The organism is Micromonospora sp. NPDC005291, from assembly GCF_040607415.1.
Lineage (GTDB): Bacteria > Actinomycetota > Actinomycetes > Mycobacteriales > Micromonosporaceae > Micromonospora.
The window spans coordinates 140465-194016 of record NZ_JBEXGR010000010.1 but is presented as its reverse complement, the minus strand read 5'-3'; the positions used below and the strand labels follow the sequence as shown (position 1 = coordinate 194016).

The window sequence follows — 53552 nt, the reverse complement described above, 5'->3', positions numbered from 1 at the left end:
GGACGTCGGTGGGCGCGTCAGCGAGGTGACCGACACCCGCACGACCGTCACCGGGCTGGGCAACGGCCAGAACGTCACGGCCCCCCGCGCAACGGGGGGCGGGACGGCCGGGCCATGACGGTCGGAAGGGGGTGGACCGGTGAGTTCGAAGGACTGGATCGAGAAGGACTTCTACGCCGTGCTCGGCGTGGACAAGGCCGCCTCCGCGGATGACATCAAGAAGGCATACCGCAAGGTGGCCCGGGAGTCGCACCCGGACCACAACCCGGGCGACCCGAAGGCCGAGGAGCGGTTCAAGGCCGCGTCCGAGGCATACAACGTGCTGTCGGACACCGGCCGCCGCCGCGAGTACGACGAGCTGCGCTCACTGTTCGGCTCGGGCGCGTTCCGGCGTAACGCCCGGGGTGGGGGCCAGGCGGGTGGCGCGCCGTTCGACGTCTCCGACATGTTCGGTGGCGGGGGCGGCGACCGTCGCTTCGGCGGCACCGGCTTCCAGGACCTGTTCAGCTCCATCTTCACCGGTGGTCAGGGTGGTGGGCAGGCCGCGCAGCGCGGTCCGGCCCGTGGTCGGGACGTGGAGACCGAAGTGGCGCTGGACTTCGGTGACGCGGTGCGCGGGGTGACGCTGCCCCTGACGCTGCGCGCGCCGGGAGTCTGCGAGACCTGCCACGGCAACGGGGCCAAGCCCGGCACCCAGCCGCAAACCTGCCCGGTCTGCCACGGTGCTGGCGTGACCACCCGCAACCAGGGTTCGTTCAGCTTCTCCGAGCCGTGCCGCAACTGCCAGGGCGTCGGCACGGTGGTCGAGGAGAAGTGCCCGGAGTGCCACGGCAGCGGCGGTGTCACCAAGACCCGCACCATGAACGTGCGCTTCCCGGCCGGGGTGGCCGACGGCCAGCGCATCCGGCTGGCCGGGCGCGGTGAGCCGGGTGAGCGCGGCGGCCCGGCTGGTGACCTGTTCGTGCACGTCAAGGTTCGGCCGGACGAGCTGTTTGGGCGTACCGGTGACGACCTGACGCTGACCGTGCCGGTCACCTTCGCGGAGGCCGTGCTCGGCACGGACCTGCGGGTGCCCACGCTCGACGGCGCGGTGACCCTGCGGGTTCCGCCGGGCACGCCGAGCGGTCGGGTGCTGCGGGCCCGAGGCAAGGGTGTGGTCCGCCGTGACGGGCAGGCCGGTGACCTGCTGGTCACGTTGGACGTGGTGGTGCCGGCCCGGTTGTCGGACGAGGCGCGCACGGCGCTGGAGGCGTTCGCCGAGCAGAGTCCGCCGGCGGCCCGGGAACATCTCGATGCGCGGGTGCGTCGGGTCGGTTAGTCCGGTGGAATGGACGCGGAGGTGAGCGGGATGTCGGGCGACTTCTTCGGTTCAGGCGACCCTGCCTACGAGGCCAAGGTGCTGATGATCTCGGTTGCGGCCCGGATGGCGGGGATGCACCCACAGACCCTGCGCCAGTACGACCGACTGGGGCTGGTGCAGCCCGGCCGGGCCGCTGGAGGCGGGCGTCGGTACAGCGTCCGCGACGTGGTGTTGCTGCGCGAGGTGCAGCGGCTCAGCCAGGATGACGGGATCAACCTGGCCGGCGTCAAGCGGATCATCGGGCTGGAGCGGCTGCTGGAGCAGGCGCAGCAGCGGGTGGCCCGGCTGGAGGCGGAGCTGGATGCCGCGTACCACCGGGTTGCCGAGCTGGAGTCGCTGGCCCGCTTCCCGGGTCGGGATCTGGTGCCGACCAACCGCACCTCCACCGCGCTGGTGGTCTGGCGGCCTCGCCGTACACCCGATCGCTGACCTGCCGCTCGCCCGGTTCCGTTCCCTCGGCCCGGACCGCACCGGAATCCCGGCGCGGTCCGGGCCGGTTCGGTTAGCCTGTCAATACGGGTCCAATTAGCTCAATCCGGACTACCGGCATGGCGAGGGGGAGCGATGACGGAGCCGGCAAAGACGGTGGCCCAGCAGACGGAGGACCGGTTGGAAGACCTGGCCGAAACCGTCCGCGAGAAGTTCGAGAAGGTGACCGAGGGAACCTTCCGGGACCAGATCATCGCGGGCCGGTTCGCCGAACACGGCGACCACAAGGACCGGGCCGAGACGGAACGAAAGCAGGACTGACCGGTAGCCGACGTGCGGGCCGGGACCCACGGGGGGTCCCGGCCCGTTCGCCATCATGAGTGCGGGCCGGGACGCAGTGATCGCCAGGGCGGGGGTCCCGGCCCGTTCGCCATTCGTGAGTGCTGGCCGGGACGCGGTGATCGCCAGGGCCGGGACGCCTCAGCCGAGGCGGCGGTTCTCGCGGACCAGCCCGCCCTCGCACCAGTCCCGGTAGACGAAGAGGTCCGGTCGGGCCAGCAGCACCCGGCCGTTGTGCGCCCAGATCTTCATCAGCTCGTCGCCGTCACGCTCGGCCTGCTCGACGATCTTCCGGAAGCGGCGCTTGGGGTGGGCGCGGAAGTTCGTCCGGATGCCGTCGGCCGCGTAGATGTAGAGGCAGTGCAGCGCGAAACGCCGGGCCGGGCAGGTCGGATCCATCGCCAACTCAAAGAGTGTCAGCACCAGCCGGTCGCCGGAGACCAGCAGGTCCCAGTCGGGTGGCATCGAAGCCAACGGCACCGAATCGGGCTGGTATGCCCAAGCTCGCAACTCCGCCGGAGTTGGATCGACGGGGTTGGCGAAGCCGTGGAACGTCGACTCCTGCACGCTCACCGGCCAACCTTCCGCTCTCGCCCGCGTTGGCACTGGCTGCCTGCGGACCCTGGCTGCTGGGGCGAAACGGTAACCCGCCGTGGGGTGCTGCGGTAGTCCCTGTGGGGAGCAATTCAGCAACCGTTGGTCGGGGTTGGCAAAAAGAATGGTGGGACAGTTCTGCCCGCCGCCGCTGCCGTGCTGATGTGAGCCGCGGCAGCGGCGGCGACGCTTTAGTCCTGGATCGGAACCGGCACCGGCCGCTGGGCCGCCGCGCGGTTGCGCAGCCACCGCTTGAACCACGGGAAGTCGGGCAGCCGGGCCAGCATCGGCCCGGTCACCACGGTGATCAGGACGTACGCCGTGGCCAGCGCTGCCAACCGAGGCTCGACGCTCCCGGCGGCCACCGCGAGCCCCGCGATGACGATGGAGAACTCACCTCGGGGTACGAGTGCCAGGCCGGCCCGCCATCGACCGGGTTCCGCGATGCCGACCCGGCGGGCCGCGAGGTAACCGGTGAGCGTCTTCGTCGCCATGGTGACCACGGCCAACGCGAGCGCCGGCAGCAGCACCGGCGGGATGTCCCGTGGGTCGGTGACCAGGCCGAAGAAGACGAAGAACACCGCCGCGAACAGGTCCCGAAGCGGGGACAGCAACTCGGTCGCGTGGTGCGCCACCGGACCGGAGAGCGCTATGCCGACCAGGAACGCGCCGACCGCCGCCGACACCTGCAGCTTCGCCGCGAGGCCGGCGATCAGCAAAGTCAGACCGAGTACGCCGAGCAGCAGCGCCTCCGGATCCTTCGCCGACAGTGCGGACGAGATCAGGTGGCCGTACCGGATGGCGAGCACCAGCACGAGCAGCACCGTACCCACGGCGATGGCGAGTGCGATGCCGCCACCCAGGAGACCGGTGCCGGCCAGCACGGCGGTGACCAGCGGGAGGTAGAGCGCCATCGCCAGGTCCTCGATCACCAGGACCGAGAGGATCACCGGGGTTTCCCGGTTACCGAGTCGTCCCAGGTCGGCGAGGACCTTGGCGATCACCCCGGAGGAGGAGACCCAGGTGATGCCGCCGAGCACCAGGGCGGCCACCCAGTCCCAGCCGAGCAGCAGGGCGAACCCGGCGCCGGGCAGCGCGTTGAGCACGCCGTCGATCAGCCCTGCCGGGGCCGCCGAGCGCAGGTTGCCGACCAACTCGTTGGCCGAGTATTCCAGGCCGAGCATGACCAGCAGCAGGATGACGCCGATCTCGGCGCCGACCGCGAAGAACTCCTCGCTGGCGGCGAGCGGAAGCAACCCGCCGTGGCCGAACGCCAGCCCGGCGAACAGGTAGAGAGGGATCGGTGAGAGGCCTACCCGACGGCTGAGCCGGCCGAGGACGCCAAGCAGCAGCAGCAGCGCGCCGACTTCGACGAGCAGAGTGGTGGAATCGTGCATCCGCCTCAGCCGTCCGGGTCACTGTCGGCGAGGATGGCGGACACGCCGTCGAGACCCCTGCGGGTCCCGACGACGACCACCACATCGCCGGCCGCGAAGCGGAAGGAGGGGAGTGGCGAGACGATCACTTCGCCTTCGCGCAGCACCGCCACGATGGAGGCGCTGGTTCGAGTACGCGCCTTCGTGTCGCCAAGTTTGCGGTTGACGTACGGCGATCCCGCCGTGATGGCGATCTGTTCGGTGAGCAGACCGGCGGCCTGTTCGCGGAGCCCGGAGAGCTGACCGAGCATCAGCGACGCGCCGAGGATGTCGGCGAGAGCCTCCGCCTCGTCGTCGGTCAGCGGGATGTCCGCCTGGCAGGCGTCGGGATCGTCGGGGTCGTAGAGGACAAGATCACGGCGGCCATTGCGGTGGGAGACCACGCCCAGGCGGCGTCCGGACTCCGTCACCAGATCGTGGCGTACCCCGATCCCGGGTAAGGCGGTCTGCTCGACACGTACTCGCACCCGCTAAGGCTACCGCTTCGTGAATGAAAGCTGGATCTTGGCTGAACCGGGCCCCTTCGGGGCTGGTCAGGCCGGGTCCCGAGGCGTGATCCACTCCATATCGCCGATGTGGGGGTATCCGAGCCGGCGGATACCCCCACATCGGCGATGTCGTGTCCATCAGCGAAGACTGGCGAAGAACTCGCGGATGTCGTTAGCCAGGACGTCGGTGGCCTGGTGGGCGGCGTAGTGACCGCCGACGTCACCGCGGCCCTCGACGTCCGTCTCGTACGCCGTCCACCGGACGATGTTCGCGTGGTCCCGGTCGGCGAAGCGGCGGATGGACTGGAAGTCGCCGGGGAACATGGCCAGCGCGGTCGGCGCGTTGGTCGGCTCGCTCGGCGCCTGGCCGGCGTGCGCGTCCTCCCAGTAGAACCGGATCGCCGAGGCTGCCGTGCCGGTGAACCAGTAGAGCGCCACATTGGCCAGGACGAACTCGACGTCCAGGCTCTCGTCGAAGAGTTGGGCGTTCCAGGCGAGCAGCCCGACCGGGGAGTCGGCCAGCGCGAACGCCAGGGTCTGCGGCTGCTGGCTGTGCACCTGGTTGAAGGAGAACTTGTTCTCGTAGAACCACTGGAGGTGCTCGAGCGCCGCCTGATCCGCCTCGGAGAGCTCCGCGAACTCGGCCGGGTCGCCCGAGGGGAACGAGAAGAGCTGGGTGACGTGTACGCCGAGCACGTGCTCCGGATCGACCCGGCCCAACTCCGGCGCGATCATCGAGCCGGCGTCGTTGCCGATCGCGCCGTAGCTGTCGTACCCCAGTCGGTTCATCAGCTCGGCCCAGGCGCGGGCGGTGCGGTGCCGGTTCCAGCCGGCGCTGCGGGTCGGGCCGGAGAACCCGAAGCCGGGCAGCGAGGGGATGACCACGTGGAAGGCCGGCGCGTCCGGGTCGGTCGGCTCGGTGAGCGGGGCGATCACGGCCAGGTATTCCAGCACCGAGCCCGGCCAGCCGTGGGTGAGCACCAGCGCGGTGGCGTCCGGGCGGGACGACCGGACGTGCAGGAAGTGGATCTGCTCGCCGTCGATCTCGGTGACGAACTGCGGGTGGGCGTTCAGTCGGGCCTCGACGGCCCGCCAGTCGAACCCGTCCCGCCACCGGTCGGCGAGGGCGCGCACCCGGTCGTTGCTCATTCCGTACGTGTCGCCCGCGCCGGGCAGGTCGGCGGGCCAGATCGTCCGGTCCAGTCGGTCGGCCAGGTCGTCGAGGGCGGTCTGGGGGATCTCGACGCGGAACGGGCGGATCGGGGTGCCGGTCATCTCGGAGCTCCTTCGGAACGGAATGTTTCGTTCTGCAATCAAGATAGCAGACCGGAACGATCCGTTCCACTGCTAATCTGGAGTCATGCCGACTCCCCCCGGAAAGACCGACGCTCCGCTGACCGGTCGCCGCGCCCAGGCCGCCCGCAACAACGAGGTCATCCTCGAAGCCGCCCGCGCGGTCTTCCTGGACGACCCGAAGGCGCCCATCGCCGCCGTCGCCGAACGCGCGGGCGTCGGCATCAGTGCCCTCTACCGGAGGTACGCGGGCAAGGAGGACCTGCTGCGCCAGCTCTGCCACGACGGGCTGCGCCGCTACATCGAGGAGGCCGAACTGGCCCTCGCCGAGCCGGACGACTGGACCGCGTTCGCCGGCTTCCTGGCCCGGGTGGTCGACGCCGACGTGCACTCGCTCACCGTCCATTTGGCCGGCACCTTCACCCCGACCGAGGAGATGGGCCAGGCCGCGATGCGCTCCAACGAGCTGGCCACGGTGCTGTTCGAGCGTGCGCACGCCAGCGGACGCCTGCGCCCGGACGTGGTCCTGCAGGACCTGGGGCTGGTGCTGGAGGCGTGCGCCGCGGTGCGCGTACCCGATCCGGAGCGGACCGGGCAGTTGCGGAGCCGTCAGCTCGCGGTGTTGCTGGCGGGCCTGTCGACGGCGCCGGCTGCGGACCCGCTGCCCGGCCCGCCCCCGGCGGCGGGGGAGTTCGACTGGCGGTGGCGCCGCCGAGAGTGATGGGCGTCACAGCGTTAAGGTTGAGCGGAATACGCTCAACTCTGGTTGTGTCCAACCCAATGGACAACGCCGATCCGGGGGAGCCCATGAACACCGAAAGACTCACCACCAAGAGCCGTGAAACCATCACCGGCGCCGTCGCGCTGGCCAACCAGCGTGGTCACGCCACCGTCGAGCCCTGGCACCTGCTGCTGGCACTGCTGGACACCGACGGCTCGACTGCCACCGGTCTGCTGCGCGCCGTCGGGGCCGACCCGGCCGAGCTGCGCGGGGCCGCCCAGCGCGCGGTCGACGCCCTCCCGGCCGCCCGCGGCTCCAGCATCGGCGAGCCGACGTTGGCCCGCGAGTTCGTCAACGCCATCGGTGCCGCCGAGCAGATCGCCCGGCCGTTGGGCGACGAGTACACGTCCACCGAGCACCTGCTCGCCGGCCTGGCCCGGGTGGGCGGCGCGGTGTCCGGTGCGCTGAAGGCCGCCGGTGCCACCGAGGAGGCCCTGGTCGCGGCCTTCCCAACCGTCCGGGGCGGTGACCGCCGCGTCACCACCGCCGACCCGGAGCAGACCTACCAGGCCCTGACCAAGTACGGCGTCGACCTCACGGCCAGCGCCCGGGACGGCAAGATCGACCCGGTCATCGGCCGCGACTCGGAGATCCGCCGCGTCATCCAGGTGCTGTCCCGGCGTACCAAGAACAACCCGGTGCTGATCGGCGAGCCCGGCGTCGGCAAGACCGCGATCGTCGAGGGCCTGGCCCAGCGGATCGTCACCGGCGACGTGCCCGAGTCGCTGCGCGACAAGAAGTTGATCTCACTGGATCTCGGCGCGATGGTCGCCGGCGCGCAGTACCGCGGGCAGTTCGAGGAGCGGCTGAAGTCCGTACTGGAAGAGATCAAGAACTCCAACGGGCAGGTCATCACGTTCCTCGACGAGCTGCACACCGTCGTCGGCGCCGGTAAGGGCGAAGGCTCGATGGACGCCGGCAACATGCTCAAGCCGATGCTGGCCCGCGGTGAGCTGCGGATGGTCGGTGCCACCACGCTGGACGAGTACCGCGAGCACATCGAGAAGGACCCGGCGCTGGAGCGTCGCTTCCAACCGGTGCTGGTCGGCGAGCCGACGATCGAGGACACCATCGGCATCCTGCGGGGGCTCAAGGAGCGCTACGAGGTGCACCACGGCGTACGGATCACCGACGCCGCGCTGGTCGCCGCCGCGACACTGTCGGACCGCTACATCACCGAGCGGTTCCTCCCGGACAAGGCGATCGACCTGGTCGACGAGTCCGCGTCCCGGCTCCGGATGGAGATCGACTCCCGTCCGGTCGAGGTGGACGAGATCGAGCGCGCGGTCCGCCGGCTGGAGATCGAGGAGATGGCACTGGCCAAGGAGCCGGACGCGGCCTCCGCCGAGCGGCTGGAGCGGCTGCGTAAGGAGCTGGCCGACAAGCGCGAGCAGCTCACCGTGCTCTCCGAGCGCTGGCAGACCGAGAAGAGCCACATCACCAAGCTCTCCACGGCCAAGGAGGAGCTGGAGCGCCTCGGCGGCGAGGCGGAGCGTGCCGAGCGCGACGGTGAGCTGGAGCGCGCAGCCGAGCTGCGCTACGGCCGGATCCCCGCGCTCAAGGTGGAGCTGACGCGGGCCGCGGAGGAGCTGGCCCAGCTCCAGGCCGATGGCGCGATGCTCAAGGAGGAGGTCGGCGCCGACGACATCGCCGCCGTGGTCGCCTCCTGGACCGGCATCCCCGCCGGTCGCCTCCTCGAGGGCGAAACGGTCAAGCTGCTGCGGATGGAGGAGTCGCTGGGCGGCCGGGTGGTCGGCCAGGCCGAGGCGGTCGGCGCGGTCTCCGACGCGGTACGCCGTGCCCGAGCCGGCATCGCCGATCCGGACCGCCCGACCGGCAGCTTCCTCTTCCTCGGCCCCACGGGCGTCGGCAAGACGGAGCTGGCCAAGGCCCTCGCCGAGTTCCTCTTCGACGACGAGCGGGCGATGGTCCGCATCGACATGAGCGAGTACGGCGAGAAGCACTCGGTCGCTCGCCTGTTGGGTGCCCCGCCCGGCTACGTCGGCTACACCGAGGGTGGGCAGCTCACCGAGGCGGTGCGCCGTCGGCCGTACTCGGTGGTTCTGCTGGACGAGGTGGAGAAGGCCCACCCAGACGTCTTCGACGTGCTGCTCCAGGTGCTCGACGACGGCCGGCTCACCGACGGCCAGGGCCGCACGGTGGACTTCCGGAACGCGATCCTGATCCTCACGTCCAACCTCGGTTCGTCGGTCATCAGTGACCTGACGCTGGCCGATGAGCAGCGCCGGGAGGGTGTCCTCGCAGTGGTCCGGTCGCACTTCAAGCCGGAGTTCCTCAACCGGCTGGACGACATCGTGGTCTTCGCCTCGCTGCACGGAGACGATCTGCGCTCGATCGTCGACCTCCAGCTGGAGCGGATGCGGCGACGGCTGGCCGACCGCAGGCTCGGCCTGGAGATCACCGATGCCGCTCGGGGTTGGCTGGCCGAGCACGGCTACGATCCGATCTACGGCGCCCGCCCGCTACGCCGCCTGGTTCAGACCGCCATCGGCGACCAGCTCGCGAAGGCCCTCCTCTCCGGCCAGATCAGAGACGGCGAAACGGTGAAGGTAGATCTGGCCCCCGAAACCAACACCCTGGCGGTAACCCCCGCCTGAACGCGGTGACCCCCGGTCCCTCACCCCACACCCGCAAAGTTGATCATGAAGTTATTGTTCGGCCGCCCGGCGTGTCGGGACAATAACTTCATGATCAACGGGGTCGAAGTGGCGTCGGCGGGGAAATGGTGGGGGCATGTTTGGTATCGGGAAGAAATGGGAGCGGGAACTGGGCGCTGCCGTCGACGAGTTGGTGGCCGCTGACACGCTTGCCTTTGGTGGGGTGGGGATCGCTGGCGCGACCCTGCCGGTGACCGAGGCGTACCACCGGGTCGAGGCCGCACTCGACGACCACCCTGAGGAAGTACGCCGGCAGCTCGAACGGGTGCTGGCCGACGGCACACCCGCTGGTCGGGCGTACGCGGCCACGCTGCTGGAGCGGATCGACCCGGCGGCGGCCCGAGCGGCCTGGACATCACTGCGGGACGACCCGAGCGAATTCACCACATTCGTCGGCTGCGTGATGGACCGCGAAACTCTCGGGCACTACGCCAGCCAGCGGCTCGCCGCGGCGTGATCAATGTCCTGGCACCGGGCGAACCAACGCACACCGGGCCGTCCACAGTGCAGCCGTGCACGCCGGGCGACGCCACCGGTGCCGTCGGTAGCTGAGCTGTCGGTCACGGTACGGGTCCCGCAGGTGCCGAAGGTTGTTACCGTCTGCGCCGACGTACCTGGGGGGATGGTCGGGTGGGCGGGTCAGTGACGTACCTGGTGGCGGCGATTGCCGTACTCGCGGTGGTCGTGGTCGTGATCGTCGTGCGGGCCCGGCGGCGGGCGGCGGCACGGCCCGACGGCACGCTGCCAACCGCACTGCCGGCGCGCGACGACCCGCTCCGCCTGGCCCCGGGCGACCGCGTGCGGATCCGCGAGCGGGAGTACGCGGTGAGCGGCACGATCCGCCTCGTCGAGGGCGACTGGAGTTGGGTGCAGCACCTGCTCGACGACGAGTCCGGCACCCGCCACCGGCTCTCCGTCGAGGACGGCCCCGAAACGGAGCTGGTGTTCTGGACAGCCGAGCCCGGCGCGACCGTCACCCCGGGCGCCCCGACCATCGACCTCGGCGGGCGGCGCTACACCTGGGCCGAGACCGGGCAGGCGCGCTACACCGCCACCGGGGAGACCGGGCTTCCGTCGGCCGGGACCATGCGCTACCACGACTACCAGTCCGGTGGCGCCGCGCGGCTCTCCTTCGAGGCGTACGGCGAAGAGGGCTGGAGAGTCGCCCGCGGCAACCGGCTCGACCCCGTTGACCTGACGATCCGTCCCACGTCCCAGGGCCGCTGAGCCGGACCGGGTGGGCGCGCCGGACTCACCACGGCATGCCGAACTGGCAGGTTGTCGATACGGTGTGGGCGCGATCTTAGGGAAGGAGAATCGTGGTCGATTCCCAGAGCACGCCGGCCCGTCAGCGGCCATCCATTGTGTCGATTTCCAGCTATCTGCTCTTCCTGTTCCTGGCGTGCCAGGTGATCAGTCTGATCATCACGCTCAGCACCATCGGCAAGACGCGTGAGGCGCTCCGCGACGCGTACGCGGACAGCACCGTTGAGGGTGCAGACCAGGTGGCGGACGTCTTCTTCGCGGTCGGCCTCGGCAGCAGCGTCCTGCTGCTGCTGCTCGCGATCGTGCTGGGCGTCCTGGCCCTGTTCAACAACCAGGGCCGCAACGGTGCCCGGATCACCACCTGGATCGTCGGCGGCATCATGGTCTGCTGCACGGGTGGTGGCCTGCTCAGCGGCGCGGCCGGCAGCCTCACCACCGGTGGGGAGACGGGTAGCAATGGGCCGAGCAGCGAAGAGGTCCAGCGCCGGCTGGAGGAGGCTCTGCCCTCCTGGGTCACCCCGGTCAGCCTCCTGCTCGGTGTGATCAGCCTGATCGCGTTGCTCGCGGCGCTGATCCTGCTGGCGCTGCCGAAGGCCAACGCGTTCTTCCGCAAGCCCACCGCGGCCTGGGAGCCGCCGACCCCGGGCGCCAGCTACCCGGGGTACCCGCAGGCTCCGGGTCAGCCTGGCTACCCGCAGTCGGCCGGTGAGCCGGGCTATCCGTCGAGTGGGGAGCCGAGCTACCCGCCGCCACCGGCCGCGAACAGGCCGGACGACACGCCGCCGGCGGACCGGCCCGGGTCAACCCCGCCGTCGACGAGTTGACCGCTCGATAACCACGACGCCGACGATCCCTCCGAGTAGGTTGCAACCCGACGCCTACCGGAGGGATTCGTCGTGTCGTACCCGGAATCGGCACCGGCCCGCCGGCCCGCCGTCGTCCTGTTCGCCGTAACCGTGCTGGTGGTGATGGCGGTCGCCGCGCTCGCGTACACCGTGGTCGACCTGGTGGTGCTGGGCGGAACGGTCGACGCCTTCCGCGCCGCCGCTCGCGATACCTCAGCGAGCTCCCAGGAGATCGACGAGGTGGTCACCCTGCTCCGCGCGTCCGCGGTGCTGTCGGCGGTGGTGGCTGCGCTCTCCGCGCCGGTGCTCGCCGGCCTGGCCATCGGGCTGCTGGCCGGTCGCAACGGCGCCCGGGTGGCCACCTGGGTGGTCAGCGGGCTCGGCCTGCTCGCTGGCTGTTGCAGCGTGGCAGTGCTCGTCGGCGAACGGGCCGCGCCACTGCAACTGGGCGCCGGCGAGCAGGCTCTCGCCGAGCTGCTGGGCCTGATCGGCGACGCGTACCCATCGTGGTGGATTCCCCTCAACGCAGGGCTTTCCGTCGGGCAGGGGCTCGGTTACCTTGTAGTAGCTTTGCTGCTGGCCCTGCCGGCGGCAAACGCCTGGTTCAGTCGCCACCGCTCGACCGCGCCGACCATGCCATCCGCACCGCCCGCGTTCACGCCTGCTCCGCACCAGCCGTCGTCGGCACCGCCCGCGCCCCCGTACCCGCCCAGGTGAGGACCGCCCCGTGACGCTCGACCCCTCGGCTGCCGAGCGCCGAGCCCTGATCACCGGGGCCACGGCCGGCATCGGCGCGGCGTTCACCCGGCGGCTGGCCGCCGACGGCTGGAGTCTGGTGCTGGTCGCCCGCGACGCGGCCCGGCTGACCGAGATGGCCACCGAGTTGGGTTCCACGTACGGCCGCGAGGTGGAGACGATCCCGGCGGATCTGTCCACCGACGACGGCTGCGCGATCGTGGAGAAGCGGCTCGCCGACGGCAGCCCCGTGCACCTGCTGGTCAACAACGCCGGGATCAGCCTGAACAAGCCGTTCCTGCGCTCCACGGCAGAGGACGAGGCGCGCCTGTTGCGGCTCAACGTGCACGCGGTCATGCGGCTGACCCTGGCGGCGCTGCGACCGATGACCGAACGCCGAAATGGGGCAGTGATAAATGTCTCTTCGGTCGCCGGATTCGGCACGGCGATGCCCGGGTCGACCTACTCAGCCAGCAAGGCGTGGGTCACCAACTTCAGCGAGTCCGTCGGCCAGTCGGCGCGGCCGTTCGGCGTCCGGGTGATGGCCCTCTGCCCCGGCTACACCCGCACGGAGTTTCACCAGCGGGCCGGCATCAACATGTCCAAGATGCCAGAGTGGCTGTGGCTGCGGGCCGAGGATGTGGTCGACGAGGCCCTGCGTGACCTGCGAAAAGGCAAGATGGTCAGCGTCCCGGCGTGGAAGTACAAGGTGGTCGTTGCCGGCATGCGGCACGCCCCGCGCCGGCTGCTCCAGGCGGTCGCGCGGGACACCCGCGGTCGCGTCGGTCGCGACGAGCGCTGAGCCTCGACCGGCACACCGGTCCCGGGGGATCGCTGGCGCGCCATTGGCGCCCCGCTACCAAGCCAGTCGCTGAGCGTAGTCGAACATCGCCAACCATCGGTCCCCCGCGGGGCTGATCAGGGTGGACCCCACACGCGGCGTTCAGACTTGCGCAGTAACCTCTATCGCCATGGGGGACCACGACGACCTGCGTAAATTCATTACCGACCTGGCTGTAGTCCACGGACGGGTCGTGCTCTCCTCGGGGCGTGAGGCAGACTGGTACGTGGATCTGCGGCGCGTCACGCTCCATCACCGGGCCGCTCCTCTGGTCGGCCGGGTGTTGCTCGACCTCACCGCCGACATGGAGTACGACGCTGTCGGCGGCCTCACCCTGGGCGCGGATCCTGTCGCGCTCTCGATGCTGCATGCCGCCGCTCCGACCGGCCGGGCCCTGGACGCCTTTGTGGTGCGCAAGGCGGGCAAGGCGCACGGTTTGCAGCGGCGAATCGAGGGACCGGAGGTGGCCGGCCGTCGGGTGTTGGCGGTGGAGGATACGTCCACGACGGGCGGAAGTGTTTTGACCGCTGTCGAGGCGCTTCGTGAGGCCGGGGCGGAAGTCGTGGGCGTGGCGGTTATTGTTGATCGAGGCGCCGGCGACGCGGTGCGAGCCGCCGGATTGCCGTACCGGGCGGCCTATACGTTGGCTGACCTCGGCCTTGTGGCGTAAAAGTTTGCCGATTCGGATCTGCTGATATGCAGGCGGATCGATGCTGCTGGTGGAAGGATGGAATACGTGGGAACTGCGTTGGCCGAAATGACTATGCCTCAGATCTCGCCGCTAAACGGCGAGCCGATCGAACGTGCCGATGCCGAGCGTCTCGCGGGGGTCCTCAAGGCCCTTGCTGATCCTGCTCGGTTGCGGCTGCTCAGCCTGATCCAGTCGGCCCCCGAGGGCGAGGCGTGCGTCTGTGACCTGACGGCGCCGCTCGGCCTCTCTCAGCCGACGGTCAGTCATCACCTGCGTATCCTCACCGAGGCTGGCTTGCTGCAGCGGGAGAAGCGCGGTGTCTGGGCGTACTACAGCCTGGTCCCGAGTGCGATCGCGACGATCGCCGACCTGCTGACCCCGCCGCGTAAGCGGGCCACCAAGAAGGCCCGCTGAAGTAGCACTACACGCCGTCCCGAGCCGGGGCGGCGTCCGGTGGCGAGCCAGGGGTGGCGCCACCGGTGGGTTACACCTGCTCGTCCCCGGCCGCACCGCCGGAGGCCGGGTCCGACATGCCGATGGCCGACCCCCACACGAGGGGGCCGGCCATCGTCGTACCCGGCGTTCAGCGGTCCTGGCCGTGCTCCGGGTGCTGGCGGCCGTGCTGGTGTCCGTCGTGGTCGAACGCCTCGCGGGCCGCGTCCACCGCACCAGCGGCGCTGGCCGCCGCGACCACCGCGACCGCCTCGCCGCGCTTACGAGCCCGCCGGTCGCGGAGGAACTCGAAGAAGATCGGCAGCACCGAGATCACGATGATCAGGGCCACCACCGGCAGGATGTAGTGGTCGATCTTGTCGCCGATGGCCTGGTAGATCTGCTCGGCCAGCAGGTAGCCGATCAGCAGGATGCCGTCCACCCAGAGCACCGCACCGACGATGTTCCAGAGCAGGAACTTCCGGGCCGGCATGCCGAGCGCGCCCGCGACCGGGTTGAGGAACGTCCGGACGATCGGGATGAAGCGCGCCAGCACCACGGCCTTCGCCGGCCCGAACTTCTGGAAGTAGTACTCGGCCTTCTCCACGTACTCCTTCTTGAAGAGCCGGGAGTTCGGCCGCTCGAACATCGGCCGGCCATACCGCGCGCCGAGCCAGTGCCCCAGCTGGGCGCCGACAACCGCGCAGATCGGCCCGCCGATCAGGAGGCCGGCCAGGGAGAGCCGGGTACCGTCGCCGAAGATCGCGTCCGCCACCGGCGACGAGGCCACCCCGGCGAGGAACAGCAGCGAGTCGCCAGGGAAGAAGAAGCCCACCAGCAGGCCGGTCTCGGCGAAGAGGATTACCCACACACCGATCAGCCCGAAGGTCTGCAACAGATCCTTGGGATCGAGCGGGTTCAGGGCGACGCTCTCCACGAGAGCGCGGGTCTTCTCAGCTGTGTCCACGGCCACAAAGGGTACCGAAGCTCAGGTCCCGTGCCGCGCCGGACTGGCCCCTCACCACCCGCAGGCGTATTGCCACCCGTGGTGGGTCCCAACGACGGTGCCCCGCCGACCAGGATGGTCGGCGGGGCACCGGTGGTGCGGGGTGGATCAGGCGACGAAGCGGGTCCGGCGGCGCTTGGTTACCAGGTAGCCGCCGACGCCTGCGGCGAGCAGCAGCGCGCCGAGGCCGGCGATCAGGCCGGTGGACTGGCCGGTGACCGGCAGACCGCCGCCGTCACCGCCGCCCTCACCGCCGCCGTCCTGGCCGCCGCCCTGGCCCGTGGCCGCGTTCACCAGGATCTTGGCGATGTCGTTGGCCGGCTTCAGGTCGGCGTAGAAGCCGCCCTCGCACTCGCACGGCACGTTGACCTTTACCGCGCCGCTCGCGTTGGCGATGACCTTGTCGATCCGGAGCTTGAACTCGCCGGTCAGCTCCTCGCCGGCTGGCGCGAACGGACCCGGGTAGCAGCGGTACTCGGCGGCACCGGGGGTGCCCGCCTCCTGCCACTCGGCGTCGTTGCCGGTACGCGGAGCGCACTCCAGCGGCACTTCAACGGCGGTGGTACCGGTCGGCACCGTCACGTCGACGAACGTCACGTCGGAGTCGGTACGGAGATGGTCCAGGGTTGCCGGGCCGTTGTTGCGGAAGCCGAGCGCGGCGGTCAGCACCGCACCCTTCTTACCGGTGAGCGTGGCACCGACGGCCTCCAGGTCGGCCCCGTTCTTGCCGGTGACGTCGACATGCAGCTCGCCGAAGTTGTTGTTGGGGTCGGTGTCGGTCTGAACGGAACGGGCCTTCCGGGCGGCGGAGACCGCGTCCAACGACAGCGTCTTACCGGTGCCGCGGCGGGCCTTCTCAGCACCGGCCTCCTCGCGGATGCCCAGGAGGTCCTCGAAGTCAGCCGGGGTCATGAACCAGGCGGAGCTGTACTCGCTGCCCGGCGCGTAGGTGTCGGTGGCCAGTTCGTAGTTGAGGGTCGCCGTCGCACCCCCGGAGACGGGGATCTTCTCGTCGAACTCGCAAGCGAACAGGAAGTCATCGGCGTAGAGGCAGTTGTCGAACCGCTCCTTGGTCCGGATGCCGTAGTCGGTGTCGAACAGTGCCACGACACCATCGACCTCGGTCGTGCCGGCGTTGAACACCGTCAGAGGGGCCTGGAACTTGCCGCCTGGTGCTGCGGTCACCGTGGTCGCCGGCCCGGCCTGCAGGTCGACGCCCTCGCCGACCCGGAGCCGGGAGGCGTAGCTGGCGATCTCCTTGTCGGCGGTCTTGAGGCTGATCTTCAGCTCGCCGGCGTCACCGGTGGCCGCCTTGTCGGTCGGCGCGATGACGACCTCGCCGAAGAAACCGCCGTACAGCTCGTCGACGGTGACCGGGAAGTTCTCGCGGCAGAGCAGAACGCCCTCGCCGTCTGCGGTGCAGTCGTTGCCGTTCTGGCCGGCCAGCGTGATCTTGCCAGTCATGCTGCGGTAGTCGTAGCGAACCGAGACCTCGTTGAGCACCGTGGACTCGTTGCTGTACAGGGACGGGGAACGCACCACGCCAGGCGAATCGGCGGCGACGGTGACGTCCTGGAAGTACAGGTCGAACTCGGCCGCAGGGGCGGCGACGGCGGGACTGGCGGAGGCGGCGACGAACGCGCCTGCTACGCCCAGTCCGGCGAGCCACCGCCGGGTGGAGTGGGTGAGCATGGGGGAATTCCTCCAAGTGGGAGATCAGGTGCAGCTTGCGGATCCTAAGGAATTACTAAGGCTGCCGTCGACCTGAAAGCTGCTCATCTATGAAGACGACCTGAAAGGTTGATCGCCGTCACCGCCAACGTTCGGTCTGGCTGCATCCCTGATGCCTGCCCGCCCGCTGGCGCATTGCCCGCGTCGTGGGGTTCCAATGACGGTGCCCCGCCGACCAGGATGGTCGGCGGGGCACCGGTGGTGCGGGGTGGATCAGGCGACGAAGCGGGTCCGGCGGCGCTTGGCCACCAGGTAGCCGCCGACGCCTGCGGCGAGCAGCAGCGCGCCGAGGCCGGCGATCAGGCCGGTGGACTGGCCGGTGACCGGCAGACCGCCGCCGTCACCGCCGCCCTCACCGCCGCCGTCCTGGCCGCCGTCCTGGCCGCCGCCCTGGCCGGTGGCCGCGTTCACCAGGATCTTGGCGGTGTCGTTGGCTGGCTTCAGGTCGGCGTAGAAGCCGCCGTCGCATTGGCAGGGCACGTTGATTTTGACGGTGCCGGTGTCGTTGAGGACGACCTTGTCGATCCGAAGCGTGAAGTCGGCGGCTTCCTGGTCGCCGGCCTTGATGAACGGCGTCGGGTAGCAGCCGTAGACCCGGCCACCCGGCTCGCCCCACTCGCCCCATTCCTCACCGTTGACCGGGGCGCAGAAATCCGGAGCCGCCACGACGGTGGTGTTCGTCGGGATCTCCACGCTCATGTGGGTGACCGCAGAGCCGCCGCGGCTGTAGTCCAGCGTTGCCGGGCCGTTGTTGCGGAAGCCGATGGTGACATCGACCCTATCGCCCTTCTTGCCTGAGGCGCTGTCGCCGATCGCCTCGAGGTCGGTGCCGTTCTTACCGGTCACGGTGACTTCGAGGGAGGACCAGTTGTTCTCCGGCTCCGTGTCAGCTTGATAACCGCGGGCTCCGGCCTTCGTGCCGAGCTCGGCGAGGGTCAGTTTCCCGTCGGTCCCCGGCTTACCTGCCGAGACACCCTCGCTGTCCAGGTACGCGTCGAAGTCCTCGAACTCCGCGGGCGTCATCCAGACGATCTCGCCGTACTGGGAGCCCGGAGCGTACGTGTCCTTTCCGAGCTGGTAGCTGAGGTCGACGCCGTAGGTGGCACCCGGCGCGAGGTTCTCGCCGAAGTGGCAGCTGCGTAGTTGGTCGTCCACATAGGTGCAGTTGTTGTAGTGCTTCTCGGCACGGATGCCGTGGTCGTTGTAGAAGAAGACGCTCGCGCCCGTGGCGACCGTCTCACCGGCGTTGCTGATCGTGAGGGCGGAGGTGAACTTCTCGCCGGGTGCCGCTGACACTTCCGCAGCGGGTCCGGCAGCGAGGTCGACACCCTCGCCGACACGGATCGTGGCATCGTGGCTGACGGCTTCGAGACCTGCGGCGCTGAGCGTCGCTTTGACGGTGCCCGTATCCCCGTCCTTCGCGCTGTCGGTGGGCGCGATGACGACGGGGAAGATGCCGGCAAGGCCCCACTCATCCAGACCGACCTCCCACGGCGCGGTGCAGAGCAGGACGCCCTTTTCCGGTGTGGTGCATTCGGTCGACGTCTCTGCGTCCTCCGCGAGGGTGACCTTGTCGGCCAGGCTGCGGTAGTCGTAGCGCACGGTGAGATCGCGGAGCACCACCGGGGCGCTGCTGTAGATGGTCGCGGACTCGACCTTGCCGGCCGAGTCGGCGGCGATGGTCGTGTTGCCGAAGTAGACGCCCAACTCGAGGGGCGCTTCCTCGGTGGCGGCGATGGCCGGACTGGCGGAGGCGGCGACAAACGCGCCTGCTACGCCCAGTCCTGCGAGCCAACGCCGGGTGGAGTAAGTGAGCATAAGGGGGTTCCTCCAGTGAGGGATCCAGGTGGAGCCTGCGGATCCTAAGGAACCACCAAGGTTGATCACCGCCCCGAAGTGCCGCCCATCAATGAAGACGAACCGAAAGGTTGATAAGCGTCACCGCAACGTTCGGTGCATCCGCACGAGTTGGCGGCGCGGCTCCTGGATGCGCCGGGTGCTGCTGAGCGGGGAGCCCGCCGAGACGGTGCCGTTGCCCACCGATCACGCCCAGTCCCCCGTGGACCATGACGGCGCCCCGCTGGCCAGGTACGGGAGGGGCGCCGTCAGGCGGGTGGGTCAGGCGACGAAGCGGGTGGTGCGACGTCGGGCGAGCAGGTAGCCGCCCGCGCCGGCCGCCGCCCGCCTGGAAGCTGACCACGACGTCGCCCGAGTCGCCGAGCTGCGCATCTTCGGTGGCGGCGATGTCCACCCGCTTGGTGGCATTGCGGTAGACCCCGCTGGCAGGCGGCGCCATCTCGTAAAGGACGACCTCGTAGGGCTCCTCACAGACGAGAACGCCCGGCTCCGGGGCGGCGCACTCCTGGTTATCCGCGTGGGCAATGCTGATCTTGCCGGCAAGCGTGCGGTAGTCATACCGCACGGAGACGTCGGTGAGCACCGCCGGCTCGTCGGCGTACAGGAACAGGGCGCGGGTTGTTGGTGCCGCGCCGACGGCCAGGGTGCTGTCCTGGAAGTAGGGCTCGATCTCGATCTCGACTGCGGCCGCCGCGACGGCGGGGGTGACGGAGCCGACGACCAACGCGCCTGCGGCGCCGAGCCCGGCCATCCAACGGGTCGAATGCTTGAACATGGGGGATACAGGTGGCGCTCGTCCAACCTAGGGAGACCACCGGCTTCTTTGGTGGTCCTTTTTGATCGTTCCCCGTCTATCGATCCGAACGGCTCAGCACCTCTGCCGCAACGGGCAGCCGGCCCGTGGCGGGGTCAGCGGTAGTCGTCCTCGTCTCCGGTGACCACCCGGGCCTGCTCCATCGCGTCCCAGTCGTCGACCTCCAGGCCGCGGTGCGGCTCGGAGTCGACGTCGAGGGGGCCGACCACTGCGGCCTGCTCGACCGCGTCGGCCGTCTCGGCCTCGGGGTCGCGTTCGTCCGGGGCAAGGTGGTCGCCGGGGGTGAAGTCCTCGTCGGGCTGACCCATCGTCCCTCCCGGGGGTCTCGGGGCACGGCTCCCACCCACCGTACGGGCTGTGCCGGCACCGCGCCCGGAAGCGGAGTAGGCGGAATCAGCCCTCGGTGACGCGACCCGATGCCAGGATGGTGTCGTGGGCTTCCTCATTCGACTGGTGATCACCGCGGTCGCGTTGTGGATAACCACGCTCATCGTGCCCGGTGTCGATGTGCACGGGCGCTCGGGTAGCAACACCGTCCTTACCCTGATCGTGGTGGCGCTGATCTTCGGCGTGATCAACGCGGTGCTCAAGCCGGTGATCAGGGTGGTCGGCTGTGTGTTCTACCTGCTGACCCTTGGCCTGTTCGCGCTGGTGGTCAACGCATTGCTGTTCCTGCTCACCGACCGGATCGCCAGCGGGCTCGACCTGCCGTTCCAGGTGGACGGGTTCTGGCCGGCGTTCTGGGGAGCCATCGTGATGACCGTGGTCACCTGGCTGATCAGCGTCATCGTGCCGGACAGTCTGGGTGAGCGGTGAACGGCTGGCACCGGGTCGGTTGTTCCGGCGCACCTCACCTACGGGATACTTCGGGTGGAGGACAGCGCGGTCCGGCGCACGTATGAACAACAGCGGCCAGCACGGCCGAGAGTGGTAAGTAAGGAGCGCATCACATGCCCATCGCTTCCCCCGAGGCCTACGCGGAGATGCTGGACCGGGCCAAGGCTGGCCGGTACGCGTACCCCGCGATCAACGTGACCTCTTCCCAGACGCTGAACGCGGCGCTCAAGGGCTTCGCCGACGCGGAGAGCGACGGCATCGTCCAGGTCTCCACCGGTGGCGCCGAGTACCTCTCCGGCCCCTCGATCAAGGACATGGTCACCGGCGCGGTGGCGTTCGCCGCGTACGCGCACGAGGTGGCCAAGAAGTACTCGGTCAACATCGCGCTGCACACCGACCACTGCCCGAAGGACAAGCTGGACGGGTTCGTCCGTCCGCTGATGGCCATCTCGCAGGAGCGGGTGAAGCGCGGCGAGGCGCCGCTGTACCAGTCGCACATGTGGGACGGCTCGGCCGTGCCGGTGGCGGAGAACCTGCAGATCGCCTCCCAGCTCCTCGACGAGGCCGCCAAGGGCAAGATCGTCCTTGAGATCGAGGTCGGCGTCGTCGGTGGCGAGGAGGATGGCGTCGAGAACGCCATCAACGACAAGCTCTACACCACCACCGAGGACGGCCTGGCCATGGTCGAGGCCCTCGGTCTCGGCGAGAAGGGCCGCTACATGGCGGCGCTGACCTTCGGCAACGTGCACGGCGTCTACAAGCCGGGCAACGTCAAGCTGCGTCCGGAGATCCTCAAGCAGATCCAGGACGCGGTCGGCGCCAAGTACGGCAAGGACAAGCCGCTCAGCCTGGTCTTCCACGGCGGTTCGGGCTCCCTGCTGAGCGAGATCCGCGAGGCGCTGGACTACGGCGTGGTGAAGATGAACATCGACACCGACACGCAGTACGCCTTCACCCGGCCCGTCGCGGACCACATGCTCCGCAACTACGACGGCGTGCTGAAGATCGACGGCGAGGTCGGCAACAAGAAGCAGTACGACCCGCGTGCCTGGGGCAAGGCCGCCGAGGCCGGCCTGGCCGCCCGGGTCGTCGAGGCGTGCGAGCACCTGCGCTCGACCGGCACCACGATGTCCAAGTAACGACGTCCCACCGACGGCCGGCTCTCCCTCGGGAGGCCGGCCGTCGTCGTTTCGTCAGGCCGGCGCGGTGAGCAGGCGGACGGCCTCGTGGACGTCGTCGGTGAGGTGGATCGTCGACGACAGGTCACCGAACGGGGACGCGGCCAGCAGCGGACGCAACAACGCCTCCACCGGCAGCTCCCGGGTCCAGTAGCCGCGGTCCAGGAAGATGTACGCGCCGCTGGCGCCGTCGGTGCCGTAGTAGGTCTTGGTGGCCGCCTGGAACACCTCCTGCACCGTGCCGGCCCGTCCCGGTGCGAAGACGATGCCGCCCCGGGCAAGTCGCAGGATGGTGTCCTCCCGGATCGCGTTGGAGAAGTACTTGGCGATCCGCCCGGCGAACAGGTTCGCCGGTTCGTGCCCGTACAGCCAGGTCGGAATGGCCAGGCCGCCGGCACGCGCCCACGCCAGGTCGGCGCCGCGCTGCCGGGGCACACTTGCGTACCGCTGCCGGACCGTCAACGCCGTGGCCGTGTACCGCTGGTGGTCGGCGAAGTCGGGCGCGGAGGCCAGCAGGTCGATCGCCGCGGTCAGGTCGGACGCTGGCCGGTCCGCCAGGTAGGCGCCCAGGTTCGCCGCCTCCATCACCCCGGGACCGCCGCCGGTCACCACCAGCCGGTCGGCCCGCGCCAGCTCCCAACCCAGCACGGCCGCCATCCGGTACGCCGGGCTGCCGCGCAGCACCGCGTGCCCGCCCATGATGCCCACCACCGACTGCGGCCCGTGCCCGGCCAGCCAGACCCGGGTGGCGTCGGCCAACGCGTTGTCCACGCCGTGGTCGTGCAGCCGCTGACCCAGCGCCTCCTTGACGTCCGGCAGCGCGCCGCCGTGCGCCCGGTAGTGCTCGTACACCCGGGTGTCGTACATCCCGGTGAACCCGCCCTCGGCGAACCCGGCGGCCAGTTCCTCCGGGGTGTAGAGGTGCGTCGGCTGGGTCGGATACGGCAGCCCGGAGAATGGCGGCACCACGTTCGCGCCACGCCGGACCAGGTCCGCGCCGACGTCCCGGGAGGCGAACCGGCAGCCCACGAAGAGGGTGCCGGTGACCTCGATGTCGGTCAGGTCGGGCATCGGCGCGAGGTCGAGGCGCAGGCCCTGCACGGTCAGCCCGGTCAGTCGGCCGGTGGCCAACTGTCGGTCGAACTCGTCCCGGGTCTGGATCTCGCCGGTGTGCAGGTGCGGCTCGATGACGTCCGCGGGAGGTGGGGTCGGCACCCGGCCATCCTGCCCGTCCGGCGGCACCGGCCAAACCTCGGGCCCGGGGTGGAACCGACAGGAGCCCGGTGGTCGTGGCCACCGGGCTCCTGCGTTACCGGTTCCTGGGGAGGCTCCGGACCATTAGTTGTAGTGGAAAACACCTGGCAGCGGCATAGGCCGCAGGCGTGACCAACTCCTCAGCCGTTCAGCGGAACAGGTCGGCCGACCCGCTCGCGTGTCGCCCTGTCCAGCGGGTTGAATGGGGCGATGCAGAACCTTTTGCCAGAGCCACCGGCCACCCGCCTGCCCGTGAACGACGAGGCCGACGCCGCCCTGGCTGCCGCCGAGGAGGCCGGCACCGATGAGGCGTTCGCCAACGTGGCGGCCCGCTTCCCGACCAACAGTGCGGCCTGGGCGGCGCTCGCAGCCCGGGCGTTCGCCCAGGAACAGGTGGTGACGGCGTACGCCTACGCACGCACCGGCTACCACCGGGGCCTCGACCAGCTGCGCCGCAGCGGATGGAAGGGGCACGGCCCGGTGCCGTGGTCCCACGAGCCCAACCAGGGCTTCCTCCGCTGCCTGTACGTGCTCTCCCGCGCCGCCGACGAGATCGGCGAGGCCGACGAGGCGGCCCGCTGCGCCCAGTTCCTCCGCGACTGCGACCCCGAGGCGGCGGACGCCCTGGCCAGCAACTGACCCCGCTCCGACGGCCGGCCCGGCACCGGGCCAGCCGTCGGCGGGTTACAGCCCCTCGGCGACCGCGGCGGCGATCTTCAGCCAGGCGTCCCGGGTGGCCGCGGAGAGCCCGCCGTACCGGATCGGCTCGCCAGTGTCGATGAGCCGCTCGTACGGGGCCAGCAGCACCGCCCGGGTGCGGGCCGCGAAGTGCTCCTGGATGGCCGGCAGGTCGATCTCCTTGCGGGACGGCGGCATCGACACCACCGTCACGGCCTGGCGGACCAGCCGTTGCCGGCCACTCTGCTCCAGGTGGTCGAGCATTCGGGCGGCGGTCTCCGCTGAGTCGTTACGGGCCGACATGGTGACCACCAACTGGTCGGTGGCGTCCATCGAGGCCTGCCAGTTCTGCGCCCGGACGTTGTTCCCGGTGTCCACGAAGATCAACTTGTAGAACCGGCTGACCACCTCACGGATCTCGGCGAACGCGGCCGCGGTCAGCATCTCGCCACCGGTGGCCGACTCGTCCGAGGCGAGTACGTCGAACATCCCCTCGCCCTGCGAGCGGACGTACTGCGACAGGTCGCCGACCCGCCCGTGTGAACCCTGGAACTGCCCGAGGTCACGCAGCATGTCCCGCACAGTGCGGGAGTGGAAATCCTGTTGGGCGCGCATCCCAAGGGTGCCCTGGGTCTCGTTGTTGTCCCAGGCCAGCACGTAGCCACCGCGCTTCTGACCGAACGTCATCGCGAGCAGCAGGATGGCCACCGTCTTGCCGGCGCCGCCCTTCGGGTTGACCACGGTCACCTGCCGCAGCCCGCCGAAGTTGCGGCGCACCATCTCGATGTCCCGCTTGAGCTCCTGCTCCTGCCGCCCGGGAGCGAGCCGAAGCAGCCCCATCTTGTTGACGACCGCGCGTACACCCATGGTCGCCACCGGGTCGGCGGGCCGGACCTGCCGGCGCCGGGCGAAGTCCTCGGCGGTCGGTGCCGCTGCGGCCTCCGGCGTCCAGCTCGCGTCCGGATATCCGGGGGTGTCCGGGTATCCGGTGGTGGGCACCCGGGTCACCCCGTCGGCCTCCTGGTACGGCTGCCCAGGCTGGACACCGGTCGTGCCCTGCTGCCATGGCGGCGGGTACCAACCCGGGGACGGCGGGAACGGGCCGGGCGGTGGGGTCGTCGGCCCGGCCTGCTGCGGCGCTGGGCCGCCGTGCGGCGAGTTGCTGAACTGCGTCAGGTCGGGCGGGGGTGGGATCTGCGGCGGGCCGGTCTGGCCAGGGATCGCCGGGGTGAACGATTGAGCGGAGTACGTCTGACCGGGGCGGGCCTGTGGCTGACCGGGGCCGGTCTGCGGGACGCTGGAGTGTGGCGGCTGCGGCCCGGGCGGGGCGGGGATCGGGGGCGTTGCCGGGGCGGCCTCGTCGCGGGCCGGTGCGGGCGCTCCAGCCGGGCGCTGCGGCGGATACGCCCACGGCGACTCCGTGGCCGGCCGCGTCGCTCCGCCGGCGGATCCCGCCTCCCCGGTTCCGCCACCCTGACCCGCCGGTCCGGTCGCTGCGGGACCAGCCGTCGCAGAGTCTGCCGGCGTGGCGGCTGTGGCCGGGCGCTCGGTGGGCGAGGTGGCCGCAGTGGGGCGCTCGGTGGGGACGGCGGCTGCGGTGGGGCGGTCCAGCGTGAACGGCAGGTCCAGGTCGACACCGCCCGGCGCGATCGGCGAGGCGGGGACGGCGGTCGGACCCCGGTCACGGGCCTGTGCCGCCGTGACTGCGGTGTTCGCCGCCTCGGGTGGGCCGTCTGTCGGCGCAGCGCTGGCAGGGGTGCCAGTGCCAGCGCTCGCAGCGATGGCGGGGATCCCGGTGCCGCCCGGGACGCCGCTGCTCGCGGGAGTGCCGACTGCCGGCGGTGCCGGCGGAGTGCCGGTTGCCGGCGGTGCCGGCGGAGTGCCCGTCGCCGGGGGAGTGCCGGTTGTCGGCGGTGTCGGCGCAGCGGCAGGGTTGGCCGGCGGCCAGCTCGGCTGCGGCGGCGCCCAACCCGTCCCGGCGCCAGACGGGCCGCTCACCCCCCAGCCCCCGGGCGCCGGAACGGCACCGGTGAGCGACGGGTAGTCGGACGGTGAGGGCGGCGGCAGGGCCGCAGCCCCGGGTTGCCCGGGAACCGGCGGTCGGCCGACCGGCGGCGCGGCCACCGGCGGTGTCACCGGCGGAGGCGCGACCGACGACGGCGCACCCCGCTGCTCGGCGACCGCCGCCCAGGGCGGTACCGCGCCACCGGCGCCCCGGTCGGCGGGATCCGGTGGCCAGAGTGGTTCGATGTCCCGCTCCGGCACCGGCTGCTGGCCGGGCACCTGCGCCCGGTCGGCGTTCTCGTCCATTACGGCCCTCCCCAGTCCTCCTGCGAGGATAGGCCCATCCGCCCACGGGGGCCGCTCGGCGCAGCTGAGGTCAGATCGACCAGACCGCCCAGGCGCCCGGCTCGATCCACCACGAACGCTTCCGGGTCAGCTCGCCCTCGACACCATCGTCGAGGTACGGCACCTTCCCCTCCCTGGGCACCACCGACACGGCCCGCCCGCGGGCCCGCCGAACTTCCAGGCGTACCCGCTTGCGCCCCAACGCCGAGCGGACGACCACCGGCACGGCCACCGCGACCTCGACCTGGCCGTCGGCCGGGTCCGGTTCGGTCAGCAGCGTCACGTCGCCGAGCGTCGCGTAGCCGCCGGCGTTGCCGACCGCGCAGGCCAGCAGCGGTTCGTCACCGTTGGAGAGGATGGTGTCGTCCACCTCGACCCGGGCCCGCCAGTGCAGCGGCCGGCCGGCGTCGTCGGCGGCGCCGAGCAGCGCGCCGTCCAGGGTCACCGAGCCGCCGTCGTTGCGGAGCAGGTCCAACCGGCGCGGCGTGCCGTCCAGCACCGCGGCAGCCACCGTCGCCGGGTCACGGGGCAGCCCGAGCTGCGCGGCCAGGTCCCGGTGGGTGCCGCCACGGGCCGGATCGAGCGGGAGTACGGCCACCGGCGGCAGGTCGGGCAGGGTCCGGTTGCCGGGCAGGTCCGCCGGGCGGCGGCTCGGCGGTGGCGCGTACCGCCGGACCAGCCGGCGCAGCACGGCGCGCAACTGCGCGTCGCTGGCCGTTGCGACGACCAGCCGGGTCTTGCCGTCCTGGTCCGGCCAGGTGAGGCCGTCCGGGCGGGCCGGGCCGTCGAGCCGGGCCAGGACCTCGTCGATCTCCGCGTCGGAGCGGGCGGTGACCGTCTCGACCCGGGCGCCCCGGGCGGTCAGCGCATCGGCGCAGGCCAGCACCGGCACCCGTGGCCGTTCGGTGGCGCACCGCTCGGTGTCACCGCCGGCCTGGGTCGTCTGGCCGGTGTCGGTCTGGCGGGTGTCGGTCACGCTTGTCGGGTCGGTGTCGCTGGTCGGGTCGGTCACGCCGGTGTCGGTGTCGCTGGTCGGGTCGGTGTCGACCTCGGTCGCACCGCCGCAGCAGGCCCCGCCGCTGCCACAGCCCCCGGGAGCGTCCCGCTCCGATGAGAGGGTGAGCAGCACCACGTCGTACACGGAAGGAGCCTCCTGCCTCTCGACGCGACCCCTGCCGGCCGCGCCGTCACTACTTGTTAACCTGACACCCCGGGCTCGCCAACCGGTCGCCACCTGGCACCCGAGCCTTCTGGAGGCGGAAAAGATGCCAGCGATCGTGCTCCTCGGTGCCCAGTGGGGCGACGAGGGCAAGGGCAAGGTTACCGACCTGCTGGGTGAGCGGGTCGACTACGTCGTGCGCTACTCCGGTGGCAACAACGCCGGCCACACGGTGATCACCCCGGACGGCCAGAAGTACGCGCTGCACCTGATGCCGTCCGGCGCGCTCTCGCCGAACGCGATGATCGTCATCGGCAACGGTGTGGTGGTCGACCCGAAGGTGCTGCTCGCCGAGATCGACGGCCTGGCCGAGCGTGGCGTCGACGTGTCCCGGCTGCGGATCTCCGGTGACGCGCACCTGATCATGCCGCACCACCGGGCGCTGGACCGGGTGATCGAGCGGTACCTCGGCTCGTCCCGGATCGGCACCACCGGCCGGGGAATCGGCCCGGCGTACGGCGACAAGGTCGCCCGGATCGGCATCCGGCTCCAGGACCTGCTCGACCCGGGCATCCTGCGCAAGAAGCTGGAACTCGCACTGCGCGAGAAGAACCAGATCCTGTTCAAGGTCTACAACCGCAAGGCGATCGACCTTGAGGCGACCGTCGAGGAGTACCTGGAGTACGCGGAGCGGCTCAAGCCGTACATCGCGGAGACCCGGGCGATGCTCTGGGACGCCCTGGACCGGGGCGAGACGGTGCTGCTGGAGGGCGCCCAGGCCACCATGCTCGACATGGACCACGGCACGTATCCCTTCGTGACCTCGTCGAACCCGACCGCCGGTGGCGCCTGCGTGGGCGCTGGCATCCCGCCGACCGCGATCAACAAGGTGATCGCGGTGAGCAAGGCGTACACCACCCGGGTCGGTGCGGGACCGTTCCCGACCGAGCTGTTCGACGCCAACGGCGCACACCTGCGCAAGATCGGCGCGGAGTACGGCACCACCACCGGGCGCGAGCGCCGGTGCGGGTGGTTCGACGCGGTCGTCGCCCGGTACGCCTGCCGCCTGAACGGCGTCACCGACCTGGTCATCACGAAGCTGGACGTGCTCACCGGCCTGCCCAAGGTGCCGATCTGCGTCGGTTACGAGATCAACGGCGTCCGGGTCGACGACATGCCGATGAGCCAGACGGACTTCCACCACGCCAAGCCCGTCTACGAGGAGCTCGACGGCTGGTGGGAGGACATCACCAAGGCCCGCACCGCCGATGACCTGCCGGAGAATGCCCGCCGCTACATAGCCCGGGTAGAAGAACTCTGCAACACCCGAGTGAGCGTCGTAGGCGTAGGCCCAGGCCGAGACGAAAACGTCCTCCTCCACCCCCTCCTCCCCTAACCCCACCCCACCCCCAACCCCGGCCCCCGGCCCCCGGGTCGCCCTCCTGGTTGATCATGAAGTTATTGCCCTGCCGCCCGGCGTGTTGTGGCAATAACTTCATGATCAACGCGCGCTAGCTGCTGGTTATCCACAGGGGGCGGCGCGGTTGTCCACAGGGGGGTGCCCCGGGCTCGTTGGTCGGTCAGGGTGGCTGGGTGGACGCCTTGGACGTTGTGCGGCGGGTTGCGGCCGAGCAGAACGGCATCGTGACGCTTGAGCAGGCGCGAGCCGTCGGCTTGAGCACACATGAGGTGCAGCGGTTCTGCCGGGCCGGGCGTTGGCGCGTCGTGGCGCGGGGAAGCTACCTCGTGGACGCCGACCTGTACGACGGCGTGCCCCGGCGGGCACGGATCAGGGCTGCGGTGGCCTCCTATGGCCCGGCGGCCGCCGCGGTGCTCTCAACGGCCGCCGAGCTGCACGGGCTGGCCGGGATGCGGGTCACCGAGTTGATTCATCTGTCGGTGCCGGGTCCTGTCGCCAGGCCGGCTCGACTCGCCCATCCGCAGGTGGTGGCCCATCAGTTGGTCATTCCGCCTGAGCATCTCGTCCGGGTGGACGGGATCACCGCTACCGGGTCGCTGCGGACCCTTGCCGACCTCTGTCTGCGGGCTGATCGATTCTCGGCGGTGAGCGTGTTGGATTCGGCGGTGAATCGCCGCCTCGTGACCGCCGATGACCTGCTTTCCATCCCGCGTCTCATTCGCGGGCGGCGCGGTGCGATCGCCGCTCGTGGCTACTTCGGCGAGGTGGACGGGCGGTCGCAGTCGCCGCTTGAGACGCGCGCGCGGCTCCGCTGCGTCGACGGCAGGGTTGGGCCCGACGCACTGCAGCTCGAAGTCCGCGACGGAGACGGCTATCTGCTCGGCATCGGCGATCTTGGCTGGCGTGGTCCCCGGATTATCGCCGAGGCCGACGGCCGCGGCCCGCATGGCGTCCCCGAGGCCGTCTTCGCTGACCGCCGCCGGCAGAACCGTCTGGTCAATGCCGGCTGGCCGTGCTCCGCTTCACCTGGTCGGACACCCTGAACCCCGACTACATCCCGTGGACCGTCCGCCAAGCAATCGCCGCCGCCCGGCAGCGTTGACCATGAAGCTGTTGCCATGACACGCCGAGACGGTGGGCAACAACTTCATGATCAACGGGGGTGGGGGTGGGGACAGTAGGATCTGGCGTTGTGCGGGTTCTTTTGGTGGGTGGTGGGGGGCGCGAGCATGCGCTTGCTCTTGGGTTGGCTGCCGATCCGGCTGTTACCGCGCTGATTGCAGCGCCTGGTAATCCGGGGATCGCGGGGGTGGCCGAATTGCGGGCCGTCAACGCGACCGATCCGGCCGCGGTCGCGGCGCTGGCCGTGGAGACTGCCGCTGACCTGGTGGTGATCGGGCCAGAGGCGCCGCTGGTCGCCGGGGTCGCCGACGCGGTACGCGCCAAGGGCATCGCCGTGTTCGGTCCCTCGGGTGAGGCCGCCCGGTTGGAGGGTTCCAAGGCGTTCGCCAAGGACGTGATGACCGCCGCCGGCGTGCCGACCGCCCGGGCGTACGTCTGCACGGACGACGAGAGCACCGCGCGGGCGCTCGACGAGTTCGGCGCCCCGTACGTGGTGAAGGACGACGGGCTCGCCGCCGGCAAGGGCGTGGTGGTGACCGACGACCGGTCCGCCGCGTTGGCGCACGCGCGGGAGTGTGGCCGCGTCGTGGTCGAGGAGTTCCTCGACGGCCCGGAGGTCAGCCTCTTCGTGGTCACCGACGGCGAGGCGGCGGTGCCACTGCTGCCGGCCCAGGACTTCAAGCGGATCGGCGATGGCGACACCGGCCCGAACACTGGCGGCATGGGAGCGTACGCACCGCTGCCCTGGGCCCCGCCCGGCCTGGTCGATGACGTCATGCGCGACGTGGTCCACCCGACCCTCGCCGAGATGCGCCGACGGGCTACCCCGTTCTCCGGTCTGCTCTACGTCGGGCTCGCGATGACCCTCGTCGGCCCCCGCGTGATCGAGTTCAACGCCCGCTTCGGTGACCCGGAGACTCAGGTGGTGCTCGCACTGCTGGAGACCCCGCTGGGCGGGCTGCTGCACGCGGCGGCCACCGGCACGTTGGCCGGGCATCCGCCGCTGCGTTGGCAGCCCGGCGCCGCGGTCGCAGTGGTGCTCGCCGCCCAGGGCTATCCGGCCGCGCCGCGTACCGGCGACGTGATCACCGGTGGGGACCGGCCGGGCATCATCCACGCGGGCACCGCCCGCCGGGCCAGCGACGGCGCGTTGCTCTCCGCTGGCGGCCGGGTGCTCTGCGGTACGGCCACCGGCGCCGACCTGGCAGCCGCCCGGGAGGCCGCGTACGCGCTGGTGAACGGGGTGGAGTTGGCCGGCTCGCAGCACCGCACCGACATCGCCGCCGCCGCCATCGACGGCCGGATCACAATTCCCAGCTGACCGGTAACCCCCGTCGCAGCTGCCACGGCCACGTCGGATGATCGTGGCATCGAGTGGCGGAGGTCGCGCCGACCCGACCCCCGCGTACGACCGGACCATCGAGGTGGGCCGCCCAGGTCCTAGGCGCGTACCCCCACCGGCGGCTGCCCCGAGGGGGCCTTCCGGAGCAGCCAGCCGACCGGCGGGCTGACCAGCGGACGCAGCGCCCACACCACCGGCCGGCTGGCGGTGATCCAGACCACCGCCACCACCACGGCGAGAAGTGCCAGCAGGGCGGGGATGCTGTCGACTCGGCTGTCGAGTGTGGACCAGGCGAAGGCCAGCACGGCGAACCCGTGCAGCAGGTACGGGTACATGGAGTTGGCACCCCAGCCCGTGAGAAACATCTGGCGGCGCGGTGCCAGCATCATGATCGCCCAGGTCATCGCCGACGCGACGGCCATCAGTCCGAGCCGGATCAGGACGCCGTCGGTCAGGTCCACCCCGATGCGCTGGTAGGTGCTGTTCCAGTACAGCCAGAGGTTTGGCAGGCGCGAACCGACCAGGTAGGCGATCGGCACGGCAGCGATGAGCACGGTGACCGCGGCGAGCCGCACCCGAGCAGACGGGCGGTACGCCAGCCTGCCGCGTCCGAGCCGGACGCCGAGGACGAAGAAGGGCAGCATGCCGGCCACCCGGTTCAATGACAGGGCGTGGCTGAGGACTGTGGATGTTCCGGCGAGAAGAGAGACCCCGATCGCGATCACGACCGCTCCGCGAAGTTGAGCGAACAGCGGCGTGAGCATCCGCCAGATCAGCAGGGCGGGCAGGAACCACAGGTGGTAGACCGGGGTCAGGAACTGGTTGATCGTCCAGTTCATGGGCTGGTCCATAGCCGTGTAGAAGCCCATGTAGAGCAGTTGGAACACCACGTACGGAGCGAGCAGGTCACGCACCAGCGACGCCGCCCGGCGCCCGGTGAGCTCGGTTGCCGAGAGCATCCCGGACAACATGGCGAAGGCCGGCATGTGGCACAGGTAGACCAACGTGTATATCGTTCTGCCACCCGGCGAGGAGCCGACCGTCTGACCCACAGTGTGGCCGAGCACGACCAGGAGAATCAGCAGCCCTTTGACGTTGTCGATGTACGGGTCACGGGTGGCCGGCGCGACTGCGACGTCGCTGCTCTCGGGCCGTACCAGGGTTGTCACTCGGCAAGGCTGCCGGGCCGCCGATAATCGATCTAGTCGAAGTGACCAGGATCACAAATACCTGGGATTGACGGCGCTACCACCGGCCGAACCGCAGTCCCACCAGGATCGGCGATCGCTCCCGGGCAGGCGGGCTGCCGGCACATCCCGGCGGTTGGGTCAGCCGAAGTAGCGGCGCAGCTCCCGGGTGAGCACCTTGCCGGTGGCGTTGCGAGGCAGGTACTTCACGAAGATCACGTCCCGGGGGACGGAGAAGCGGGCCAGGTAGTGCCGGACGTACTCGCGGACCGCCTCGGGGTCGAGCGTCTCGCCGGGGTGTAGGGCGAGGAACGCGGCCAGCCGCTGGCCGTACTCGGGGTCGGGCACGCCGATCACGGCCGCTTCACGGACCTGCGGCAGTTGGGCGACCAGGTCCTCCACTTCGGACGGAAAGACGTTCTCGCCGCCGGAGACGATCATGTCGTCGGCCCGGCCGTCGACGAAGAGCAGCCCGTCGGCGTTGAGCCGCCCGAGGTCGCCGGTGTCGAGCAGGCCGTCGCGGCTCTCCCGGCTGCTACCGGAGGTGTAGCCCTCGAAGAGCATTTCGTTGCCGACGAAGATCCGCCCCACGCGGCCGTCGGGAACCGGCTGGCCGTCGTCGTCGAGCATCTGTAGCCGGGTGCCGTGTGGCGGCCGACCGGCCGTGGTGGGTGCCTGGCGCAGCTCCTGCGGACCGGCGATGGAGGCCCAGGAGACCTCGGTGGAGCCGTAGAGGTTGAACAGGACGTCCCCGTAGACGTCCATGAACTTCGGTGCCAGCCCGCCGGGCAGGGCCGATCCGCTGACCGCGACGACCTTGAGTGGGGGGCGCGGGTCCGGTGGGGGCACCTCCAGCAGCCGCTGCACCATCACCGGTACGGCGAACAGCGCGTCGCACCGGTGTGCCACCAGGGCGGCGAGCGTGGCGGCCGGGTCGAAGCGGCGGTGCAGCACGATGGTGGCCCGCAGGGCGAAGCAGACCTGGAGGGCGGCGAACCCCCAGGTGTGGAAGATCGGTGCGGCGATCATCACCCGGTTGCGGGTACGCAGGGGGATACGGTCGATGATGGACACCAGCGGGCCGAAGCCGCTCGGCGTGGGGCGGCGGGCCCCCTTCGGCGCACCGGTGGTGCCCGAGGTGAGCACGATGATGCGGCCGGCCCGCTCCGGCGGGCGCAGCTCGCCCGGCAGCGCCCCGGCCACCAGCTCCTGACGTGCGCGTTCGTCGAGGCGGGGTAGCTCGGCGGGGAGGCTGATGACCCGTTCGGCGAACTCGTCGTCGTGCACCAACAGCCGGAGCTGCTGCTCTTCGGCGACGGTGGCCAGTTGGGCTGCGGAAAGGCCGGTGTTGACCAGGACCGAGTCGACGCCGAGCATCGTGGCCGCGACGATGGTCTCGATCAGCCCGTGGTGGTTGCGGCAGAGCAGGCCGATCCGGTCCCCGGCCCGTATGCCGAGCCCAGCCCGCATCGACCGGGCCGTCCGCTCGGCCCGGTCCAGCAGGTCCTGATAGGTCAGCTCGACGCCGTCCTCGTCGATGATCGCCGTCCGCCCGGGGTCCCGGGCGGCTGCCTGGCGTAGTTCGCCGGCCAGGCTCCATCCCCAGGTGCGCAATGCGTTGAGCTGCGAGGCGATCCGGATCGGCCCGCCGGGGGTGAGTAGCCCGCGACGGGTCAGCGTGGCAATGACGAACGGCAGGTCCATGCCGCAGACCTCCTCGGGGGTGCGCGGACGGGGGCAAGGGACTCCCCGTCCGTCAGGGCGTCTTGTTCCTTGATCATGCACTGGGCGCGGCACCATGCCCAGCCGACGGCGGCGCGGGGTGACGAAGACTGCACGGATCGTGGGATCAGGGGTGGTGACCCCCTGGCCGGCCCCGGCGAAACGGGACCGGCCAGGGCCGGTCAGCGGATCTGCATCCCGGAGATCGCCCGGGAGATGACCAGTCGCTGGATCTCGGAGGTGCCCTCGAAGATGGTGTAGATCTTGGCGTCCCGGTACCAGCGCTCGACCGGGTGGTCGCGCAGGAAGCCGGCGCCGCCGAGCAGCTGCACCGCCTTCTCGGTGACCGACACCGCCACCTCGCCGGCCTTCAGCTTGGACATCGAACCCTCGCCGGCCGTGAACGGGCGGTTGTTGCGGCCCATCCAGGAGGCACGCCAGACCAGCAGCCGCGCCGCGTCGATTTCCATCCGCATGTCGGCGAGTGCGAACGCGATCGCCTGGTTCTCGATGATCGGTCGCCCGAACTGGACCCGGTCCTTCGCGTAGTCCAGGGCGTACTCGTAGGCGGCCCGGGCCACGCCGAGCGCCTGCGCGCCGACCGTGGGTCGGGACAGTTCGAAGGTGCGCATGGCGGCCTGCCCGGTGGCCCGCTGACCGGAGCGGGCCCGGTCGAGACGTTCCAGCAGGGCGTCCCGCCCGCCGAGCAGGCAGCGGCCGGGCACGCGTACCCCGTCGAGGAAGACGTCGGCGGTGTGTGACGCGCGTAGACCGAGTTTGCGCAGCTTGCGGGTGGCGGCCAGGCCGGGGGTGCCCGGCGGTACGACGAATGCCGCCTGGCCCCGGGAGCCGAGCGTGGGGTCGACCGAGGCGGTGACCACGTGCACTCCGGCGATGCCGCCGTTGGTGGCGTACGCTTTCTGCCCGGTCAGCACCCACTCGTCGGTGGCCTCGTCGTAGACGGCCCGGGTACGCATCGCGCCGACGTCCGAGCCGGCTTCCGGCTCGCTGGTGCAGAACGCGGCGACGGCCGGCGAGTCGACGTCTCCGAAGCACTGCGGCACCCACTCGACCATCTGGTCGGGGGTGCCGGCGCCGTAGATGGCGGCGACGGCGAGGGAGGTGCCGAAGATGCTCAGCCCGATGCCGGCGTCACCCCAGAAGAGTTCCTCGTTGGCGATCGGTAGGGAGAGCCCGGTTGGGTCGGCCCAGCAGGTGGCGAGGAACTCGAAGCCGTAGAGGCCGACCTTGGCGGCTTCCTGGATCACCGGCCACGGGGTGTCCTCGCGCTCGTCCCACTCGGCGGCGGCCGGGCGCACGACCTCGGCGGCGAAGCCGTGCACCCAGTCGCGTAGATCCCGCTGTTCCTCATTCAGGTCGAGCGAGAACTCAGCCATGTCAGGCCTTGGGGATGTCGAACAGGTTGGCGATGTTGGCGGCGAGGCCGAGGTCGCCCTTCGCCTTCAGCTTGCCGGTCATGAACATCATCACCGGGTTGGCTCCACCGGAAACGATCTTCAGGAACTCGACCGGGCCCATGGTCAGGCTCAGCTTCGGGTCGTGCTGCGGGGTCTCGTTCACCACGCACTTGCCGTCGGCGATGGCCACCTCGTAGGTGTCGCTGCCGCCGTCGGGGCGACCGGTGATGACCCAGTGGATGACCGCGTTGGTGGAACCGGCCCGGTCGGCGCGGAACAGCGACGGCATCCGGTCGAACACCTCGCCGAGGACCTTGCCGCGCAGGTCACCGGACATCACCTGGGCGATCTTGTCGTCCGGGGTGGACTTGACCAGCTGGGCAAACTCCTTGGGGCCGACGTTGGCGAAGGTGGCCGGGTCGAAGTCAGTCATCAGGTGCGCCTTCCGGAAGAATTGGCTACTCGCGCGTAACCCTACGCACGAGTAGGTATGCTCGCAAGGTGTCCACCGTTCCCGCCTTCAAGCGCCTGCCACGCGCCGTCCGTGAGCAGCAGATGCTCGACGCGGCCGTCAAGGTCTTCTCCCGGCGGGGCTTCCACGCCGCCAGCATGGACGAGATCGCGGAGGACGCCGGCATCTCCAAGCCGATGGTGTACGCGTACCTCGGCACCAAGGAGGAGCTCTTCGTCGCCTGCCTGCACCGGGAGGGCACCCGGATGATGCACGCCATCGCCGGCGCGGCGGCCCCCGACCTGCCGGCAGACGTTCGGCTCTGGCGAGGGCTGAAGGCGTTCTTCGGTTTCGTGGGCGCGCACCGCGACGGCTGGGCGGTGCTCTACCGGCAGGCCCGGGGGGAGCAGCCGTTCGCCGGAGAGCTGGCCACCATGCGGACCCGGCTGGTCGAGGTGGTCGCCGGGATGCTCGACCACGCGCTGCGCGCCGAGGGCCGCGAGATCGCCGCGATCGACCTGGAGGTCGTCGCGTACGCGCTGGTGGGTGCGACCGAGTCGCTGGCCGACTGGCTCGCGGACCACCCGGAGGCCGACCCGGAGAAGACCGCCACCCGGATGATGAACGTGGCCTGGCTCGGTGCCGGCCAACTCCTGCACGGCGTCACCTGGCGTCCCCCGGCCGACTGACTGCCCCGACATCACCGCACTGATGTCCGACTCACCGGTTCGGGGGTCCGCGCCGACGACGTGGACCGGCGACGGTTGCCGAGCCAGCGGACCACCTCGACGATCATCGTCACCGTCAGTGCGAGGCCCAGGCCAAGCAGTAGACCGCGCAGCGGGTCCTGCTCGAAGGCCAGGCCGCCGACGTAGCCGACCAGAGCCGAGTAGAGCCCCCACGAGCCGGCGGCGAGCGTGTCGAAGGCCAGGAAGCGTCGCCGGGGATAGTGCACCGCGCCCATGGTGAGGGTGACGGCGGTCCGGCCGCCCGGTACGTAACGGGCCACGGTGAGGATCAGGCCGCCGCGCGTCGCGATCCCCCGGCGGGCCCACTCGATGGCGGTCCGGCGCCGGCCGTCGGGTGGCAGCCGGTCGAGCAGCCGGGCGCCCCCACCCCGCCCGATGGCGTACGAGATGTGGTCGCCGACCAGCGCACCGGCGGCGGCAACCACGATCACCGCGGGCAGGTACGGCGCGCCAGAGGCGGCGAACACCCCTGCGGTGATCACGGCGGTCTCGCTTGGCACCACGGGGAAGAAGCCGTCGAGCACCGCGATCGCGAAGATCGCCAGGTACACCCAGGGCGAGGACATCGTCTCGTGCAACAGGTCGAGTAGATCCATGATCCTGATGCTGGTTTGGGCGGCCGCTTTCGCCATCGGCCAGTGGTCAGGCGGGCGCTACTACTTAGGTAGCTACCGGCCCGGACGGCGGGTAGGGGTCTTCCCCTACCCCACCCCGGTCTGGTGGCGCGGGGCGACCCGATCCGTTCGCTGAGCCCTACGCTCGCTACGTGGCCTCCAGCGCCGTCGCCTTCCGGCGGGTCGTCCAGCGGTACGCCCCGCTGCTGCTCGCCGTCGTGGTCGCCGCCGCTGTGTGGGCCAGCGCGACCGGTGACATCGGGGTCCGCTCGCCGTTGCCGCGCGTCGTCGTGCTGTTTCTCGCGGTCGCCTCGGGTTGGGCCGCCGGCACGATCCGGACCCGCCGCTGGCCGTTGTTCCTGGTCGCAGCGGTGAGTTGGCTGGTGCTCGCCGCCGCGGCGGGCGGGGTGGTCGCCTCGTACCAGGCAGGTCTGCGGCTGCGTGGTCGGCGGCTCGCCGCCTACCTCGCCGGTGCGGCCCTGGTGCTGGCCGGCGGGGTGCTGGTCGGACTGGCGGTGGGCGGGGTACGCCGGATCACCACGGCCACCACCGGCAACGTGCTGATGCTCGCCGTCTGTCTGGTCGTGTTGCCGTTGGTCTTCGGCCTCTGGGTGCGGGCGCGGCGGGACACGCTCGCCGCGTTGCGGGACCGGGCCGAGTGGCTGGAACGCGAGCAGGAGGCCCACGCCGACCGGGTTCGCGCCGAGGAGCGGACGCGGATTGCCCGGGAGATGCACGACGTGGTGGCGCACCGGGTCTCGTTGATGGTGGTGCATGCCGGGGCGCTGGAGGTGACCGCCGCGGACCCGACGACCGTCGAGGCCGCAGTGCTGATCCGCACGACCGGCCGGCAGGCGCTCACCGACCTGCGCGAGGTGCTGGGCGTGCTGCGACAGGCCGGCCCGGCGGTGATGCCGGAGCGAGGGCTCGACGCGCTGGACGAGTTGATCGGGGAGTCCCGCACCGCCGGGCTGCGGGTGTGCCGGCGGGACGAGGGTGTTCCGTCGGCACTACCGGCGACCGTGGGGCGTACCGCGTACCGGGTCGTCCGGGAGGCGCTGACCAACGTGCGCAAGCACGCCGCCGGCGCCGAGACGACGGTCTGCCTGCGTTATCTGCCCGACGGGCTGGAAGTGGTGGTCCGCAACGGCCCGTCCGAGGGCGGGCCGGCTCTGCCCGGTGCCGGGCAGGGGCTGCTCGGGCTGCGCGAGCGGGTGGAGCTGCTCGGCGGTCGGCTGGAGGCGAAGCCCGTGGACGGCGGCTTCCTGGTCCGGGCCCTGATCCCGCTGGCGGGTGCCGCGTGATCCGGGTGGTGGTGGTCGACGACGAGCAACTGGTCCGCGCCGGGCTGCGGCTGATCCTGGAGGCGGCCGAGGACATCACGGTGGTGGGCGAGGCGGCGGACGGCACCGGCGCGCTGGAGCAGGCTCACCGGCTACGCCCCGACGTGGTGCTGCTCGACGTGCGGATGCCGGTTGTCGACGGGCTGACCGTCGCGCCCAAGGTGATCGCCGCCGGCCCGAAGGTGATCATGCTGACCACCTTTGACCTGGACGAGTACGTGCACCGGGCGCTGCGGGCCGGGGCAGTCGGCTTCCTGCTCAAGGACACCCCGCCCCGCGAGTTGGCCGCCGCCGTCCGCACGGTGGCCGCCGGGAACGCGATGCTCGCCCCGACGGTGACCCGGCGTTTGATCAGCTCGTTCGCCGAGCGTGGTCCGGCCCGCCGGGATGCGGCGCGCCAGCGGCTCGCGCCGCTCACCGCACGCGAGTTGGAGATCGTCCGGGAGGTGGCGCGCGGGCATGGCAACGCCGAGATCGCCCGGCGGCTGACGATGAGCGAGGCCACCGTGAAGGCACACGTCAGTCGGGCGCTGGCGAAACTCCACGCGGGCAACCGCGTGCAGCTGGCAATCCTGGTGTACGACGCCGATCTGCTGTGACGTGTCCCGCTGTCACGACGTCGGTCAGTGGCGGGAGGCGGCGCGGCGGTGCGCACGGCGGCGCAGCCAACGGATCCCCTCCAGGCTGAACGTGACGATCACCGAGAGCCCCACGCCGACCAGTACGCCGCGTACCGGGTCGCGTTCGAAGGCCAACCCGCCGAAGTAACCGAGCAACCCGCAGTACAGCGCCCAGGTGATCGCCCCGATGCTGTCGTACAGGAGGAACGCCCGGCGGGGATAGCGCACCGCGCCCATGGTGAGGGTGACCGCGGTCCGGCCGCCCGGCACGTACCGGGAGGTGGTCAGGATGATCCCGCCGCGTCGGTCCACCGCCCGCCGGGCCCACTCGGAGCTGGCCCGCCGACGGCTGCCGTCGGGCAGGCGGGCCAGCCGGTTTGCGCCTCCACCCCGACCGATGGTGTACGAGATGTGGTCGCCGACCAGCGCGCCGATGGCGGCGGTGACGATCACCAGGACCAGGTTGGGATGCCCGCCGTCCGCCGCGAGCACCCCCGCGGTGATCACCGCTGCCTCACCCGGCACCGCTGGGAAGAACGCGTCGACCGCCGTGAGCCCGAAGATCAGCACGTACACCCATGGCGAGGTGACCAGCTGTCGGAGCAGGTCGAGCGCGGATTCCATGCCCTCATGCTCGCTGGGCGCGACCCGCCCGGTGGTCGAGTCGCCGGATCACCCGCCGTCGGCCGTGGGCGTCAGGCGGAGCGGACCAGGGCCGGTGGAGCGAGCAGCGGACCGTGCGCGGTCTTGTCGTCGGAGGTGGGGCCGTGCGAGGTCAGCACCATCGGCGTGCCCAACTCCGTGCGCACCGCCTCCGCCCAGTCGGGCGGCGGGTCGTCGTAGAGCGGGCGGGAGCGCAGCAGGCGGGCGGTGAGTGCGGACTGTCGGTCCAGGTCGCCGGGCGGGCCCGGGGTGAGCCGGTCGGTGGTGTCGTAGCGGCGGCAGATCCGCAGCCCGGGGCCGGCAAGGTCGAGGTGGGTCAGCGCCAGACCGTCGACCCCGCCGGCCGCGTCGAGGGCGTACCGGTGGGCGACCGCGTCGAAGTGGCCGAACCGGAACCGGCCCTGCCACGGGTTTGTCGGGTTGTGCGGATCGGCCAGCGGCAGGTCCGAGTCCTCGGTCACCAACGGGCCGGGCCCGTGTCGGGTGGTGACCAGCCGGAGCACCCCGATCCGGGTCGCGCCGCCGGGCAGGCCCGCCTCGGCGAGCAGGCTGTCGGCGTTGGCGAACGTGGTGGTGCTCCACGTGGTGTACGGGTGGAAGCCGTGCCACTCGTCGAGCAGCACCCCCTGCGCGCCCTCGAAGACGCAGGTCCCGGCGCGCAGCGCCTCGGCGAGCCAGCTCTCATCGACGATCGCGACCCGCCCGGCGAACCCGGTGAACGCGGGCAGGCAGTCCTCGACCGGCGGCGCGCCCAGCGGACCCAGTTCGGCGGTCAGCCGGTCCCGCAGGGCGGTCAGCCTGCGCCGCAGCAGCGCCGGGCTGTGGCAGTCGGCGACCCGGGGCGCGTCGTCGGGATGGGCGAGACCGTACGCGACGGCCTCGCCCACCCCCAGCCCGCAGGAGCCGTGCCGGTCGGCTCCCCGGGCGATCTCCCGGGCCCGGTTGGCGGCCCGGTGGTACGGGGTGGCGAGCAGGGCCGCCCCGTCGACGGTCAGTCGGTCGAGCGCGTCGGGAACCCCGACCGTGGCGAGGTGGTCGGCCTCGGCGGCCAGCGCCAGCGGGTCCACCACCACGTGCCGCGACAGGTGCGTACGGACCCCGGGATGGAACGTGCCGGCGCCGAACTGCGCGAACGTGTGGTGCCGCCCGTCGCGCAGCACGACGTTGTGCGCCGCCTGCGCGCCCCCGTTGAAGCGGACCACGGTGTGCACCGGGCGGGTGGCGCAGAGCCAGTCCACCACCGTGCCCTTGCCCGCGTCGCCGTAGCCGAGGTCGACCACCGCCACGTGCCTCACAGCCGGGTCACCCCGCCAGCGGTGTCGCGGAAGGTCGGGAGCGTCGACACCTCGGCCCGCCGCCCCCGGCCGAGGCGTGCCAGCGCCTTCGACACGGTGCCGGTGGCGCCGGAGCCGGCGCGGTCGAGGTCGCGCAGGCCCTCGTCCAGGTCGATGGCCTGCTCGCCGAGGCCGATGGTGAGCGCGATGGTCTCGCAGACCGCGTCGAGGTCGTCGAGCACCACGGCGTTCTGCCCGAGCAGGTCCCGCCAGAAGTCCAGCACCTTGGCGTTGCCGGCGTAGTGGCTGCCGGCGGGGAGCAGGTAGTAGGTGTCCCAGCGGCGGGTCACCTCGTCCACGACCTGCCGCAGCGGCACGTCCTCGGCCAGGTCGTCGCCGATCAGGCGGGCCACCTCCCGGGCCTTCGCCTGCGGGTACGCCAGCTCGTCGCCGATGATGAACAGGTAACCGCGTCGGCCGCGCTTCTCCCAGCCGTCGGTGGCGGTGTGCCGGGCCATGAAGTACATGGCCAGCTCGTACGACTCGCTCATCTGCCCGCCGCCACCGCCCTCCAGCACGATCCGGCCGAGGTCGTCGTCCATCCGGTTGTCCGACTCGAACTGGCCCACCTGCAACGGCACCCGGTCGCAGGTGGCGTCACCGATCGCGCCGAACATGATCTGCGGGTCGCTGGCGTACCCCTGCCGTTGCAGCAGCCCGAGCAGTTGCGGCAGCTTGGTCTGCAGGACGCGCGGCACCTTGAGCATCGAGCCGGTCACGTCGAACAGCACCGCGACGGCCGTCGTCTGGGGGTGCTCGTCGGAGTCGCGGCTCTCGCGCGTCGCGTCCCGGGGGTCGAGGGCGGGGTGCACGGTGCGCGCCCCACTGTCGCTGTAGGAGAAGGCGCTCTTGCCGGTGGACCGACGGTAGCGGTCGGCGGCGTCGTACACGTCGGTGGACCAGGTTCCACTGCCCATGACAGCTCCTTAGGGGGTGAGGGTGAAGGGTCGGAAGGTGCGGGGGCCGTAGAGCCGGTCCAGCACCTGGTCGAGTTCGCGTAGCAGGCGCCAGGCGTCGTCGGGCCGGGCGTCCAGGGACCGCTGCCGGCAGCCCTGCGCGAAGCCGTGCAGCTCGCGGGGCGCGCGCGGCCCCATCAGCCAGCTCATGCACCGGCTGGCCATCGCGATGTCGGTGCCCGGCCGGCAGGGCCGCTTCGCGGTGACCTCCTGCGGATACCAGTCCTCGTGGCCCGGCACCAGCGCCGGGATCGTGCTCCCGACGGGTGCGGAGAAGCACCAGTCGACCAGCACCACGCCGTGGGCGTCCGGCTCGATCAGCACGTGTCGCGGCAGGACCGCGCCGTGCACGATGCCGGCCCGGTGGGCCAGGCCGAGCACCACCAGCAGCCGCCGCCACATCCAGGCCACGTCCCGGGCGTCCAGCCCGTCGGGGTACGCGCGCCGCACCTCGTCGAGGTTGTGCAGACCGGGCGTGGTGGCGAGCACGTTGATCCGCCGTTCGGCGCCGCTCACGGTGTCGCGGTGCCGGAAGCCGTCGACCAGCCGGGGCACGTACGGCAGGTAGCGGGGGTCGCCGCGCTCGGCGATGGTGCGCAGGGCGTGTGCCTCGCGGCCCATCAGGTCGTTGTCGGTGGGCTGTCGGGGGAGCTTGAGCAGACGATCGGCGCCGACGTCGTAGAGGTCGGCCAGGTCACCCGAGTGGGCCGGCGTGCCGAGGCGGTAGTCGCCGAGGATGGTGACCTGCCGGGCCTGCCACCGGGTGGTGACGTGGATGAACGCGTCGAGGGCCTCGGCGCGTACTCCAGGATCGGCCGGCAGGCGATCGGGGTGCAGGGCCGCGACCAGTTCGCGGTAGCGACGGGCCGGTTGGTCGGTGCCGAACAGATCGGCGTCGGTGCGGGCCGCCGTGACCAGGCCGATGGCCGCCGCGGTCTTCATCGCACCGTCTCCTCGCGGGCGGGGCGTAGCAGCGCCGGGTGCAGCAGGCGGGCGTCGCCGGCCCGGTAGAGCCGGGCGCGGGGGCCGCCCCGGGTGCCGCCGCGCTCGGTGCTGGCGCCCGTGCTCTCCACGAAGCCCGGCACGGAGAGCACCTTGCGGTGGAAGTTGCCGGCGTGCAGCGGGTGACCCCACACCGTCTCGTAGACGGCGCGCAGCTCGCTGATCGTGAACTCGGCGGCGAGGAAGCGCGTGGCGAGCGGGGTGTATTCCAGCTTGGACCGGGCCCGCTCCAGCGCGTCGTCGATGATCCGGCCGTGGTCGAAGGCGAGCTGCCGGCTGGTCAGCGCGGTCACCGGCAGCCAGATCGCCGCGTCGGCGTCGGATCCGGCGGCCGGGTCCGGCAGGTCGGGGGCGAACGCGAGGTGCGCGATCGAGACGATGCGCATCCGCGGGTCGCGGTCGGGAGCGCCATAGCTGCCCAACTGCTCCAGGTGTACGCGCCGAAGCCCTTCGCCGCCGAGCCCGGTCTCCTCGGCCAGCTCCCGTCGGGCGCCGGCGGTCAGGTCCTCGTCGGGGCGGACAAAGCCGCCGGGCAGCGCCCAGTGCCCCTCGAAGGGTGGCTGGCCGCGCTGGATCAGCAGGAGGTGCAGCGCGCCGTCGCGGATGGTCAGTGCCACCACGTCGACGGTGACAGCGACCGACGGGTAGGCCCGGGGGTCGTACTTCGCCAGGAAGTCCTGCTCGTCAACCATGTCACTCTCAATCTGAGAACATCTCGTTGTGAGAAGAACGTACCGCACAAGAATGCCCCTGCCAAGCCCGAATCCGGGATTGGCAGGGGCGCGTCAGCGCACGAGACCCACCAGATGCGGCCGGCCTCGCGAGTCGTGCAGGGCGAACCCGCCGTCCGGCAGGAGGGCGAAGCTCACCGTGCTCGGTAGCGGCACGGGCAGCTTGAAGGCGACCTCGACGGTGTAGGCGTCCGGCAACCGGTTCTCCAACGCGGCCAGGCAGCGCGCCTTGCTCCACATGCCGTGCGCGATCGGCCGGTGAAAGCCGAACAGCCGCGCCCCGAGCCGGGACGTGTGGATCGGGTTGTGGTCGCCGGAGACCCGTGCGTACTCCGTGCCGACGCGGGGTTCCACCCGCCAGCAGGCCGTGGCGGCCGGCGCCTCGGGGCGTTCGCTCCGGTCGCGCCGCTCACCGCCGTCGGGCTTGCGCTCCCGACCGAGGTACGTCGAGACGCCGCGCCAGACCTCCTCCCCGTCGACCGAGCCGACCAGCACCACATCCACCTGCCGCCCCCGGTCGTGCGGGCGCAGGTTCTCCGCGTACGTCCTGAAGTCGAGGGTCTCGTCGGCGGTGATCGGGCGGCGCACGGTGATCCGGTTACCGACGTGCACCAGACCGGTCACCGGAATGGGAAACTCCGGAGTGGTCATCAGCCGCAGGGTCAGCGGGAAGCCCATGACGTGCGGGAACGTCGCGGGCAGCCGGTCGGTGAGCCGGAACCCGCAGACCCGGTCGTAGTCGGCCAGGTGTGCCCGGTCGACGGTCACCCCGCCCGCGGCCAGCTCGACCGTGGCCAACTCGCCCGCCGGCAGGCCGGGCCCGCGCCGTCCGCCGCCGAGGCCCGGCAGCGCACCGAGCAACGCCCGCCGGTAGAGCGCACCGGTGGACGGCTGGCTCCGCGCGCCCATCACGCCCCCAGCAGGCTCTGGCCGCAGACCCGGACCACGTTGCCGCTGACCGCGCCGCTGGCCGGCCACGCCAACCAGCCGATCGTCTCGGCCACGTCGACCGGCAACCCGCCCTGGGCCAGGCTGTTCATCCGTCGGCCCGCCTCGCGGACCACCAGCGGGATCCGCGCGGTCAGCCGCGTCTCGATGAAGCCGGGGGCGACCGCGTTGACGCTGATCCCCCGGTCGCGCAGGGCCGGGGCGAGCGAGTCGACGAGCCCGATCACGCCGGCCTTGCTGGTGGCGTAGTTGGTCTGCCCCCGGTTGCCGGCGATCCCGGCGATCGAGGAGACCGACACGATCCGCCCGCCGGTGGGGATCAGCTCCCGCTCCAGCAGCACGTCGTTGATCCGCTCCTGGCTGGAGAGGTTGACGTCGATCACCTGGTCCCACCGGTCGGCGTCCATCCGGCCGAGCGTCTTGTCCCGGGTGATGCCGGCGTTGTGCACCACCACGTCGACGTGGCCAAAACGGCTGGCCAGGTGGTCGGCGAGCCGGGTCGGCGCGTCCGGTGCGGTCAGGTCGAGTTGGAGCGCAGTGCCGCCGATGTCGTTCGCCACCGCGGCGAGCGCGTCTCCGGCGGCCGGGATGTCCAGTGCCACGACCCGCGCGCCGTCGCGGGCGAGCACCCGGGCCAGCGCCGCACCGATGCCCCGCGCGGCGCCGGTGACCAGCACCACCTGCCCGTCCAGGGGGCGGTCCCAGTCGGCCGGGGCGCTCGCCTCGCCGGCACCGACCCGGATGACCTGCCCCGAGACGTACGCGGATCGGCCGGACAGGAGGAAGCGGAGGGTTGATTCAAGGCTCGTGAGGGAGGCGCTGTCGGCGCGGGTCACGTAGACGAGTTGCGCCGTGGTGCCGCGGCCGAACTCCTTGCCGATGCTGCGGACCAACCCTTCCAGGGCCCGCTGGGCGGTCGCCTCGCGCGGCGTCGGGCACTCCTGCGGCGGGGTGCCCAGCACGATCACCCGACCGGCGGGGAGCACGGCCCGGGCCTGCGGATGGAAGAAGTCGTAGAGCTGGCGCAGATCGGTCGAGTCGGCGATCCCGGTGGCGTCGAAGAGCAGTGCGCCGTACCGCTGAGGGTTGTCCGTGGAGGCGGTGGCGGCCGGGTCGGCCAGCTCGACCCCGGCGGCGGTCAGGATCTTGGCGACCGGCTCGGCGAGGCGGCCGCCAGGGGCCGCGCCGAGCAGGGCCGGCCCGGTAAGCAGCGGGTCGCCAGGGTGGTGTCGGCGCAGTCGCGGCGGGTCGGGCAGCCCGAGGCGCTTGACCAGCGCGCGGCCGGCGGCCGATTGGACGAAGCTCGCGTACCTGTCGGTCATGGGCGTAGCCTACTGGCGAGTAGGGTTCGAGCAACACATCTCAAGGAGGCGGATCGTGCAGAGCATCCGACGTGTCGCGGTCATCGGCGGCAACCGCATCCCCTTCGCCCGTTCCAACTCCCGCTACGCGGACGCGTCCAACGCGGACCTGCTCGGCGCCGCGCTGGACGGCCTGATCGCCCGCTACGGGCTGGCCGGGCAGCGGGTCGGCGAGGTGGTGACCGGAGCGGTGCTCAAGCACTCCCGCGACTTCAACCTCACCCGTGAGGTGGTCCTCGGCTCCCGGCTCGACCCGCACACCCCGGCGTACGACATCCAGCAGGCCTGCGGCACGGGCCTGGAGGCGGCGATCCTGGTCGCCAACAAGATCGCCCTCGGTCAGCTCGACGTGGGCATCGCCGGCGGTGTCGACACCACCTCCGACGCCCCGCTCGCAGTCAACGAGGACATGCGGCGCACGCTGCTCAAACTCAACTCGGCCCGGACGCTCGGCGAGCGACTGAAGGTCGCCGCCAAGTTGCGTCCGCTCCAGCCGTTCAAGCCGGAGATCCCCCGCAACGCCGAGCCGCGTACCGGCCTGTCCATGGGTGACCACGCCGCCCGGACCGCGCTGCACTGGCAGATCGACCGGCGATCCCAGGACGAGCTGGCGCTGCGCTCACACCAGCGCCTGGCCGCTGCGTACGACGGGGGCTTCTTCGACGACCTGATGACGCCGTACCTGGGGCTCACCCGCGACCAGAACCTGCGCCCCGACACCAGCCTGGAGAAGCTCGGCTCACTCCGGCCGGCCTTCGGCACCCGCGGCCCGGACGCCGAGCAGGCCACCATGACCGCCGGCAACTCCTCGCCGCTCACCGACGGCGCGTCGACCGTGCTGCTGGCCAGCGAGGAGTGGGCGAGCGCGCACAACCTGCCGGTGCTGGCCTGGTTCAGCTGGTCCGAGACGGCGGCGGTGGACTTCGTGCACGGCGACGAGGGGCTGTTGATGGCTCCCGCGTACGCGGTGCCCCGGATGCTGGCCCGCGCCGGGCTGACGCTGCAGGACTTCGACTACTACGAGATCCACGAGGCGTTCGCGTCGCAGGTGCTGGCCACCCTCGCCGCCTGGGAGTCGCCGGAGTTCTGCAAGGACCGGCTCGGCCTGGACGCGCCGCTGGGCGCGATCGACCGGGACCGGCTCAACGTGAACGGCTCGTCGCTGGCCGCCGGGCACCCGTTCGCCGCCACCGGCGGGCGGATCGTGGCGACCCTGGCCAAGCTGCTGGCCGAGAAGGGCAGCGGACGTGGGCTGATCTCGATCTGCGCGGCCGGCGGCCAGGGCGTGACGGCGATCCTGGAGCGCTGAGCCCGGACCCCCGCGTTCCGCGCCCGTGCGCACGCGGGAGAATGAGGTACGTGACGATCCCGAACGTGCTCGCCAACCGGTACGCCTCGCCCGAACTGGTCGCTCTCTGGTCCCCGGAGGAGAAGGTCCGGATGGAGCGGCGGCTCTGGCTCGCCGTCCTCCGCGCTCAGCGCGACCTGGGCGCGCCGGTGCCGGACGGCGTGGTCGAGGCGTACGAGCGGGTGCTCGACCAGGTCGATCTCGCCTCGATCGCGGAGCGGGAACGGGTCACCCGGCATGACGTGAAGGCCCGAATCGAGGAGTTCAGCGCGCTCGCCGGGCACGAGCATGTGCACAAGGGGATGACCTCGCGGGACCTCACCGAGAACGTCGAGCAGCTCCAGGTGCGTGCCTCGCTGGAGCTGATCCGGGACCGGGTGGTGGCCACTCTCGCCCGACTGGCCTGGCTGGCCCACGAGCACTCCGAGCTGGTCATGACCGGCCGTTCGCACAACGTGGCGGCGCAGGCCACCACGCTGGGCAAGCGTTTCGCGTCGGCGGCGGAGGAGCTGCTGATCGCGTACGAGCGGCTGGAGGAGCTGATCGCCCGCTACCCGTTGCGCGGGATCAAGGGGCCGGTCGGCACGGCCGCCGACCAGCTGGACCTCTTCGACGGCGACGCCGACAAGGTGGCCGAGCTCGAGCGCCGGGTCGCCGAGCACCTGGGCTTTTCCCGGGTGCTGGACAGCGTCGGGCAGGTCTACCCACGCTCGCTGGACTTCGACGTGCTGGCCGCGCTGGCCCAGACCGCCGCCGCGCCGTCGTCGCTGGCCACCACGATCCGGCTGATGGTCGGCCAGGAGTTGGCCACCGAGGGCTTCAAGCCGGGTCAGGTCGGCTCCAGCGCGATGCCGCACAAGATGAACACCCGCTCGTCGGAGCGGGTGAACGGCTTCGCGGTGATCATCCGGGGCTACCTGTCGATGGTCGGCGAGCTGGCCGGTGACCAGTGGAACGAGGGGGACGTGTCCTGCTCGGTCGTCCGTCGGGTGGCTCTGCCGGACGCGTTCTTCGCCGCCGACGGGCTGTTCCAGACGTTCCTCACCGTGCTCGACGAGTTCGGCGCGTACCCGGCGGTGATCAACCGGGAGCTGGAGCGGTTCCTGCCGTTCCTGGCCACCACGAAGATCCTGGTGGCGGCCGTCCGGCGTGGCGTCGGCCGGGAGGTCGCCCACGAGGTGATCAAGGAGCACGCGGTCGCGGTGGCCCTGGCGATGCGCGAGAAGGGCTCGCCGGAGAACGACCTGTTCGACCGGTTGGCGGAGGACGGCCGGCTCGGCCTGTCCCGCGCCGACATCGACACCCTGGTCGCCGACCGCACCGCCTTCGTCGGCGCCACCCAAGCCCAGATAGCAGCGGTAACCCGCCGCATCACCGCCGTGGTGGAAACCCACCCAGAGGCAGCCACCTACACCCCACCCCCCATCCTCTAACCCACCCTTCGGCGCGCTGATCATGAAGTTATTGCCACGACACGCCGATGCGCCGGGCAATAACTTCATGATCGACGGGGTGAAGGCGAGGCCGGCCCGGTGGGGTGGGTGGGGTGGGGTGGGTGGTGGGTGGGGTGGGTTACTCGCCTGTTGGGGTTTCGGCGGCCGTTCGGAGGTTGGGGGCGCTGGCCGGTTCGGCGATGCCGCCGGGCGACTCCGTGAAGCCCGCGACCTCCGCGGCCTCCGCGGCGACCGCCGGCTGGTCGGCCGGCATGACCTCGGGCATCTTGGGTACGGCGACCACTGCCGTTCCGTACGCGCAGATCTCCATCCACATCTCACCGCAGTCCCGGCTGTCGAACCGCATGCCGATCACCGCGTTCGCGCCCAGCCGCAGGGCCTCCTCGCCGAGCCGGGCCACCGAGTCGGTGCGCCACCGGGTCAGGTTGTCCGGGGCCATCGGGTCGTACGCGCCACCGCGCAGGTTCTTGACACCCTCGCGGTACGGGTTGCGCGTTCTGGCCATCGATGACACCACCTCACCGAGAATCTGTCGGATCTCGTAGCCGGGCAGTTGCTCTGTCGTCACGACCAGCACGTTTCCGATGCTGTCAGGATCGGCGTGACCCGATCGGGTGCATTGTTCACCTGATCGGATGCTGCAAAACGACGCGGCGCGGACGGCCGGCACGCCGCCGACCATCCGCACCGCCTCGGGCGTTAACCGTCAGACACCGGCCGTCGAGGTGATCCAGGCCCGGTTGTACGCAACGCTGCCGTAGTTCTGGATGCTGGAGCCGTCGGCCGTGGAGGCGACGCCGACCTGCTGGCCGTTGTAGAACTGCGGGCCGCCCGAGTCGCCCCGCCAGGCGTTGCCGTTGATCCGGGTGCTGCGGATCGCCTGGCCGCCGTACGCGTCGGTGACGCTGTTGCTGGTCACCCGGACGGTGGCGGTCTTGAGTTGGGTCGACGCGGAGCAGCCGCTGTAGCAGGTCATGCCCCAGCCGTAGATCGAGTTGGTCGAGTTGATCGGCGGGTTGCTGCTGGCCAGGGTCACCGTCGAGGTGCTGACGGCGCTGGAGAGCCGCATGAGGGCGAGGTCGCTACGGGTGTAGGTGGCGCTGACCGTACGGGTGACCCCGCCGGAGGTGCGGTTCACGCTGCCGATCCGGACGGACATGGTGCCGCTGATGCAGTGCCGGGCGGTGAGCACCCACTGTGAGGCGATGACGCTGCCGGAGCAGGTGAACGACCCGTTGCTGAGCACCGCGGCGGCCCAGGGTGCGGACGAGACGGTGGTGCCACCGATGATGGGTTGCGGGCCGGCGGGGGCGGCGACGGCTCCGGATGAGGCGCCGAGGACGCCGATCAGCGCGGTGCCGAGCAGGGCGAGCAGGGGGCGGATGCGCATCGGGTGGGCTCCTTGGACGGGGCGGGCCCGGGGTCGCCGGGCGTGGGAGGGCGACAGCGGGGGTTTCCGCCGACGCCCGAAATCGACTTACATCGATGAACACTAGGGCCCGGGGCGGTGGTTTTCAAGGAATTGATCGAGGTTAACCTATGTAACGATTCGGCCACCCGCTGCGCCGTATATGCCCTGCTGAGGCCACCTGTCCCGCGTAACGGGCCGCACTGGGTGCCAGTAATGTTGATCACTGCCTGAACTGCGCCCGGCCGGTGCGTCTGCGGCGGTATCTGCCAGGTACGCTGGCTGCGCTCGCCCGTTGTGGGTCGGCACCCAACTGCGTACACAGTCAGGAGTGCCCAGTGCCTCGCGTCGTCGTCGACGTCATGCTCAAGCCCGAGATCCTCGATCCGCAGGGCCAGGCCGTCGCAAACGCGCTGCCCCGGCTCGGCGTCAGCGACGTCGCCTCGGTTCGGATCGGCAGGCGTATCGAGATCGAGTTCACCGGTGAACCGGACCTGGACCGCGCTCGGGAGATTGCCGACAAGCTGCTCGCCAACCCGGTCATCGAGGACTTCACCGTCCGCCTGGTCGAGGCCGACGAGACCGCGGACGCCCGCTCGTGACCGCCCGGGTCGGTGTCGTCACCTTCCCTGGCTCGCTCGACGACGGGGACGCGGCCCGAGCCGTCCGGATCGCCGGCGCGGAGCCGGTCCGGCTCTGGCACGGCGACCCAGGGCTGCACGGGGTGGATGCGGTCGTGCTGCCCGGCGGCTTCTCGTACGGTGACTACCTCCGTTGTGGTGCCATCGCCCGGTTCGCCCCGGTGATGGAGACGATCGTGGACGCCGCCCAGGGCGGTCTGCCGGTGCTCGGCATCTGCAACGGCTTCCAGATCCTGTGCGAGGCGCACCTGCTGCCCGGCGCGCTCACCCGCAACCAGCACCTGCACTTCCGCAACCGGGACCAGATCCTGCGCATCGAGTCGGCCGGCACCGCGTGGACCAACACGTTCCAGCCCGGCCAGGAGGTGCTCATCCCGGTGAAGAACGGCGAGGGCTGCTACGTCGCGGACACCGCGACGCTCGACCAGCTCGAAGCCGAGGGTCGGGTGGTCGCCCGCTACATCGGCGGCAACCCGAACGGGTCGCAGCGCGACATCGCCGCGATCACCAACGCCGCCGGCAACGTGGTCGGCATCATGCCGCACCCCGAGCACGCGGTGGAGGCGCTCACCGGCCCATCGTTGGACGGCCTCGGTTTCTTCACGTCGGTCCTCAAGCACCTGGTGGGGGCGCCAGCGTGAACGACGCCAGCGTGAACGGCGGCACGACGATCATCGGTCAGCTCAACCGCCGGTCAGGCGGGCACGAGCGCAGCGAGGAGAGGTCATGACCACCCATCCGGACCCGGTACGGGACACACCGGAGGCGTATTCTGCCCCGGCGCAGCCGACCGAGCCGCGCCCGGCGGAACCCGCCTACCAGGCGACCGCTCCCGCCCAGCCGGCCACGGCCGACTGGGCCGACGGCGTGGACACCGTGCCGCGTGCCGGTGGCACGCCGGGCGAGCTCCAGCCGTACACCGAGCTGGGTTTGCGCGACGACGAGTACGACCGGATCCGGCAGATCCTCGGCCGCCGGCCCACCCAGTCCGAGCTCGCGATGTACTCGATCATGTGGAGCGAGCACTGCTCCTACAAGTCGAGCAAGGTGCACCTGCGCCAGTTCGGTGAGAAGGCCCCGCACAGCGACCGGCTGCTCGCCGGCATCGGCGAGAACGCCGGTGTCGTGCAGATCTCCGACGAGCTGGCGGTGACCTTCAAGGTCGAGTCGCACAACCACCCGAGCTTCGTCGAGCCATACCAGGGTGCGGCGACCGGCGTCGGCGGCATCGTCCGGGACATCCTCGCCATGGGCGCCCGCCCGATCGCGGTGATGGACCCGTTGCGCTTCGGTGCCGCGGACCACCCGGACACCGCCCGGGTGCTCACCGGCGTGGTCGCCGGCGTCGGCGGTTACGGCAACTGCCTCGGTCTGCCCAACATCGGTGGCGAGTTGGTCTTCGACCCCTCCTACCAGGGCAACCCCCTGCTCAACGCGCTCTGCCTGGGCGTGCTGCCGGTGAACCGGTTGCAGAACAAGGCCGCCGCTGGCCCGGGCAACGTTGTCGTGCTGCTGGGCGCCAAGACCGGCCGGGACGGCATCGGTGGTGTGTCCGTGCTGGCCAGCGCCACGTTCGACGAGGGCAGCGAGGCGCGCCGCCCCGCCGTGCAGGTCGGCGACCCGTTCATTGAGAAGCTGCTGATCGAGGCGTGCCTCGAGCTGTACGACGGCCAGCTGGTCGTCGGCATCCAGGACCTCGGCGGCGCCGGTCTGACCTGCGCGCTCACCGAGACCGCGGCCGCGGCCGGCACCGGCATGCGGGTCTGGCTGGAGCGCGTGCCGCTGCGTGAGCCTTCGATGGACCCGCACGAGATCCTGGCCAGCGAGTCGCAGGAGCGGATGCTGCTGGTCGTCGAGCCGGACAAGCTCGACGCGGTGCTCAAGACCGCCGACAAGTGGGGCGTGCTCGCCACCGCGATCGGCGAGGTCACCGCACCGGAGCCGGACGGCCGTCCCGGCCGACTGCTGATCACCTGGCAGGACCACCTGGTCGTCGACGTGCCGCCGGGTTCGCTGGTCGACGACGGCCCGGTCTACGCCCGGCCGATGCGTGAGCCGGCCGACCTGATCCTGCTTCAGGCCGACCGGGCCGAGACGCTGCCCCGCCCGGCCGACCCGGAGGCGCTGCGGGAAACCGTGCTGCGCATGATCGCGTCACCCAACCTGGCCGACAAGACCTGGGTCACCGAGCAGTACGACCGCTACGTGCTGGGCAACACGGTGCTCGCCCAGCCGGAGGACGGCGGCGTGATCCGGCTCGACGAGCGGACCGGGCTCGGCGTGGCGCTCTCGGTGGACGGCAACGGCCGGTACACCCGGCTCGACCCGTACAACGGCGCCAAGCTGGCGCTGGCCGAGGCGTACCGGAACGTGGCGGTGACCGGCGCGAAGCCGATCGCCGTGACCGACTGCCTCAACTTCGGCTCTCCGGAGGACCCGGGCGTCATGTGGCAGTTCGCCGAGGCCGTGCGCGGCCTGGCGGACGGCTGCCTGGAGCTGGGCATCCCGGTGACCGGCGGCAACGTCAGCTTCTACAACCAGACCGGCGCGGCGGCCATCCACCCGACCCCGGTGGTCGGCGTGCTGGGTGTGCTGGACAACGTCGCCGACCGGGTGCCGATGGGCTTCGTGCCGCGCGCCGGTGGCG

General features: G+C 71.1%; 52 protein-coding genes (1 of these 52 cut by a window edge). 26 read left to right on the top strand and 26 right to left on the bottom strand.

What is annotated here, in order from left to right; genetic code table 11:
* The first annotated feature begins 139 nt into the window (after positions 1–139).
* The 3 genes from dnaJ (at position 140) to ABZT18_RS16615 (ending at position 2110) form a co-directional block, all read left to right on the top strand.
* Entirely contained in the window at positions 140–1318 is a 1179-nt protein-coding gene (gene dnaJ / locus ABZT18_RS16625) for a molecular chaperone DnaJ (RefSeq protein WP_354992880.1), read from the top strand.
* A 30-nt stretch (positions 1319–1348) separates the two neighbouring features.
* Complete coding sequence (locus tag ABZT18_RS16620; protein ID WP_354993127.1) at positions 1349–1789, top strand: helix-turn-helix transcriptional regulator; 441 nt, start codon at positions 1349–1351, stop codon at positions 1787–1789.
* 135 nt (positions 1790–1924) lie between these two features.
* Positions 1925–2110 carry a hypothetical protein gene (locus ABZT18_RS16615; RefSeq protein ID WP_354992879.1) on the top strand — a complete coding sequence of 62 codons (186 nt, stop codon included), beginning with the start codon at positions 1925–1927 and terminating at the stop codon, positions 2108–2110.
* A gap of 159 nt (positions 2111–2269) precedes the next feature.
* On the opposite strand, the gene ABZT18_RS16610 is transcribed toward ABZT18_RS16615, so the two are convergent.
* The 4 genes from ABZT18_RS16610 to ABZT18_RS16595 all read right to left on the bottom strand — a co-directional run bounded on the left by ABZT18_RS16610 (position 2270) and on the right by ABZT18_RS16595 (position 5921).
* Positions 2270–2701 (bottom strand): hypothetical protein, encoded by a 432-nt coding sequence (locus ABZT18_RS16610; RefSeq protein WP_354992878.1) that lies wholly within the window; start codon positions 2699–2701, stop codon positions 2270–2272.
* Between the two features lie 212 nt (positions 2702–2913).
* Positions 2914–4119, bottom strand: coding sequence for a cation:proton antiporter (locus ABZT18_RS16605; RefSeq protein ID WP_354992877.1), 1206 nt, complete (start codon positions 4117–4119; stop codon positions 2914–2916).
* A gap of 5 nt (positions 4120–4124) precedes the next feature.
* A complete protein-coding gene (locus ABZT18_RS16600; protein ID WP_124815967.1) occupies positions 4125–4625 on the bottom strand; it encodes a TrkA C-terminal domain-containing protein in 501 nt (166 codons plus the stop codon).
* A 159-nt stretch (positions 4626–4784) separates the two neighbouring features.
* Complete coding sequence (locus ABZT18_RS16595; RefSeq protein ID WP_354992876.1) at positions 4785–5921, bottom strand: epoxide hydrolase; 1137 nt, start codon at positions 5919–5921, stop codon at positions 4785–4787.
* Positions 5922–6006: 85 nt separating this feature from the next.
* Between ABZT18_RS16595 and ABZT18_RS16590 the strand changes: the two genes are divergently transcribed.
* The 9 genes from ABZT18_RS16590 (at position 6007) to ABZT18_RS16550 (ending at position 14190) form a co-directional block, all read left to right on the top strand.
* Positions 6007–6660: a helix-turn-helix domain-containing protein gene (locus tag ABZT18_RS16590; protein WP_354992875.1), complete on the top strand. Its 654-nt coding sequence runs from the start codon at positions 6007–6009 to the stop codon at positions 6658–6660.
* Between the two features lie 86 nt (positions 6661–6746).
* Complete coding sequence (clpB, locus tag ABZT18_RS16585) at positions 6747–9338, top strand: ATP-dependent chaperone ClpB (RefSeq protein WP_354992874.1); 2592 nt, start codon at positions 6747–6749, stop codon at positions 9336–9338.
* Between the two features lie 136 nt (positions 9339–9474).
* Positions 9475–9855 carry a hypothetical protein gene (locus tag ABZT18_RS16580; protein WP_354992873.1) on the top strand — a complete coding sequence of 127 codons (381 nt, stop codon included), beginning with the start codon at positions 9475–9477 and terminating at the stop codon, positions 9853–9855.
* Between the two features lie 173 nt (positions 9856–10028).
* A complete protein-coding gene (locus tag ABZT18_RS16575) occupies positions 10029–10625 on the top strand; it encodes a DUF4178 domain-containing protein (RefSeq protein ID WP_354992872.1) in 597 nt (198 codons plus the stop codon).
* 92 nt (positions 10626–10717) lie between these two features.
* Positions 10718–11488, top strand: coding sequence for a hypothetical protein (locus ABZT18_RS16570; protein ID WP_354992871.1), 771 nt, complete (start codon positions 10718–10720; stop codon positions 11486–11488).
* A 72-nt stretch (positions 11489–11560) separates the two neighbouring features.
* Complete coding sequence (locus ABZT18_RS16565; protein WP_355251598.1) at positions 11561–12226, top strand: hypothetical protein; 666 nt, start codon at positions 11561–11563, stop codon at positions 12224–12226.
* Between the two features lie 10 nt (positions 12227–12236).
* Positions 12237–13046: an SDR family oxidoreductase gene (locus ABZT18_RS16560; RefSeq protein WP_354992869.1), complete on the top strand. Its 810-nt coding sequence runs from the start codon at positions 12237–12239 to the stop codon at positions 13044–13046.
* Between the two features lie 169 nt (positions 13047–13215).
* Positions 13216–13755: an orotate phosphoribosyltransferase gene (pyrE, locus tag ABZT18_RS16555; RefSeq protein ID WP_354992868.1), complete on the top strand. Its 540-nt coding sequence runs from the start codon at positions 13216–13218 to the stop codon at positions 13753–13755.
* Positions 13756–13812: 57 nt separating this feature from the next.
* Positions 13813–14190 carry a metalloregulator ArsR/SmtB family transcription factor gene (locus tag ABZT18_RS16550; protein WP_030332125.1) on the top strand — a complete coding sequence of 126 codons (378 nt, stop codon included), beginning with the start codon at positions 13813–13815 and terminating at the stop codon, positions 14188–14190.
* A 169-nt stretch (positions 14191–14359) separates the two neighbouring features.
* Here the strand turns inward: ABZT18_RS16550 and ABZT18_RS16545 are convergent, their stop codons facing one another.
* The 5 genes from ABZT18_RS16545 to ABZT18_RS16525 form a co-directional block, all read right to left on the bottom strand.
* On the bottom strand, positions 14360–15181 hold the full coding sequence (locus tag ABZT18_RS16545) for a DedA family protein (protein ID WP_354992867.1): 822 nt from the start codon (positions 15179–15181) through the stop codon (positions 14360–14362).
* A gap of 141 nt (positions 15182–15322) precedes the next feature.
* Positions 15323–16906: an LPXTG cell wall anchor domain-containing protein gene (locus tag ABZT18_RS16540; RefSeq protein ID WP_355251595.1), complete on the bottom strand. Its 1584-nt coding sequence runs from the start codon at positions 16904–16906 to the stop codon at positions 15323–15325.
* 252 nt (positions 16907–17158) lie between these two features.
* Positions 17159–18763: an LPXTG cell wall anchor domain-containing protein gene (locus ABZT18_RS16535; protein ID WP_355251592.1), complete on the bottom strand. Its 1605-nt coding sequence runs from the start codon at positions 18761–18763 to the stop codon at positions 17159–17161.
* 88 nt (positions 18764–18851) lie between these two features.
* The gene (locus ABZT18_RS16530; protein WP_355251589.1) at positions 18852–19577 is read right to left on the bottom strand and encodes a hypothetical protein; all 726 of its coding nucleotides are present in this window, start codon (positions 19575–19577) and stop codon (positions 18852–18854) included.
* A 134-nt stretch (positions 19578–19711) separates the two neighbouring features.
* Positions 19712–19924 carry a hypothetical protein gene (locus ABZT18_RS16525; protein ID WP_354992863.1) on the bottom strand — a complete coding sequence of 71 codons (213 nt, stop codon included), beginning with the start codon at positions 19922–19924 and terminating at the stop codon, positions 19712–19714.
* A gap of 124 nt (positions 19925–20048) precedes the next feature.
* Between ABZT18_RS16525 and ABZT18_RS16520 the strand changes: the two genes are divergently transcribed.
* Together ABZT18_RS16520 and fbaA are read left to right on the top strand one after the other, a co-directional pair.
* Positions 20049–20432, top strand: a complete 384-nt coding sequence (locus ABZT18_RS16520) for a phage holin family protein (RefSeq protein WP_355251586.1) — start codon at positions 20049–20051, stop codon at positions 20430–20432.
* Between the two features lie 134 nt (positions 20433–20566).
* Entirely contained in the window at positions 20567–21592 is a 1026-nt protein-coding gene (gene fbaA, locus ABZT18_RS16515; RefSeq protein WP_354992861.1) for a class II fructose-bisphosphate aldolase, read from the top strand.
* Between the two features lie 54 nt (positions 21593–21646).
* Here the strand turns inward: fbaA and ABZT18_RS16510 are convergent, their stop codons facing one another.
* On the bottom strand, positions 21647–22846 hold the full coding sequence (locus ABZT18_RS16510; protein WP_355251583.1) for a hypothetical protein: 1200 nt from the start codon (positions 22844–22846) through the stop codon (positions 21647–21649).
* 249 nt (positions 22847–23095) lie between these two features.
* Here ABZT18_RS16510 and ABZT18_RS16505 point away from each other — a divergent pair, with 249 nt between their 5' ends.
* On the top strand, positions 23096–23524 hold the full coding sequence (locus ABZT18_RS16505) for a DUF3151 domain-containing protein (RefSeq protein WP_355251580.1): 429 nt from the start codon (positions 23096–23098) through the stop codon (positions 23522–23524).
* 45 nt (positions 23525–23569) lie between these two features.
* Here ABZT18_RS16505 and ABZT18_RS16500 read toward each other — a convergent pair whose 3' ends face one another.
* Both ABZT18_RS16500 and ABZT18_RS16495 read right to left on the bottom strand, forming a co-directional pair.
* Complete coding sequence (locus ABZT18_RS16500) at positions 23570–25873, bottom strand: chromosome partitioning protein (RefSeq protein WP_355251577.1); 2304 nt, start codon at positions 25871–25873, stop codon at positions 23570–23572.
* 70 nt (positions 25874–25943) lie between these two features.
* A complete protein-coding gene (locus ABZT18_RS16495) occupies positions 25944–27053 on the bottom strand; it encodes a hypothetical protein (protein ID WP_354992857.1) in 1110 nt (369 codons plus the stop codon).
* A 124-nt stretch (positions 27054–27177) separates the two neighbouring features.
* On the opposite strand from ABZT18_RS16495, the gene ABZT18_RS16490 reads away from it, so the two are divergent.
* From ABZT18_RS16490 to purD, 3 genes are all read left to right on the top strand, one after another.
* Positions 27178–28467, top strand: a complete 1290-nt coding sequence (locus ABZT18_RS16490; RefSeq protein WP_354992856.1) for an adenylosuccinate synthase — start codon at positions 27178–27180, stop codon at positions 28465–28467.
* Positions 28468–28664: 197 nt separating this feature from the next.
* Complete coding sequence (locus tag ABZT18_RS16485; RefSeq protein ID WP_355251574.1) at positions 28665–29534, top strand: type IV toxin-antitoxin system AbiEi family antitoxin domain-containing protein; 870 nt, start codon at positions 28665–28667, stop codon at positions 29532–29534.
* Positions 29535–29683: 149 nt separating this feature from the next.
* On the top strand, positions 29684–30934 hold the full coding sequence (purD, locus tag ABZT18_RS16480) for a phosphoribosylamine--glycine ligase (protein ID WP_355251570.1): 1251 nt from the start codon (positions 29684–29686) through the stop codon (positions 30932–30934).
* A gap of 119 nt (positions 30935–31053) precedes the next feature.
* Here the strand turns inward: purD and ABZT18_RS16475 are convergent, their stop codons facing one another.
* The 4 genes from ABZT18_RS16475 to ABZT18_RS16460 all read right to left on the bottom strand — a co-directional run bounded on the left by ABZT18_RS16475 (position 31054) and on the right by ABZT18_RS16460 (position 35715).
* A complete protein-coding gene (locus tag ABZT18_RS16475) occupies positions 31054–32124 on the bottom strand; it encodes an acyltransferase family protein (protein WP_354992853.1) in 1071 nt (356 codons plus the stop codon).
* Between the two features lie 159 nt (positions 32125–32283).
* Positions 32284–33846, bottom strand: a complete 1563-nt coding sequence (locus ABZT18_RS16470) for an AMP-binding protein (protein ID WP_354992852.1) — start codon at positions 33844–33846, stop codon at positions 32284–32286.
* A gap of 200 nt (positions 33847–34046) precedes the next feature.
* Positions 34047–35261, bottom strand: a complete 1215-nt coding sequence (locus tag ABZT18_RS16465; RefSeq protein WP_354992851.1) for an acyl-CoA dehydrogenase family protein — start codon at positions 35259–35261, stop codon at positions 34047–34049.
* Between the two features lies 1 nt (position 35262).
* Positions 35263–35715: an SCP2 sterol-binding domain-containing protein gene (locus ABZT18_RS16460; RefSeq protein WP_354992850.1), complete on the bottom strand. Its 453-nt coding sequence runs from the start codon at positions 35713–35715 to the stop codon at positions 35263–35265.
* Between the two features lie 68 nt (positions 35716–35783).
* On the opposite strand from ABZT18_RS16460, the gene ABZT18_RS16455 reads away from it, so the two are divergent.
* A complete protein-coding gene (locus ABZT18_RS16455) occupies positions 35784–36422 on the top strand; it encodes a TetR/AcrR family transcriptional regulator (RefSeq protein ID WP_354992849.1) in 639 nt (212 codons plus the stop codon).
* Positions 36423–36433: 11 nt separating this feature from the next.
* Here ABZT18_RS16455 and ABZT18_RS16450 read toward each other — a convergent pair whose 3' ends face one another.
* A complete protein-coding gene (locus ABZT18_RS16450; RefSeq protein ID WP_355251604.1) occupies positions 36434–37081 on the bottom strand; it encodes a DedA family protein in 648 nt (215 codons plus the stop codon).
* A gap of 167 nt (positions 37082–37248) precedes the next feature.
* Between ABZT18_RS16450 and ABZT18_RS16445 the strand changes: the two genes are divergently transcribed.
* Together ABZT18_RS16445 and ABZT18_RS16440 are read left to right on the top strand one after the other, a co-directional pair.
* Positions 37249–38400, top strand: coding sequence for a histidine kinase (locus tag ABZT18_RS16445; protein ID WP_355251567.1), 1152 nt, complete (start codon positions 37249–37251; stop codon positions 38398–38400).
* On the top strand, positions 38397–39038 hold the full coding sequence (locus ABZT18_RS16440; protein WP_354992847.1) for a response regulator transcription factor: 642 nt from the start codon (positions 38397–38399) through the stop codon (positions 39036–39038). Before ABZT18_RS16445 ends, ABZT18_RS16440 begins: the two co-directional genes overlap by 4 nt.
* Before the next feature lie 24 nt (positions 39039–39062).
* Here ABZT18_RS16440 and ABZT18_RS16435 read toward each other — a convergent pair whose 3' ends face one another.
* The 7 genes from ABZT18_RS16435 to ABZT18_RS16405 all read right to left on the bottom strand — a co-directional run bounded on the left by ABZT18_RS16435 (position 39063) and on the right by ABZT18_RS16405 (position 46015).
* Positions 39063–39683, bottom strand: coding sequence for a DedA family protein (locus tag ABZT18_RS16435; RefSeq protein ID WP_354992846.1), 621 nt, complete (start codon positions 39681–39683; stop codon positions 39063–39065).
* A 71-nt stretch (positions 39684–39754) separates the two neighbouring features.
* Positions 39755–41017, bottom strand: coding sequence for an adenylosuccinate synthetase (locus ABZT18_RS16430; protein ID WP_355251564.1), 1263 nt, complete (start codon positions 41015–41017; stop codon positions 39755–39757).
* Positions 41014–41973 carry a hypothetical protein gene (locus ABZT18_RS16425; RefSeq protein WP_355251561.1) on the bottom strand — a complete coding sequence of 320 codons (960 nt, stop codon included), beginning with the start codon at positions 41971–41973 and terminating at the stop codon, positions 41014–41016. The genes ABZT18_RS16430 and ABZT18_RS16425 overlap by 4 nt, the downstream gene beginning before the upstream one ends.
* Before the next feature lie 9 nt (positions 41974–41982).
* Positions 41983–42954 carry a serine/threonine protein kinase gene (locus ABZT18_RS16420; protein ID WP_355251558.1) on the bottom strand — a complete coding sequence of 324 codons (972 nt, stop codon included), beginning with the start codon at positions 42952–42954 and terminating at the stop codon, positions 41983–41985.
* Complete coding sequence (locus ABZT18_RS16415) at positions 42951–43706, bottom strand: NUDIX domain-containing protein (RefSeq protein ID WP_354992842.1); 756 nt, start codon at positions 43704–43706, stop codon at positions 42951–42953. Before ABZT18_RS16415 ends, ABZT18_RS16420 begins: the two co-directional genes overlap by 4 nt.
* A 93-nt stretch (positions 43707–43799) precedes the next feature.
* The gene (locus tag ABZT18_RS16410; RefSeq protein ID WP_355251556.1) at positions 43800–44654 is read right to left on the bottom strand and encodes a MaoC/PaaZ C-terminal domain-containing protein; all 855 of its coding nucleotides are present in this window, start codon (positions 44652–44654) and stop codon (positions 43800–43802) included.
* Positions 44654–46015, bottom strand: a complete 1362-nt coding sequence (locus ABZT18_RS16405; protein ID WP_355251553.1) for a 3-oxoacyl-ACP reductase — start codon at positions 46013–46015, stop codon at positions 44654–44656. The genes ABZT18_RS16410 and ABZT18_RS16405 overlap by 1 nt, the downstream gene beginning before the upstream one ends.
* A 55-nt stretch (positions 46016–46070) precedes the next feature.
* Between ABZT18_RS16405 and ABZT18_RS16400 the strand changes: the two genes are divergently transcribed.
* Both ABZT18_RS16400 and purB read left to right on the top strand, forming a co-directional pair.
* Positions 46071–47363, top strand: a complete 1293-nt coding sequence (locus ABZT18_RS16400) for an acetyl-CoA C-acetyltransferase (protein ID WP_354992839.1) — start codon at positions 46071–46073, stop codon at positions 47361–47363.
* Between the two features lie 41 nt (positions 47364–47404).
* On the top strand, positions 47405–48835 hold the full coding sequence (gene purB, locus ABZT18_RS16395; protein WP_355251550.1) for an adenylosuccinate lyase: 1431 nt from the start codon (positions 47405–47407) through the stop codon (positions 48833–48835).
* A 139-nt stretch (positions 48836–48974) separates the two neighbouring features.
* On the opposite strand, the gene ABZT18_RS16390 is transcribed toward purB, so the two are convergent.
* Together ABZT18_RS16390 and ABZT18_RS16385 are read right to left on the bottom strand one after the other, a co-directional pair.
* On the bottom strand, positions 48975–49538 hold the full coding sequence (locus ABZT18_RS16390; RefSeq protein WP_354992837.1) for a YbjQ family protein: 564 nt from the start codon (positions 49536–49538) through the stop codon (positions 48975–48977).
* 24 nt (positions 49539–49562) lie between these two features.
* Positions 49563–50246: a trypsin-like serine protease gene (locus tag ABZT18_RS16385; RefSeq protein WP_354992836.1), complete on the bottom strand. Its 684-nt coding sequence runs from the start codon at positions 50244–50246 to the stop codon at positions 49563–49565.
* A 356-nt stretch (positions 50247–50602) separates the two neighbouring features.
* Between ABZT18_RS16385 and purS the strand changes: the two genes are divergently transcribed.
* The 3 genes from purS to purL form a co-directional block, all read left to right on the top strand.
* Entirely contained in the window at positions 50603–50866 is a 264-nt protein-coding gene (purS, locus tag ABZT18_RS16380; protein WP_030332194.1) for a phosphoribosylformylglycinamidine synthase subunit PurS, read from the top strand.
* Positions 50863–51546 carry a phosphoribosylformylglycinamidine synthase subunit PurQ gene (purQ, locus tag ABZT18_RS16375; protein ID WP_354992835.1) on the top strand — a complete coding sequence of 228 codons (684 nt, stop codon included), beginning with the start codon at positions 50863–50865 and terminating at the stop codon, positions 51544–51546. The genes purS and purQ overlap by 4 nt, the downstream gene beginning before the upstream one ends.
* A gap of 85 nt (positions 51547–51631) precedes the next feature.
* Positions 51632–53552, top strand: partial view of a phosphoribosylformylglycinamidine synthase subunit PurL gene (purL, locus tag ABZT18_RS16370; protein ID WP_355251547.1) — the 5' portion only. It continues 764 nt past the right edge of the window; 1921 of the gene's 2685 nt are visible here — the first part of the coding sequence; its start codon is at positions 51632–51634; its stop codon lies off the right edge, out of view.

Coding starts and splice junctions, on each gene's coding strand:
- ABZT18_RS16620 (WP_354993127.1), top strand. CDS start 1,349: ATGTCGGGCGACTTCTTCGGTTCAGGCGACCCTGCCTACGAGGCCAAG.
- ABZT18_RS16615 (WP_354992879.1), top strand. CDS start 1,925: ATGACGGAGCCGGCAAAGACGGTGGCCCAGCAGACGGAGGACCGGTTG.
- ABZT18_RS16605 (WP_354992877.1), bottom strand. CDS start 4,119: ATGCACGATTCCACCACTCTGCTCGTCGAAGTCGGCGCGCTGCTGCTG.
- ABZT18_RS16595 (WP_354992876.1), bottom strand. CDS start 5,921: ATGACCGGCACCCCGATCCGCCCGTTCCGCGTCGAGATCCCCCAGACC.
- ABZT18_RS16590 (WP_354992875.1), top strand. CDS start 6,007: ATGCCGACTCCCCCCGGAAAGACCGACGCTCCGCTGACCGGTCGCCGC.
- clpB (WP_354992874.1), top strand. CDS start 6,747: ATGAACACCGAAAGACTCACCACCAAGAGCCGTGAAACCATCACCGGC.
- ABZT18_RS16580 (WP_354992873.1), top strand. CDS start 9,475: ATGTTTGGTATCGGGAAGAAATGGGAGCGGGAACTGGGCGCTGCCGTC.
- pyrE (WP_354992868.1), top strand. CDS start 13,216: ATGGGGGACCACGACGACCTGCGTAAATTCATTACCGACCTGGCTGTA.
- ABZT18_RS16550 (WP_030332125.1), top strand. CDS start 13,813: ATGGAATACGTGGGAACTGCGTTGGCCGAAATGACTATGCCTCAGATC.
- ABZT18_RS16540 (WP_355251595.1), bottom strand. CDS start 16,906: ATGCTCACCCACTCCACCCGGCGGTGGCTCGCCGGACTGGGCGTAGCA.
- ABZT18_RS16535 (WP_355251592.1), bottom strand. CDS start 18,763: ATGCTCACTTACTCCACCCGGCGTTGGCTCGCAGGACTGGGCGTAGCA.
- ABZT18_RS16530 (WP_355251589.1), bottom strand. CDS start 19,577: ATGTTCAAGCATTCGACCCGTTGGATGGCCGGGCTCGGCGCCGCAGGC.
- ABZT18_RS16525 (WP_354992863.1), bottom strand. CDS start 19,924: ATGGGTCAGCCCGACGAGGACTTCACCCCCGGCGACCACCTTGCCCCG.
- fbaA (WP_354992861.1), top strand. CDS start 20,567: ATGCCCATCGCTTCCCCCGAGGCCTACGCGGAGATGCTGGACCGGGCC.
- ABZT18_RS16505 (WP_355251580.1), top strand. CDS start 23,096: ATGCAGAACCTTTTGCCAGAGCCACCGGCCACCCGCCTGCCCGTGAAC.
- ABZT18_RS16500 (WP_355251577.1), bottom strand. CDS start 25,873: ATGGACGAGAACGCCGACCGGGCGCAGGTGCCCGGCCAGCAGCCGGTG.
- ABZT18_RS16490 (WP_354992856.1), top strand. CDS start 27,178: ATGCCAGCGATCGTGCTCCTCGGTGCCCAGTGGGGCGACGAGGGCAAG.
- ABZT18_RS16470 (WP_354992852.1), bottom strand. CDS start 33,846: ATGGACCTGCCGTTCGTCATTGCCACGCTGACCCGTCGCGGGCTACTC.
- ABZT18_RS16465 (WP_354992851.1), bottom strand. CDS start 35,261: ATGGCTGAGTTCTCGCTCGACCTGAATGAGGAACAGCGGGATCTACGC.
- ABZT18_RS16460 (WP_354992850.1), bottom strand. CDS start 35,715: ATGACTGACTTCGACCCGGCCACCTTCGCCAACGTCGGCCCCAAGGAG.
- ABZT18_RS16435 (WP_354992846.1), bottom strand. CDS start 39,683: ATGGAATCCGCGCTCGACCTGCTCCGACAGCTGGTCACCTCGCCATGG.
- ABZT18_RS16425 (WP_355251561.1), bottom strand. CDS start 41,973: ATGGGCAGTGGAACCTGGTCCACCGACGTGTACGACGCCGCCGACCGC.
- ABZT18_RS16420 (WP_355251558.1), bottom strand. CDS start 42,954: ATGAAGACCGCGGCGGCCATCGGCCTGGTCACGGCGGCCCGCACCGAC.
- ABZT18_RS16415 (WP_354992842.1), bottom strand. CDS start 43,706: ATGGTTGACGAGCAGGACTTCCTGGCGAAGTACGACCCCCGGGCCTAC.
- ABZT18_RS16410 (WP_355251556.1), bottom strand. CDS start 44,654: ATGGGCGCGCGGAGCCAGCCGTCCACCGGTGCGCTCTACCGGCGGGCG.
- ABZT18_RS16405 (WP_355251553.1), bottom strand. CDS start 46,015: ATGACCGACAGGTACGCGAGCTTCGTCCAATCGGCCGCCGGCCGCGCG.
- purB (WP_355251550.1), top strand. CDS start 47,405: ATGAGGTACGTGACGATCCCGAACGTGCTCGCCAACCGGTACGCCTCG.
- ABZT18_RS16390 (WP_354992837.1), bottom strand. CDS start 49,538: ATGGTCGGCGGCGTGCCGGCCGTCCGCGCCGCGTCGTTTTGCAGCATC.
- ABZT18_RS16385 (WP_354992836.1), bottom strand. CDS start 50,246: ATGCGCATCCGCCCCCTGCTCGCCCTGCTCGGCACCGCGCTGATCGGC.